The following is a 57,671-nucleotide window of genomic DNA, read 5'->3' on the forward strand; positions in this document are numbered from 1 at the left end:
AGGTCGGTGGCCTGGGGGGTGAGGGCGGCGATGCCGCGCTGGGGTTTGCCGCCGAGGCTGATGACGATGTGGTGGTGGATGCCGAGTGTGCCGACGGTGGGGTTGCCCAGGTAGATGATGGTGTGGCGGGCCAGGTCCAGGGCGGCGATGGCGGCGCGGACCGCGACGGTCTTGCCGACGCCGACCTCGCCGGTGATCACGCCGAGGGCGTGTTCGGCGACGCACCAGGTGATGCGGGCGATGGCTTCGGCGTGGGCGGCGTGCCGGTGGAGCATGCCGGGGGCCAGGTCACGGCCGAACGGGGTGCGGGTGAAGCCGTAGTGGGCTTGCAGGCGTTCGATCATGACTGCTCCTGGTGGCCGGGGCGGGCGTCGGCGGTGACGTCGGTGGCGGCTTGGTGGGCTCGGGCGGCCAGGCCGGGATCGCGGGTGTCGTTGGCGGCGGCGATGCGGGTCAGCAGGTCGGCTTTGGCGGCCTGGTAGGCGGCCTGTTCGTCAGGGTCACGCTGTTCGGGGTGGGTGGTGGTCAGGCGGCGGCACCAGGCCAGCAGGTAGGCGATCTCGGTGAGGGTCGCTGGGGCGGACGGCCTCGGGTCGGTGGGCGTCATTGCCGGTCACTGTCCTGTTCGCCTCCGGTGTCGTTGCTGGCGTCGCTGTGGTGGGCGGTGGGGGTGGGGCCGGGATCGGTGTCGCCGGTGCGGGGTGGCGGCCCCGGCTCGAACAGCGCCGAATAGTTGATCTTCTCGGCGAGTCGTTCGTCGTGGGCGGCGCCCATCAGCGCGAGGTAGTCGATGCCGGTCGGCGCGGGTTCGGTGTGCTCGCCGAGTGTCTCGGGCCGGGCCTTGGGGTGGGAGTGGCGTTTGATGGTGAACGGCAGCGCCGCGCCGAAGGAGCGGCCTTCGTAGCGGACCTCGACCAGGTTCAGGTCGAAGGGGTCAAAGACCAGCTCGACTTGCCGTCCGACCAGGGCGGCGTCGACTTGGTAGGTGTTGCCGTGCAGGGAGACGGTGGCGGTCTTGGCGACCACGCGCAGCTGGCTCCACTTGAACGCCTCGCGCAGCTGGGCCGGGGTCGGGCGGGGCAGTGGCTCGGTGATGCCGTGCTGCCAGCGTTTCAGCGGCGCGGCTCCGGTCTGGGAGTGGACACGAACGTGGTAGTCGGTCTCGATCCAGGCCACCAGCAGCCGGTTCAGCCCGGCCAGGTCATCGGCTGCGGTGGTGGCGTCCCCGCCGAACTCGACCAGGAATTGCTCGCGCACGGTGCGGAAGAACCGTTCGATCTTGCCCCGGCCCTGGGGCCGGCCCGGGGTGGAGTGCACCAGTTTGATCCCCAGGCTGGCGCAGCCGCGCAACAGCCAGGAGTCGACGAACGCCGAGCCGTTGTCGACATAGACGCTGTCGGGGACGCCGCGGGCGGCCAGTGCGGGGCGCAGCGCCGCCGCGAGGCGGACGACGTCCTCGCTGAAGCCGAACCGGGCGGCCATCACGGCCCGGGAGTGGTCGTCGATGAAGGCGAACAGGTAGGTCTTGCGGCCGCCCAGCAGCGGGCCGTGCAGGGCGTCGCCGGTCCACAGTTCGTTGGGGCGGGTGGCCTCGAACCGGCCGAATGCCTCCGTCTCGGCCGCGGGTAGGCCGCCCAGTTCTTCGCGTTCGAACAACCGCTGCAGGGTGCGGGTGGAGGGCGCCCACCCCTGTGCGGCGATCATGATGCGGCGGACCTGGGCCGCCGTCCGTTCCGGCTTTTCCCGTTTCAGGGCGGCGGCCAGCTCCAGGACGTGCGCGTCGGTGCGCAGTGGCACCTTGGCCGGGACCGGGACCAGTGCCTCGAACCCGCCCTCGCGCCACCAGCGCACCCACCGGTCCAGGGTGTTGCGCGAGATGCGCATGGTGTTGCCGAACGGGTCGGTGTGGGTCGCCTGGGCCAGTGCGCGGGCCCGGACGCCGCGCTGGCGGGTCGACAGGGCCGGGTCGATCAGGTCCTGGATCACTTCGTAGCGGAACAGGGCCATTCGGCGGGCTCGCTCGGCGCGCCGGCGGGCTTCCTCGTCGGCTTTGGTCACCTTCGCCTCCTCGATGAGATACGGGGACGGATCCCCATCGAAGATGACTCAAAGTAGTCGATCATGACAGTATGTGGTTGGTGTTGATCGGTCCAGTCATGATCGACGGTGCCAGCAACGTCCCCCGGGTGATCGCGCAGACCATCTCCCACCGCGACAACGTGGTGACCGCCGCCGCCCACCGATCCCGCACCGCCTGCATCGCCGCCGCGATCGCAGCCACCGCATCGGCCACCGGCGGCCCGGCCGCCCCGACCGGGAGTTCGCCCTGCAACTCCACCGCCAGCACCGTAAAAATCTGCCGCACCTGCTCGGCCCGCCCAGCAAACCGGCCCACCCAGCCGCGCACCGTCGCCACCGCTCGACCCAACCGGCGAGCGACCTGCCCGCAGCCCATCCCCGAGGCCACCGCCAGCAACGCCGAACCGATCACCGCAACCGCATCCCGCCGCCGCAACAGCACGCTGACCGGCAACAACACATGAGAGGCCGCGCATCCCGCGCAGCGGGCCCGCCGAGGCCGCAACCGCCAGGCGATCTTCCCGACACCGAATACCAGCCGCGATCGCGCATACCCCCAAGGCGCCAGCCGTCCCCCACATCCCGGGCACTCCAGCAGCCCGGCCTTCAACTGCCGCTCGACCTGCAGCGCATCCTTGCCTACCGTGAGCACAGCGCCTCCGTGCGCACCCACGGCCCTCCCGCAGACCCCTGCCAAGGACATCGGGAGGGCCGTTGCCGATCCCGACGTGTTCACGTTGGCGTCGCACACGAGCGAGGGACAACCCCCGCCGGGCATCCTTTACCGTCCTCATGCCCGACGACGCGAACGGCCCTCTACGTCCTCACAAGGAAAGTCGTCCAACACTTGGGGCTCACGGTCCTTGATCTCCTGCCCGACGGTGACGACCCCGCTCCTGTCGTCGACCGACTGAGGACCGTGGCCACCGGGGTGGGCGGCGCGAACGCGGCACGCGAATCCCTTGCCCATCCCGGGTTCCTGAATGGGCTGTCTGGCGGACAGGCGGCAGAACTCATGGAGATCGTAGAGTCATTCACGCTTGCCCAGTCAGTACTCTCACCCGAGTCGCGGACCAATCTCGTTGCATCGGTGAAGATCGGTGAGGCCGCTGCGATACGACAACTTGAGATCGAGCGCCCGGATGTCAAGCAAAAGACATAAGCCGCGCATCAAATCGCGGCGCATCCATTCCTCCGCGTCATTTTTCTGCGCTCGTAGGCATCCGGGGATGGTGTCTTCCCCCTGGCCCCGGCGGAGTCCCGCGTGACCATCAGTGCGTCAGCGGCGAGCTGGTCTGCGCCGATATCATGGTACTGCCCAGAACCATCGTGACATCCTCATACGCGCAGGACTCAATCCGGAGCTTCGGCGCGGAGACTCGAGTCGGCCCGGCTCCTCAAGGCGCAGGCTGAGGGATCTGGGCATTTACGTTGACACGGCCTTTTTAAAGCGGCTCTATGTCCTGTTTTTCATAGAGCACGCCACATGCGCCGTTGATTTTGGATATCAGGGTACGTGGTCGAATTCTCCAGCCTTGACCCCGTTGAGGAAGGCGTTCCACTCGTCAGGAGTGAAGTAGAGGTGCCCGCCCTGGGGGTTCTTGCTGTCTCGGACGGCGAATCCGCCAGCATGCCGCGCGACCTGAACGCAGTTCCCGCCGGTCGAGTCGCTGTATGACGACTTCTTCCACGCGGTCAGATTTGGCTCTTCCATTCTTCTGCCACCTTTGAAATGTATGCTATGGATTCCTTCTTCGTTAGCGCGTCTGCTCGATAGACATCGAACATGCGCCGTACGCGAACCAAGTCCTCAGTGGCTTCGACCACTTCGCTTCTCAGTGCGTTTCCCAGATATGCGACCTCACCACTGTCGAAGGATGCGATGGCGAACGCCGCATTGAATCGAGCGCATACGTGAGCAGATGCCGGGATAATCTGAACGATGATCCGGTTGTCACCTTGCTCTGCCAGATGAATGAGATGTTCGAATTGGCTGACCATAACCTTCGGACCACCGACGTTGTTCCGGAGTACGCTCTCCGCTATGAGCGCCACGAGCGTTGGTGGCTCATCTTCCTTGGTAAGGATGCATTGTCGCGCTATGCGCGCAGCCACCATGTCCTCTAGGTCGGCATTATGTTCGCCCGCCCGCAGAACGGCTCTGGCGTAGTCTTCCACTTGAAGCAGGCCAGGTATCACAGCGAGCTCAAATGACCACAGGGCCGTTGCGCGGCTTTCGACTTCCAGCCATCGGCCGAACCATTCTAGAGGTACTACCGCCTTGACGAAATTCTCGCGGAACCTGACAAGCACTCCGCTCATGCCGAAGAGGTCGTCAAGCTTCTCCATGTCATCGGTCGTGGGAACACGGCGTCCGGTTTCCCACAGTTTGATCAGGCTCTCACTCACATAAAGCCTGCCAGCCAGTGCCGTGCGGGACATCCCCTTCGCCTCCCGGGCACGCCGCAATTCCTGTGCCAAGAACATGCGAGCGTTGCCGCCGTTGCCGACCATGACTCGTTACCTCTCGTTACACCTCAGATCGTGAGGGTTGTAAACCCTCCGTGCTCATGAATCGGTCCCATTTCATCATGCTGCCCTGTCAATGTCAGGGGTACCGGGAACCGAAAACCAGCAGGTGAGCGGGGTTGCCGCACCCTCGCGGCTCCGCCCTTACCCGCAAGGTTGTCAGGAATCTGGCCACGACGATCTGGTCGTCGGAACCGGCTGGCACATCCCCACGCGACGGCCTCGCATGCTCCTCAGCAGACATCCCAAACCGGACGACAGCCACCTGACCAAAACTAAGGACGGCACCACGATGACCCCCTACCAATTCCTCGGCAGCCTTGAGCTGCCCTGCGAGACAACCGCGGTCCCAACAGCCCGCCATTTCGTCCGCGACGTTCTCACAGGAACCGGATTCGACCGCATTGACGACGCGGAACTCCTGGTCAGCGAACTGGCGGCAAACTCCGTTCGCCACGTCGGCAGCGGGCTGGCGGTGGCTGTCACTCGCAACTTCGCCAACATTCTGATCGAGGTCACCGATTTGGGCTCCCCTACCAGCGCGCCTCACCTCCAACCGCCACCAGACGGCGAAGGACCGGGCGGATTCGGGCTCGTGCTCGTCGACCAGCTCGCCTCGGCGTGGGGCTCCTACGCGCAGGGCGGCTGCCAGGTGACGTGGTTCACCCTGTCTCACCCCGGCGCCGCCGCGCTCTGCGGCCAGGGACCGACGACCCACGACCAGGTCTCGGCCCTCTTGCGTTCGGCACGTGGTGTGGCCCGTTCCCTACCCCGCCGCCCGCACGCCGACATTCTGCCTGCAACATACCCAGAGTTGGTGGCAACCCTGGGAGAACGATCATGACGGGCCAGGTGAAAGGCCAGATCAGTGCCGGACTCCAGAGGAAGGACGAGCCTAGCTGGGTCGTTCTGAGCATCCTCTCCCGGGAGATTATGGAGGACCTGGCTCGGCGGATCGAGGATGGGGAGTTCGCCGAGGACACTCGGGTGCCCGGTGTCCAAGAACTCCGGAACACCTACGAGGTGCCTGGCTCAGTCGTACGGTCTGCCCTGCGGGAGTTGGCCGACCGCAGGTACATCCGTCATGTGCCGGGCCAGGGCTACATCGTCGGTGTGCCAGGAGCCAGCCCGGTGTCGCCGCGAGACGATGACCCAGGCGCGGTCAAGACGTACGTCATCCGGCCTTGGAGCGACCGCCTCCCGATACCTGGCGCCGATGTGCTGCTGACGCGGCGGAAGGCTACCGGCAAGAGCACGACCAGGGAGCGTACAGCCGAAACCGGCCCCCTTCGCGTTCTCGCCGGCCCTGCTGCCGTCGAGCGAGAGATCGGCATCTGCATCTTCACGCAGGTCGCCGACATCATGGCCGAGCGAATCGACACCGGAGTGTTCTCCTCCGGCGAGCGGTTCGCCAGCCTGGCCGAGCTACGCCGGGAGTTCACGGTCTCGGACGCCACCGCCCGGAGGGTCCTGCGGGACCTGACCGACCGGGGCCTGATTCACACGATCCCGGGGCGGGGCACATTCACCGGCCCACCCGATGCCGGGCACCCCCGTCCCCAATATCAGCAGATCGCCGCCGATCTTGCCGGGCAGATCTATTCGGGCCAGATCCCGATCCACCATGTGATTCCCACGCGTACGAAGTTGAGAGTTCGGTACGGCGTTAGCGATCACACCGTTGGTGAGGCGATCAGCCTGCTCAGATCTCTGGGATGGGTGATACGCGCTCTCTACCGCCGCCCTGTGGCCGCGCCTCCCTTTTGCTGGCCGGTGTCGCCGGGCGACCCCGTCGCGTCATAGTCGGGCACTCGCTTGTGTTTGACGTGGTTTGTAAGGCGGTACCCGTCCTCTGGGAATCGTAATTGAGATGGATGCGCCTTGCCGGCGAGGCCCGCCGCCTTAAGTAAGGCTGCTAGTGCTGCTTCCCGATCGCACGCTTTGATGATGGTACTTGCGAGTTCCGCCAATTGGCGCCGTCCGAGAAAGTGGAGGTGGGTGGCGCCCCCTCCGGGGATTGGCATTCTTGATAATCTGTATTCTCTTTCGATGGCTTGGTTCTGGAGAGATTGGGATAAGCCGGAGGTGACATAGCCAACTCCTCCGGAGGCGTCTGATGATTCGGAAGATGATTCCAGGTAATGGTAGGGTTGGGCATTTTGGGCGGCTGGTCCTCCATCTTCATCTCGGGGCCATTGTCGGCCTATTTGGCAGCGGGCAGTCCATAGCCTGGGCGAAGGCGGATCCGTACTGTCCTTCGGTTTCGAAGCAGGCTCGGCAGACCTATGACATCGACAAATGGTGTGCGGCGGTCAACAAGGACATCCGCGAGGGTCGTGTCCCGGATCTTGCTAAGCGACTGGAGGAGTCGAGGCGGCGTCCAGGAGGTCATTCCACGATGCAGTCAGCGGATAGACGAGGGCAGCCAAGTTCAGACAAGACAAGCAAGACGCCTGCTTCTGGTGCAGGCCGGACAGCGAAAGCGGGTTCAGAAGACCAGAGCCCAGCAGATCGATCCTTGCGGCAATCGGATGGGCAGTCACGACCTGGCAATGGCCAGGGGTGGCCGCTGCAGCCGGTAAAAGTGATCTTGGATCCCGCCGATAACGAGCGAGAAGGACGTCGTAGAACAGATACTCGGCCAGGGAACCGCAAGAATCAGCGACCACTCCCTGCGCCTATCACCTCGGCCCCGTCGCTCTCGACGGGCGATCGCCACTCTGAAGCGGACGGTGGTCCTGCTGCACCTGCCGTCAGCGTTGATCACGAAGGCAGTTCAACACCGATTGCCGGTGGCGCACTTTTCGTCTTCGTCGTGACGATGCTCTCTATGTTGATGCTGCGTCAGCGTCGCTTGCATGCCAATAAAGGAGGTGCATCCCTGGGAATCCTGGGCGCAGGGTTCAGCGGAAATGCCCGGACCAGCGTTACATCCGCTGTGGAGCCTCCCCACGCCTCCCAGCCGACAATTGATTCGTCCGCTGATGTCACCACGACCCTCGACCCGACCAACGTGCAGAGCCCTGAGCCAGATGCCCCGCTTGTGCCGCCGATGGTCGATGTTCCTCGGAAGAACGGCTCACTTGTGGCAGCGCCTCTGGCCCTGGCAGAAGTTCCGGTTTCTGCGGATTCCCGCAAGGTGAAGGTCGACATCTTGGGGCCGGTGCGAGTGCTGGCGTCCGGGCGGGAGGTGAGCTTCGGCCGAGCCGAGGGACGAGACATGTTCGCCCTGCTGGCGACGTCCAATGAGGGGGAACTGACCCAGACGATCATCGACACGCTGTGGCCCGATGAGGGGGAGCGAGGCGCTCGGCGACTGGAGTCGGCGATTCGGGATGTGAATGCGGCCATGCGGCACGCGACGGGCCTGGCGGCCGAGGTGAGGTTCGTCGTAAAGACAGGAATGCGACGGCGACTGTCCGCGGCCTACTTCGACGTGGACTGGTGGCGGTTCGAGGATGCCTACCGGCGGGCAAGCTCCACCGCCGATGACGCGACACGGATGGAGGCGCTTCGCCTGATGGTGGGCTTGTACCAGGGGGAACTTCTGGATGGTCGTGACGACCTCTGGTGTGTTTCCCCTCGTCAGGCCGCTATGACGCAGGCGGTGAATGCCGCAGCCCGCTTGGCCGAGTTGGAGCGCAAGACCGATCCTGACCGGGCGTTGGATGTGCTCACGCACGCGGTGGAACGAGTCGATCGGCACAGCGAACTGCTGTGGTGCCAACTCATGATGATCCAAGGCGAGCTTGGCCGGCTGCCCGCACTTCGCCGATCCTTCGAGCTACTTACCGTTCGGCTGTCGGAGATCGACGCCAAGCCGAGCGCGCCGGCCCGGCAGATCTTCCAGAAGTTTCTGAACTGACGGATCCTGCTGCGGAGCGATGAGGCCCTGGCGACGATGTCAGGGCCTCATTCGGCTTCCTCAAGAAGCGCGCCGCGGTCGCGGAGGGCGTACCTCGCGATGTTCGCGGGGGCGACGAGACGGGCGGGGTGTGTCTGGTAGATCTGGGCCAGCAGGCGGAGCGCGAAGATCGAGGGACGCCGTCCGGAGTCGGGCCACGCCTCGTAGTCATAGAGACGGCTTTCGCGCAGCGTGCTACGGCCAGGGTCGCGTTGGGCATAGGCCGCGACGACCTGGGTGGCGGTGAGTCCTGTGGCGTAGCGGTACAAGCGAAGCGGACTGAACGGATAGTCGAGGCCGAGAACGATGGCGACCTGGTCGATAGTGAACCCTTGTCGACGCAGCAGACGGCCTCGCTGGCGGCACTCGATGAGCGTTTGGTAGCCCTTACCGGCCACAGTGATCATGTCCTTTCCATGGATAAGTGCGCTGATGGTTCTTGGGATCGGCCGGGGCACGGTAGGCCGGTTGCAGCGAGAGGCTCAAGCTTCTGGCCGGGATGGTCGACGGGCTGTCACCGGGACCACCGGGGCCGCCATGCACGCTGTTTTCGCAGTTCAGGGGGTTCTTGTGGTGGCGAAGCGGTGGCGGGCGATGTGGGGATGTGATTCGGGCGGGGAGGTGGTGGATGGTGCTGGCCACTCCCGGAACGGCCGGGGGGTCACGGAGGTGACCATCGGTGAATCACCACCAACACGGGCAGCAGGCCGAGCACCCCGCCGGACGCGGTGGCGATAAGAAGGCGGTTAGTCCGTCAGCGGACAGGTTTCCGGAACCCTTGCCCCGCCAGGTGATGCCGAGTATTCGATCTCGACGCATCTGGGGCGACATGCTGTGGCGGCGGACGTTTCCGGGCCAAGGTGATCAAGCCGCACCCGCACGTCGTTTCGTCAGAGAGCTTCTCCTGGACACTGAGCGGGCTGACGACGCCGAATGGATCGCGGCCGAGTTGGTCAGCAACGCGTTGCGGCACACCCGTTCGAGGGAGGCGTGCGGGTACTTCGTGGTCGAGGTACTGCGAGGAGTGCATGAAGTGCGGGTCGCCGTCTATGACCTGGGAGGGTACGGCTCGCCCAAGCTGGGCGCGGCTGCGGCGGAGCAGTTGAGCGAGAGTGGGCATGGCCTGCCGGGAGTCTCGGCGTTGGCGATCAACGTCGGAGTTGGCGGAGACCCGATCAGCGGACATGTGGTCTGGGCACAACTCGCTCTGAACCCGGCTGAGGAAGCGCACGGGCAAGCCGCACGTCGGAGGGGGAATGCACGACCCCCGGAGATCGACGATCTACACGGCCAGGTGGCCTTCGTACCAGATCGCCTTGAGCATGAGCTGGCGTTCGAGCCCGACTCGCGCGACGCTGTACCGCTGAGGGACCAGCTATCCGAGCAAGCGGAAGTGCCGCCTTCAGGTGATCCGCAGCCAGCTGTCAGGCCGGGAAGGAAGGACGGGCGAGTATCCGGATCCTCCCATGCGGCTACGGGAGGCATCGTGACCCATGAAGCGGACCAGGTGTCCGCGTACGGGCAGGAGCCGTGGGCCCAAAGAGAGCTGCAATCTCTTCGCCGAGAATGGGGCGACTGGGCATTCTTGGTAGTGCGCTACCGGTGGATCGCACTGTACGGCGCGAAGGTCATGATGTCAGCTCCGGGTCCGGGCGAATTGCGTGCGGCGCTTCCCCCGGCCGTTGGTTACGATCCCACCGCTCCCAGTGGGGCGGCGTCTGATCCGGGTTCCGAGAGCGACGTATCATTTGCAAGATGCCGGGCCTCCCAGGCCGTTGATTCGGTGAAATCAAGCGGAATTCTGGCGGGCGGTCATAACGCGCAGGCGGCGTTGCCCGCACGGCGGACGAAAACGGGTTCCTTTGCGGTTGTGGAGAATTCGCGCGAGAACGCTCAATGGTGGCAGCTGTCTTGGTGGCGCCCCCGCCGACGTGGACGTCAGCCCAGACCTAACAATCGAGCGGACCCCGCTCAGCGGCACGAGTGCCGGAACCATTCAGGTAAGGAGCCAGGGCGGCATAAGAGACCGGTCCGGCTTGCAGGCCGATCGATCGTCCGGGCTTGACATCCGGCCCGGAGATGGGGGTCGATTCATCCGTAGGGGCGAAGCTGATCGACCAGGGGGCACCGGTTCCGTCTTGGAGACGAGGCGGGACCGCTCCTCGGCCAAGGGCCGTGAAGGGGATGAGCTTCCCGGGTGTCGCTTTCGCTGAGCAGACTCGATCGTCCTCGGAAAGTTCGCTGTCTCGACCGGTGTGGCGTTTTGCCGTTGCAGTCGGTGCGGCGGTTGAGAGCGACTCATCGGCGGGATCGCATCCTCGCACGTGAGGCCGGTTTCCTGTGATGCGGTGGCTGCCCCGACTCGCCCAAGGGCGAGGTGTGAAATATGTGCGCGGCTTCGTCGTGGTGCGACTCCCTGGATCATCTGGCTGTGGTTCCCGCCGTTGACTACTTTCTCTCTCCGTCGCCTGGCCCTCGCCGGCCAGCTGGCCGGCCCTCGCTCGGTGCGCGGCAGCCTCGTGGCACAGCGGGAGCAGAACCTCGCCCACCCCGGTGACCTCGGGGCTTCATGATCCTCATGGCGTGTCCGGGCTCACGGTGCGCGTACGTGAGCGACGTCCACGAGTACCCCTGGAGCTTCCCGCGTCCGGGTTATACGTCTGTTCTCCTTGTAGGCGCGTGAACGGTGATTGGCGTCAATCTGAAACGCCGTAACGCTACGCGTAATCCTATTTGCCAATAGGACAATACGGGGTCGTCCGCTGTCGTTCGGGTAATTCCGTACGACCTGCTTCCGTGCGTATGTCAAGCCTACTGGATTGACTTTATCGCGAGGCGCGCGAGCAGTTCATCGGGAGTCTGATTAGGTAAGCCTCTCCAGCCGTGGCGGCTATAAAAAAAGTCGCGAGTTCGCTTGCAATGGGTGACGACGCGAGACATGGTCGAGCCGCAAACGAAAACGCGCCGGACACACGGGCCGGAACGTAACCGGAAAGGGGAACCGTCAATGACCATTCACGCCACCGAAATTCGCGCCATGGAAAGCGCGCCCGCCGACCTCGCGGGCATCACCGACACCGACGTTCCGACCCACGCCCCGGACATCGCGCCCCACGTCGCCGACACCGTCGCTGCGCCGATGCAGGACGGGCAGGCGGGCGAGGGAACGAACGCCCGTCAGGACGCGGTGTGGAGGGCGCTGATGGCCAGCCCTGGTGGGTCGGCTACGGAGATTGGGGTCGCGGCCGGGCTCAGCCGGGCTATGACCAGCAAGATCCTTAACGGATGGGAATCAGAAGGGCGGGTCGTTCGCACTCCGGGCGGCAACGATGGTCCGAACCGAACCCGGACCCCCGACCGCTGGCACCCGATCTCACACGCGCCGGGAACCACCGACGAGCACGTTCCGGATGCGGACGAGACTCCCACTGACACGGGCACCCCAGATGACCTTGAGACCGCGACCGAGTCACAGACCGGCCTGGTCACTGGCCCCGACCTTAGCGCCGCCACCGACACCGTCCCCCACGAGGTCACCGACAGCAACGTCGGCGACCATCCCGAGGAGGGCGATGCGGAGTCGGCCGACGAGCCGTCCGCCTACCTCGACGGGCAAACGGAGCTTGAGGAGGCGACGGACGGGCCGGATGCCGAACATGCCCCGGCGGACGTGATCCCATCCGACGCCGTACCCGACAGCGAGCCCGAGGTGGGCGCGGACACGGCGCTCGACGAAACGCCGCAGCAGGATGCGGATGAGCCGACGGCGGTCGAGGATCCGGAATGGGCGCAGGCACGGGCCGAACTGCTGGAGTTGGCCGATCTGATCCTGGGGGCGGTCACCGCCAAGGACGGCAACGATGACGCGGTTATGGCGTTGGGCCGGTTGGAGATGGCCATGGCGAAGGCGTCTCAGGTGCACCGTAGCGCCCGCGCGGTGCTGACCGGCACCACCAACGCGCCCGTCCGTACGGCACCCCGGCCCGGCGCGGGTAGCGGTGGGGGAGGGGTCCGTCCGGGGATGCTTCGGGATCGGGTGTTGGGCCATCTGATCGAGCACCCCGGTAAGGAGTTCACCCCGTACGAGATCGGGCGCGTTCTGGACGCCTCCTCGGGTGCCGTCGCCAACGCGTTGGACCGGTTGGTCAGTCTGGATCAGGCGCAGCTGACGTGTGAGCGGCCTCGCCGATTCGCCGCGCCTACCTCGGCCCTCGGCGACTGACCGCCCCGGCGGGCGGGTCTGCCACGGCCCGCCCGCCCAGGTCCGGCCCTTGAGCTTGCCCGACCTGGCTATCCGACAGAAACCCCGCATACCACCCAGTCCGTCATTCACCACCCCGATTCACCTGCCCAAGGAGGCCCTGTCATGGCTCACGAGATTGAGATCTTCGACAACGGTTCGGCCGGTTTCGCCGCCGCTGGTAAGCCCGGCTGGCATCGGCTCGGTTACACCGCGCCTGGTCCGATGACCGCCGAGGAGCTTCTCACGAACGCCCAACTCGCCGGATGGAACGTCCGGAAGGTTCCCGTCGGCGCGGTTCCTGACCCTGTCACCGGTCAGGTCGTCACCGCCGACGAGGACTTCCTGGTCGTCCGCACCAACCCGGTAACCGGGGAACCCGAACGGTTGGGCATGGTCGGCAAGGACTACAAGGTCGTACAGAACGAGGAGGTCACCGACTTCCTCCAGACGCTGGTGGACGAGTCGGGAGCCATCTTCGACACGGGCGGCTCGCTGAACGGCGGACGCCGGGTGTTCATCACCATGCGCATGCCCGAGCCGCTCATGGTGGGCGGGTTCGACCAGATCGACCTCTACCTGGCCGCGTTCTCCCGGCACGACGGCTGGGGCGCGTTCAGCACGGTTGCGACGCCGGTACGCGTGGTGTGCGCCAACACCGAACGCGCCGCTCTGCGCAACCACGCCGCCAAGTTCACCGTCCGGCATACCGGCAACATCGCCGGACGGATCGCTGAGGCCCGCGAGGCACTCAAGCTGACCTGGCGTCATGGCGAGGCGTTCGCTGCCGAAGCCGAGAAACTCCTCGCCACCCCGATGGACCTCAAAGAGTTCCGCCAGTTCACGGCGGTCCTGCACCCCTTGCCCTCCGACGCCAAGGACCTCACCCGCAAGAACCACGAGTTGGCGATGCGGGAACTGGAGTGGCTGTTCGCGGCGGCTCCGACCCAGGAGCCCATCCGCAACACGCGGTGGGCCGCTTACAACGCGGTCACCGAGCGCCTGGATCACAAGAGCCCGGTGATCGGCAGCCGCGATGTGAAGGTCGTTCGCGCCGAGCGTGCCCTGCTGGACGACCACGCCAACACCAAGATCAAGAACCGCGCTTTCCAGCTGCTGACCGCCTGACAGGTCCCGACAGCGGCGTCGGTCCACCGGCCTGGACAGGAGGGCGCGGTGGACCGGCACCCCGACCGGCCTGCGTGCTGACCCACCGACGGGCCCTAATCCGCCAGCCCTCATTGGGGCTCCGTTCGACCCTGCCTGACCCAGGCGGGGCACGGCAACCCGTTCCCAGTACAGGAGAGACCACATGACCCCGATCGTGAACATGGCCAAGAACCACTACATCCAGGCTTCCTTCGAGTGGTGCGAGGCAACCGGCAAGATCGCCTTCGCTTCCGACGAAGGCGAGGAGGTCCGTGCCGAGGACTTCAACCGCCTGGCCCTCGCCCAGTTCTCGTGCGTTTGGTGGCGGGATGTGGTCCAGCGGATCGATCACGAAGAACTCGACGGGGCCGAAGCCATCCTGCGTACCCGGCGTGATGCCGAACGCAGCCTGCTTCGTCGGAGCATCTGCTACGGCGAGTTGTTCGCCCAGGCCATGGAACAGGCCCGCCGTCAGGCGGCCCTGCAGTTCCTGAAGACCACCCAGGAACTCGCCGACGCCGTGACCAACAGCGCTCCGTCGTCCCCCCAGCCAGCCATCCCCGCAACCGTCCCCTCAACGTCCGCCGACGACGCGGCGACGCAGGCCAGCGGGCGCAATGACACGTGATCTGAGCCCCAAGCGCCACCCCACCTGCCCCGGATCGTCACTGACCAGAAAGGACCCGCACGTGGACTCCAGTCCCCCTGGGGAATCTCCCGCCAATGCGCCCGATGAGACCACGCCCGAAGCGACGCCCATAGCGGTTAGCGGCGCGGAGATCAGCCCGAACGCCTGGCTGCACTCCCGGACGTGCGAGGCGATCGACGGCGCTCGGCGTATCTCCTACGCCTCGGCCGATCAGGCGTGTTCGGTGCTTCAGCGCGGTGATCGCATGACCTCCGAGGTGTTGTTCAGCGCCGCTCATGCTCAGGCGCTGGACGCCTGGTGGGGGCTGATCGCCGACCAGATCGACTTCAACGAGGCGGTTCCCGATCATGCGCTGCGCCGGATTCGGTCTTGGGCACGCCGCTATCTGACGGCCGAACCGGCCGCCACCGAGCCCGGAACCCTTTTCGATCACGCTCTCGCCCATGTCTCACGCGCTGCCGCCCGCCACTTCCTCCAAACCAGCGGCCGACTGCTCGTCGAACACGCCAACCGGCGTGAGCGTACAGCCCGGGAGCAGGAATCGCAGACGACGGCGAAGCGCCAGCAAGCTCCAGACCCCACACCCAGTCCCGGCTCCGGAGACGCAAACGCCCAGGACAGCCACCGAACGGAAAGGACGTGAACGCCATGAGCGGGCCATTCGCGGAACAGACTCCCGACCACACCGCTGCCGCAGCCGCGCGGGGCTTGGGCGCGTATCCACTGCTGACGGCGGCCGAGCACGCGATACACGATTACGAGCAGACCGCGCACGACCTTGCGCGCCGGATACTGCGAGGCCAGCGGGTCACCGCACGTCACCTTGTCTCCGGGCTACGCGCTCAGACCCTGAGCGTCTGGTGGCGCATGATCGCTCGGCACGGCCGGGAAGAAGTTCTCGACCCAGCCCATGTCCTGACGAGGTACGCCTCCTGGATCAGCGGTTACCTGCTGGGCGACGTCGCGGCCCCCGCCCTGTCCATCGGCGAGGTCATCGCTGACCCTGCCCTCGCGGAGGAGGACTTGGCGCTGATGCACATCGACTGCGGATTCGCTCTCGTCCTGAGCTCGGCCGCCCGGGAGTTCCTCGCGAGAGCATCCGGCTTCTCGCCGGCCGGTCTCGCGGAGGGTCTTCCGCCAGATGCCGAAGATCCCGCCGACCGGCGAGGGCGTGATGGGTCACAACCGCCGACCGCAGGGCTGACATCTGATGTCGAGGCAGGTCAGCAATGAACCGGGGCGGCGGCTGGGTGAACGCGGACGCCACGGCGGCTCTCGGAGGGCAAGACCACGCGCGGGCGGCGGAGGTGGAGTGGTTTCAGATGCTGGCCTGGCGCTGGAACGTCTCGCAAGCGAAGCAGATCACGGCTGGACGTACACCGAACGGGGTCATCACCACCGCTGAGTGGAGGGGGATGCTGCGGATGGTCGTCATCGATGAGATCCACGCCGAGAGCGTGGATCTGTCCGAGCCGCTGATCGCGGTACCGGTGCCCAGCGGAGGGCCATTGATCATCGATGGCTGGCACCGCCTTCACAAAGCTCTCAGCAGCGAAACCGAGACCCTCCGCGCTCACCTGCTGAGCGTGGACGAAGAGCTGACCTGCCGCATGTTCGGTGGGGAGAAGGGCCACGGCTGGCGGTAGCCCGGCCCGGTGGCGCAGGTGGTCTGCCCCGGTCACACGTCCTTGGCGTGGTGGCCGGGGCACGCCTCCTGCACTACCGGTCTGCGGTTCAGACATCAGGAGAGCGGAAACCCCGCAGCGGTGCTGCGCGACCGACTCGAACGGCTCAGGGGCGACTTGCGAGCCGACCAGCCGCTTTGCGTTGATCGTACTGTCACCGCCGTCATGGGTCACAACTACCGGCACAGATCTCAACCATGATCGTGAATTGTCAGGTGGAGTACTGGCAGAGTGTCTCCTAGCCGAGTGAGCGCTGACCTGGATGAGAATGAATCCCAGACAACTGCTTACTCTCCGAGGCGGTCAACGTGGCGATTCCTGACTACCAGACGGTGATGCGACCAGTACTCGCACTCCACAGCGACCACGCCGAGCATCGCCGACGCGACCTGGTAGCGGCGATCAGCAAGGAATTCCGCCTGACCGGCGCAGAAGAGTCCGAGGTCCTGCCCAGCGGGCAGAACACGGTCCGCAGCCGAGTGGAGTGGGCGGTGACGTACCTCGCCAAGGCCGGTTTGCTCGATCGCACCGGCCGAGGGTCGACCCAGATCACCGAACGCGGCCTAACCGTGCTCAGCGACCACCCGTCCCGGGTGGACAACAACGTTCTGCGCGCCTTCCCGCAATTCCAGGAGTTCCTCGGCCGCAAGCGGGAGACGGTGCCCGTTCCGGCCGCAGTCGAGGACATCCCACCTCGCGAGGCGATCCCGCCGCTGGTGGACAACTGGCATCGGGCGGTAGCCGCAGACCTGCTCGATCGCCTCCGCGCCGCACCGCCGCAGTTCCTGGAACGAGCGGTGCTCAAGCTTCTGATCGCCATGGGGTACGGCGGCCCTGTGGGCAGCGTGGTCCATCTCGGCGGCTCGAATGACGGCGGCATCGACGGATTGATCCGCAAGGACCCGCTCGGCTTGGAGGTCGTCTACGTGCAGGCCAAGCGGTACAGGGAGGACGTTACCGTTCAGCGGCCGGCTGTGCAGGAGTTCGTCGGCGCCTTGCACGGCAAGCAGACCGACCGCGGCATCTTCGTCACCACCAGCCGCTTCTCGCCGGGAGCGATCGAGTACGCCGCCAGTGTGCAATCGCGGATCATCCTGATCGACGGCCAAGAGCTCGGCAGACTCATGGTGGAGTACGGCTGCGGCGTCCAAACGGGCGACACGATCTTGCTTAAAGAAGTCGACGAGGATTTCTTCGAAGACTGAGGAACCGCCCCCTTGCCAACCTGTCATCGACGTCTGGCGGGCGCTGTTGCCGCTCATGCCTGAAAATGACCGTCGGATGGCGGAAAACCATTGCTCACCGCATCCGCCGGACGCCCGTCGGGATGGTGGGCGGCTGGCCGGGTGAATCCGATGAGGTCACCGCGACGGTAAGAGCTGATCTTGACTGTTTCGCGCCGGTTCGGCGCGTGGATCATCCGGCCCTTGCCGATCACGAGACCGACGTGCCCGGGACCGTCCGACTTCATGTTGAAGAACACCAGGTCACCGGGCTGCTCCTCCCCGGCAGGTACGGGTACCCCATGCCGCCATTGATCGGCTGCGACCCTGGGAATGGAAATCCCGGCCGCCTGGAAAGCGCGCATGGTGAGCCCGGAGCAGTCGAAGGCGTCAGGACCTTCCGCGCCCCATCTGTACGGCTTGCCGAGTTGTGCGTGTGCGTACGCGATGACCGCAGCCTCCTGCTCTCCCGGGAGCAGCATCACGCAGGAGCCGGCGAGTCGGTCAACGGTGTATTGGGCGAGCGCCTCCCACTTCGCGTACGCCTCGGGGAACGCCGACCGCTGCACGGCCTGTGCCGCCTCCGTCAAGGGAAGGCGCTCCCAGCGAGGCACCTTGACGAGCCGGATGTAGAACTGGCGGGCCGCGTACGCGGGGTCAAGGATCTGCTCCGCGGTACCCCAGCCATGGGACGGCCGCTGATGGAAAAGGCCGAGCGAATCGAGATGCCCGTACCGCAGGTTACGCAGGTGGGATTCCTGTAGCGCTGTGGCGACGGCTATCACGGCCGCACGTCCAGGGAGCCCCAGATCCAGGCCGGTCTGAACGATGACGGCGGCGTTCCCCTGCTGCTCCTCATCCAATTCCGTCACCTGAACAGGTCGAGGCTGCGCGGATGAAGCCGCGACCGGCGAGTTCTCCCGCATGCCTGCTGTCACTGTGAGCAGACAGCTCCCGCCTCCGGGATGCGCGGAGGTGGTCAAGAGGCTGGTGGCCGCCGCAAGAAAGGCGAGGACAACAAGCAGCAGGAGAACGGCGCCGGCCGCGGCCGACTTCATCTTGTGGCACCTCTTTCTGCCGAGGTTGGGCCAGTCACCGGTCAGGCGGTGAATTCGTCCTGGCCGGGGCGTGTCAGCTGTGGCCAGGCGTCGGCGAGTTCGGCCAGCCGGAGCCGGGGCTGCTCTTCGCCGATCGGGAGCCAGATTGCTCCGGCTGGCCCGTGGTCCAGACCGGTGTGGACGGCGGTGGCAACCGGAATCTCGGTGTGGACGAGGAGCTTGCGCAGGTTGGCTTCCCTGGCTCGGCTGGGCAGCCACAGGAGGACGGGCGTCATGATGCCGGTCGCCTCGGCGAGGCTGGCGTAACCGGGCAGCTTCGCGGTGACCTTGGCGAGCGCTTCGCTCCCCGTGTCGTATTCGAGGAAGAAGTCGATTTCCTTGCCCTTCTCCCACCAGCGCCCATAGGCGTCGGGCCGGGCGAGGTCGCCCCAGAGCTTGGCGCAGCGGCGTTCCGCCCACCACTGCCTGACCTCGGCGCTGCCGTCGCTGTGGCGGGCATGGTGGTGGAGGTCGGCGAAGAAGTCGTTGACGCCCACCTGGTGCGCGGCCTTGGTGGAAACCGAGATGGCCATGGCCAGGTCCGGGTGGTAACCGAGTTCCTTGACCGTGGTGTCCGCCTTGAGGGCCAGCAGTTCAGCTCCCGTACGGCCGAGAACCCAGTGGTGCGGTGCGGAGCCGCCGTAGGGAGTCCAGGGCCGGAAGCGGGTGATGGTGTGCAGCTTGTGCAGGACTCCCAGGCGGCGCCGGGTGGGCTGGGGGAGGGTGAAGAAGATTCGCTGGATCTGGTGGGTGGTCAGGACGCGGTGCTCGTACAGGAAGGTGAGGATGTCGTAGTCGCGCGGGGTGAGACGTGCGGCGAGTTCGGCCATGGCGGTGGCGTCGAATCGGGGCAGGCCGAGCGGGATACGGGACATGGGCACAGGTCCTCCGAAAACGAGAGTGATCATGGTCGGCGTCGTCGTGAACTTCAGGTGGAGGTGCGCGGGTCCGAGAGGCCCTTCCTGCGTGGGCGCCGTCTGGTTGGCGTGGGTTCGGCCAGGTCAGGGCTGCCAAATCGTTCACGGGACGCCTCTCTGACGGCTTGCTCACGGCCGGGTGTGATGGGTGGCAGCGGACGGGTTCGGAGGGTGAAGGCGGGCGTCTGCTGGCCATCGACCACCAGGCGGGCGACGGCTTGATAGGCGCCGAGGTGTGTGAGGTCGTGCGGTGTGATCAACGGCGCGGTGTGGTGTTTGAGGTCGGAGGCGTCCTTCGGTGAGGACGCGAAATAGATCTTGTTCCGGGCGTCGGCGGACAGCGCTTCGCGGAGGTCGGCGGGAAGCTGGTCCAGATGCTGGTGGGCCAGGACCAGTGAGAGGCGGTATCCGCGCGCCTCGGCCAGGACGTCGTTGATGTGGCCGGGCAGGTTCAGGAAGTTGTGGCATTCGTCGATGACCAGGGCGGCATCAGGTCGTTCCTGTTCGGCGAGGCGGGCACGCCGGGTCGCGGCCTGCCAGGTGTGCGCGAGCAGGATGGAACCGAACAGCCGGGCCGCGTCATCACCGAGAACACCTTTGGGCAGGCGGGCGAGGATCAATCCGCCGTCGCTCAGGACCTGTCCGATGGGAACCGTGGTGCGCGGGCTGGCCAGAGCTTGCCGGATGAAGGGTCTGAGCAGTACGGCGCGCAGCTTGTTCATCACCGGCCCGATGACGGAGGCCTGTCCGGCTGGGGTGAGGGAGTGATAGGAGTCCCAGAACCCGGCCAGGAGTTCATCGTCCAGTTGGGCCGTGATGCGAGAGCGGAAGGCCGAGTCGGTCAGCAGCCGGGGCACCTCGCCGAGGGTGGCGCGGGGGCCGAGCACCTTCGTCAGGGTCAGGCAGGTGGACCGGAGCAGGTCGTCCACCCGCGGTCCCCAGGCGGAGGCGAAGCACCGGTGAAAGATGGTGACCAGGGAGTCGACGGCGAAGGCGGGATCGCCGCCCGCGAGGACGTTGATCGAGGGCGGGCGGCCGGGGGCCTGCGGGTCGAAGACCGCCGTCTTGCGGACTGCGCGTTCGGGCAGCCGGGCCATGATGTCGCGGATGAGATCCCCTTTGGGATCGATCACGAGGGCGCCCCGGCCTGCGTGGGCGTCGGCCAGCACCAGGTTGGCCAGGAGCGTCGATTTCCCGACGCCGGTACCGCCGATGATGTGGGTGTGTTGCCGCCCGTCGGCGACGGGCAGCGCGACCGGACGCGACGGCCCGCTGTCGGTGTCCCCTAGGACCCGCACAGGGCCGTTCACGGCGGTACGGGGTACGGCGGGTGATGGCGCGATGGGGCGGGCACCCGCGCGTACGATTCCGGGCGCGTCGGCGTCCCAGGGCAGGTGCGCCAGCGCGGCCAGCTCGCCGATCGACAGCAGGTACCCCGAATCTAGGCGGCGAGAGGCGATGGACCGGAGCAGACGGACGAGCCGGGCGCGCCGCAGGTACTGGTGGCCGGAGGTGTACAAGGCGAAGACGCCGGCCACGGTGTGCGCCTGCGCGCGTAGCCAGCTGTCTCTACTCTGGCCGGGCAGTTCGTCCTCGTTGAGGACGGCGACCGCGTATCGGATGGTGACCGCGTAGCGAGGCTGGCTCGTCTTGGCCAGGATGGCGCGTACTTGCTCGGCCCGCTCGGGGAACATCCGGGCCAACTCGCCGGGGCGTGAATGACCGGGGGCCAGTACGAGTTCATCAAGGGCTTGGCCCAGCGCGTTGCCGGATGGCGCGCCGCGCAGCACGGCGGCGGCTCGATAGGCGTGCCGAAGTCGCCTCCCGGTGATGGGCCTCGCCAGGATCTGGACGATCGCCTGCTGGCTGTCGCGCAGTCCGTTCATCGCGGCGAGGAGGGAACGCACCGGGTCATTGGAATGGTCAGCCTTCAGGGGGTAGTGCTCGGCCCGGCCCAGGACCAGCCGCCCGCCTGTCGCCCGCGCGGACCCGCCGAACGGCTGGTCAGCTGGCTTCGTCGAGGTGGTCGCTCCTGGCCAGGCGGCATGAACAGCCTTCTCGACAGTGCCTGCGGGGACGGTCCCGGATACCCAAAGGCGAATTCGCACTCCCGACTCGTCGCCCAAGTACTCCCATGCCAGGTGGGATTGGCCGATGAAGAACCGTTTCCAGGCGGGACTGAGCAGGCCGACGAGCTGGCTCCACAGCACAGCCGCCCCGGCGGGATCGCTGCTCGGTGGGGACGAGATCTCGATGATCCGCGCGCCGGGCGTGAGGTTGGCGTGCCTGATCCAGCCGAGCAGGTAGCGAACGAGAGCGAGCGCCGATAGGAGCACCGTGACGGAGATCGCGATACGCGGCGCTTGCCCGACCAGGAGTTCCGGGAGCCGGGTGGGCAGGGTGCGTAGGAAGTCCAAGACGGTCTGAACGTCGTCTCCGTCGAGGTCGCACAGCAGGCAGGGCCCGGGTGAAGGACTGATGGTCACAGCGGATCCATTTCGTCGTCTCCGCTGCGGTCAGGGGTTTCGAGGCTCAGCACAGGAGCGGAGGGGTCATAGCGGTCCAGTTCGGCGAGTTCGGCTGGATCGGTCGTGATGAGCGAGGTTTCACGGGGAGACGCGATGACGTGAAAGGCGGCGCGGCTCGCTGGACCGGCTATCAGCAGGGCTTGACCCCGCTCGGCGGTGAGGAGGAACTGCCGTTCCCCTTCGGTCAGATCGAAGGCGTCGCCGATCGTGTGGATTGCCTGCGGTGCCTGGCGCAGCAGGATCTGGCTCGCGGCGTTGGCGACGATGGCCTGACCGAGTTCGGACCCGAGCAGGTCGGCCGCGTCCTGGGTGACGACCGTCAGTCCGGCCCAGTGCTTGCGGGCCGCTTTGGCCATCCGGTAGAGGAACCGCGCGCCCTCGGGCTCTTTCATCAGCAGCCAGGCTTCATCGACTACGACAAGCCGCTTTCTGCGGTCACGCGGATTGGCCACCCGGCGCCAGATGGCGTCCAGGGCGAGCAAGGTGCCGACGGCCTTCAGCTCTTCGGGCAGGTCCCGAAGCGAAAAGACGATCAAATGCCCGGTCGGGGTGGTCGAGGTCGGCCCATCGAAGATTTCGCGGTAAGAGCCGGTCACGTACGGCATGAGCTGGCTGGCCAGTTCTCGCCCGTGCTCACCGGCGTCCAAGGCTTCGACCAGGTCAGCCAGCAACGGCGCGGGCCGTGACCATGTGGACGGGTCGTGGGTGATGCCCGCCGCCTGGTAGGCGGAGGAGACCGCCGCGTCCAAAGCCGCCCGCGCGTGTCCGGTGAGGGGGCTGCCGAGCATGGTTGCGACGAGGGTCTGCAGGAACAGCGCACGGCGCGTCAGCACGTCGCCGCCCTGGTTGGCGGGCAGATCGAGGGGGTTCCATCGCACGCCGGAGGCGCCGAGTCTGAGGTGCGTTCCTCCGACGGCTCGGGCCAGGCGGGCGTACTCGTCCTCGGGGTCGACGATGGCGACTTCCACGCCTTGATAGAGCAGGCGCAGAGCTTCGAGTTTGGTGAAGAAGCTCTTGCCGGCACCGGAACGGGCCAGCACCACCGAGTTGTGATTGTCCTGGGCGTACCGATCCCACACCACGACCCCGGAGCTGGCCGCGTTCAGCCCGTACAGCACCGCTGTTTCTCCGACTGGGGCGGCGAGGTCGGGTGAGGTGAAGGGAAAGGCCGCGGCGAGGGCGGTGGTGTCGAAGCTGCGGGTGATGCGCAACGTGTCGCTGGCCAGCGGCAGGCAGGTGGTCCAGCCCTGGAGGGCGCGGAAGGTTGTGGGTTGGGTGTCGAGCAGGAGCGAGGAGGCCAGCGCCTGCACCCGTTCCGCTTCTGCGATGAGTTGCTCCTGGTCGGATGCGTGAAGAGTGAGATAGAGACCGGTTTTGAACAGGCGGCCGTGGCCTCGGGCGAGGCTGGCGGCCAGATCGGTGGCGTCGTCGGCAGCCGCCTCGGTCGAGAAGTCCTGTAGGTGGCCCTTTTCGGCGTCGGCGCGGCTGGCTGATTCCAGGCGGGCCAGCTGACGACGCAATTGCTTTGCCGCCACGGCTTGTGGGATGGGCTCCACGTGCAGGGACACGTCCAAGCGGCCGGGATAGGTGAGCAAGGGTTCAAGCCAGCCCGCGCCGACCTCACGCGGGTAGCCGACCACGGCGAAGGAGGCGGTGATCCCGTTGGGAAGGGTCACCGAACGTGCCCCGACCTCCAGCGCACCCGGGTGGGCGACCGTGCTGAACTCGGATCCACGTTCACGCCGCCGGAACCGCACTCGGGATATCCGTGGTGATTTCAAGGGCATGCCTCACTGCTGGTGATCAGTTCGTCGGGGCGGGCGGCGGTGAAGGGATGCCAGCCGCCTGGATCAAGGCATTCGGTCAAGATTCGATGAGCTGCCGAGGCGTCCAGGACGCGCGTGGTGAGGCCGAGCGCCGCGAGGATGTGCTCGGTTTCGGCGGCACGCCGCAGAACGACGGCAGCGCAGGCATCGCGCCGTACGGCCCGGCGTCCGTTCGCCGGTTGGTGTTCGCGGAGAACGATGAGCACCTGCCGGGCGAGCAGGTCAGTGGTAGCGCCCAGGTGGTGCAGGAACTCGATGTGCTCCGCCGCGGCGTGGGTCAAGGCTGGATGGGGCAGGTCCTCGGCGTGCCTCGCGGTCCCGTCGATGAGATGGCCGAGGTCGATCGGCTTGGCTCGGACCAGGATCTGGACCGGCGCGTCGAGGGAGTTCAGCCATCTGCCGAAGGCGCCGACCAGCGCGTTCTGTTCGCCAGGGGTGCGCAGATGAAAGGAAAGGGTGGAGGTTTCCACCAGCACCGCGACGCCTTCGCTCAGTTCCAGAGCTCCGTCGGTACGGATGGCACGGACCGGCAGCCGCAGCGGAGCAGGCAGCTTTCCCCGCAGGCGGCACCACCTGGGCGGTTCGGCGACTCCCTCCGGTGCGGTCACCAGCCGCTTTGATGAACGTGCGAACACCCAGGCCGCGACGGCGAACTGATCCAGGCTCAGCCCGTCACGTCGTCCGAGAGCGAGTGCGGTTCCGACGGCGATGACGGGCAGGAGAAGCGCGGCCAGGATCAGTACGGGGAGCACGTTGTGAAACAGGTAGTAGATCCCGGCCGCCAGGCCACCGGTCAGGGCGACGATGACCAGCTGCCGGACGGTGAGCCCAAAGGCGATCTTGTCGGGCTGGTCGACGTCGGCGGGAATGCGCGTGATCAAGGGGTCGTCATCTGGCACGGGCGCTCCTCAGCGTTCAGGGATAGGCGAGCCCGAGTTCACTCGCTGCCCTTTCTCGGTTGGCGGGTTCTGGGTTGCCGGCGGGGAGGCGGATCCAGGCGCAGCCGGAGCTGGCCGGGCCTGGGCGCCCTGGTCGGCATGCCGGGAAGGCGGTCCTGCACCCATGGCGGCCGGGGTCGGATCCACGGTCCGGTAGGGGGCGGGGGCGGGGTGGCAGGTAGGGATGTGGCCGGGATTCGCGTCACGGGGAACGGCATCGCCAGCTGGCGGCCACGGCGGGCTGCCTCCGACGGCGAGGACGCAGAGGTCGAGGGTTTGGCCGGTCTCGCGGGCCGTACCTCAAAGGGCAGGGCGAGCTGTTGCGGGCCTTGCGTAGTGGGAGCGTGCTTCACGGAATGACCTCCTGGCGGAGCCCCTTGGCGTGCTGAGGTTGCCGGGGTTTGGGGTGGTCGGTGGCTGCGTGGGGGTGCGCTCCGTGCGGCAGATCCTCGGCGGGTTGCACGGCTGGCGGTCGCCGCGCTGCGGGCTTTGCCCATGGCGGAGCCGAGCGCCCCCATCGTCTTGTAGACGATCACCGCTTTCACGACGCGTTTGAGCAGGCTGGGCTGGGCTTGCTGCCAGATGGTGCGCGCCACCCAGCGGGGAATCTTGACCAGCACGAACAAGATCCCGATCAGGATCAAGGCGTCGAGTGCCCGGCTCACTGTCGACTGTCCCGCCACTACCAGGCCGCTACCGTCGCCGGCGTCCGGGAACGCTTCCCTGGCATCGGTGAGGAGGGTCTTGAAGGCCAGGACCAACGCCAAGGCCTGGAGCACCTGGATGGCGAGGACACCGGTGAAGCAGCGCCACCACAGGCGCGCCACTCCTTGCGTTTGCGGCAGCCCGTGGCAGAGCAGCGCGAGCGGCGCGGCCACGATGAGGAACATCAGCAGGGCGACGCGGATGACCGCGATGAAGGCCAGGATGACGCCCAGCAGTACGGCCACGCCGATCAACAGGACCAGGAACAAGAACACGGTCTGCTGGTCGCCCAGGAGATCGGCGACCTTGCCCGCGATCAGGTTCCCGGCCCGATTCCCGTCCACCCCCTCGCCGAGCAGCGCACCGACGAGGGCGTTGGCCAGCTGGATGGCGTACTCGCAGAGAGCGAACGAGCTGTTGATCAGGACAGCCGCCACGCCCAGGCGAGGAAGGACTTCTTTGATCGTGGTCGAGGTTTGCAGGGTGCCGTGCGCCATGATGATGACGCCTCCGGCCAGGACAAACAGCACCAGCAGCGTGTTGGCGAGGGTCTGGACGTGACCGGAAAGCTCCTGGATGCGGGCCAGCATCGACGGTGGCGGGGTGGACAGCAGGGTCTGCCCGACCATGACGAAGGCGGGATTGATCGCGTCGGTGACCAGGCTGGTGAACCATCCGTTCACCGCACGGTTGATCGTGCAGCCGACGTCCATCCAGCCGCACCCATCCGGAGCGGGTGGCGGGGCGATCGAGCTCACCTGCGGTGATGGTGCGGGTGATGACAGCGAGGGCGTCGGTGACGGACCCGGACTGGCCACGGCTGGGCTGTTGGCCGCGCCCAGTACGACGATGCCCGTCGTGAGCATGGCTGTCGTGAGTGTGGCCGCGACCCCGGCCGCGATCAGGCGGTGTGGCGGGGACCGACGTCGCGCGGGGGCCATGTCAGGCACCGACGATCCCCTTGAGGATCTCCACCAGAAGTGGTGCCAGGACGGCCAGGCCGTAGCCGATGGCGGCGTTTCGGACGCACTTCTTGGCGGCTTCGGCTTCCCCGGGGTCACCCGCGGACGCCATGTATCTGACGCCGCCCACGGTCAGGAAGAGCGTGGCCAGCGCGACGAGCAAGCCGATGACCACGTTGCGGAGGTTGTTGATGACCTCGTTGAGCGAGGACGGCGTGGCCAGCACCTCGGCCGCTGCCTGCGCCCAGGCGTTGGCGGCGTGGGTGATGAGGAGTTGGACCAGAACGCCGAAGGTAAGCCCGCCTGCGATCACTACGGCCGCTAGGAAGACCTTGCGCCGAGAAGTCCGCGTCGCGACCGCTCGTGGTTCGCGTGCGGGCGAACCGGGTCCGCTCGTTTTCACTTGCTGCCTCCCATGCGTGTGTTCTTCCGGTGTCCGAGGCAGCGCGGAGGCACCAGCCCGGCGTGGGTCTGGGTGGGCCTCCTCCTTCGCGGCGGGAAACATGCGGGCGGACCGGTGTGACAGGGACCGGTGGCGTGGTGTGACCCGCGCTGTAGCTGATGCCGTCCGCGCTGCCTTCACTGAGACAAAGACCAGGCCGAAGGGCCGAGTTCGGACATCGGAACCAGCGGATTTTGCTGGTTTATGACGCGCCGGATGGCACCTGGTCCGTCTGGAGGTGGTCTACCGGACGGTGGAAAGGTCGCCCAGGTCGCCGTCCATGAGCGCCTGGTAGAGGGCGGCCTCCGCGCGCTGGCGGCGCTTGAGGATGGTGCAGTAGAGCAGGCCGCGGCTGCGGCAGTAGGTGCTGAGGGGGATGTTCTCCAGCCGGGTCAGCCCGATGAGTTCGGCTTCCTCGGCGGTGATGACACCGGATGCGACCGCCCCGGCGAGCAGCAGGTCGGCATGGCCGGCCGGGTAGGACAGCGCCTGCTCGCCCTCGCCGAGTTCGGGAACCGTCAGCAGTTCGGGCTGCTGGGTGGCGTGGGCGCGCAGGACGGCGAACTGGGTGAGGCGGGACAGCCGCAGCACGGGATGGGACCAGGTCAGGTTGACCCGGACGACGGCTTCCATGTAGCAGGCCAGCACGTCGGCTTCCAGGTCTTCCCGATCGGCGGTGATCTTGCTGGTGAGGCTTTTGGTGAGCCGGTGCAGCATCGGCAACGCGAGAGCGACGGCGGCGACCATCCACGCCTTGCGATGAGTGCGAGCCTGACAGATCAGATGCCGCCATACCTCGTCCCGCGTGGTGCGGGAGCATGCGGGGTGCAGCAGGATCGCTCGCAGCTCATGCAACGGGATGAGCCGGGCGGGGAGCCCGACCCCGAGTTCGGCTCCGTCAATGGAAAGCGGCTCGGGGCCGGCCATCAGGAGGTCGAACGCGTGCTGGGCGACATCCAGAGGCAGTGAGCTGGACGGCCGGAACGGGACGGGCGGAACGGTGTCGGAGTCCACGCTGGTCCGGGTGTCGTTCCCGGAGGCGGTCACGGAGTCGGTTGCGGTGAGGGCGTGAGACATTGCAGCTCCCGAAAGGGGTGGTCGGTTCGGACGCTGCTCATGCCGCCAGAGCCCCCGGACAGGAACCGGACAACTTCCGGACGGACATCGGACCGGGCAAAACTCCGCTGATGATCGGGCGATGCTCCGGCACCTTCGATCACCTGCGGAAACGGGCTCAGGAAGAGCCCGAGGCGGGATACTCCGCGACGACGGCCGTGCGCAGCAGCTCTACGGAACTGGGCGTGAGCTGCGGAAACAGTTCCGGCCTGGGCAATCAAGTCAAGATTACGGAAACGCGTTCGTCGCTGATCCCAGATCTGCCGGGAACCGCCCCGGCCGTCAGGCGAACAAGGGTTGATCCAGTCGCCCAGCCGGAACGCTGCTTGACGGGCTGAGATTCTCCGGAGACGCCGGATTGGGCGGGCACGGTTCTCCGGGTATGCCTGGTTCGTCGGGTGGTGGGGTCAGATGGTCTTCCCGCATCACTCGAATTACCTTGGGCCAACTTATGTCCATTTGGCCGTTATGCAGCGCTCCTGATCTGTACGTGAAGTGATGCGAATCGCTGATCATTTGCTCACGTGCTGAAGGGTTGCCACGGGGCGGCGCTGGTGACACGGGCCCGCAATGGAGGGCCTTCAATGCTTCCACTCTGAGTGACTATCCAAATACCCTCTGCTCATGCGTTTGATGACACTCGCGGCCCTCGCCGCGCTACCTCTATCCACCCTGACCACCACGGCACCGGCTCTGGCCGCCGACCCGACATCCAGCGGCTCGTTCAAGGCGTACGCGATCTCCAAGCTCGGCCCGAACGAGGTCGAGGTGACCGGGTCGATTCGCTGCACCTCCGACGACACCGTCACCCTGGACATCCTCGTCTCCCAGACCGTGACCGGCGCCGGACAGCCCGCACCATCAGGCGGAGCGAAGGCCACGGTGAAGTGCACTCCAAAGATTACGGATCACAAGTTCCGGGTGCCCATCACCAAGGACGGACCGCTCAACGACCGACCGGTCGCCATCGCCACCGACATGTTCAACAGCGCGGGCACGAAGATCGCCACGGACGGGCACATCGCGAGATTCCCCTCCAAAAACCCCGGGCCCTTTTGGCCTTTCCTCCCCGGACAGACGTCGTCCCAACTGCCGCCCCTTCCGTCCGGGCTGTTGCCGCCGCTCCCGCCGCCAATCCGTGTGCCGGAGGCTGACCTCTGAGCTGTTACACCCAGGGAAGACCCGGGGGCCCGCGCCATACGGTGCGGGCCCTTGGCGTTGGTGGCGATTCGTCGCGCGCCAGCGGGCCGAGCCTCGGTCGCCCACGCCGCACTGGGCACGAGGATGAGGCGTGAGCCGAACAACTGGCAGGAGACAGGGTCCCGTTCAGGCTCGACGAACTCTGTCCGCCGAATGTACGAGAAGCGTTTGACCTGCGGAAACGGCAGGAAGGTGGGCCGTGTGACACGGTGAGGGACAAGCAGGCATGATCGAGCCTTTGCCTGACGGCCTGTCCCACCCGGTGCCTCGCGGCAGGTATTTGGAGGGGTGACAGGGACCGGTGACCCGGTGATCGGGCCACAACATCGTGACCACACATTCTTTCCCGCTCGCCCACCATCCGCTCGCTAGAGACTCCTGGCCCGTCGATCCCTCCGGCGCGAGGGAGGCAGCCGAGGTTCGCGCGGCTGAGGACGTGGTACGGCGCCGTCTTCCGTTGAGTGTGTGGCTGGCCACCTCCGGCAGCCAGTCCACGCCCGTCTGCGGAAACGGCTGCTGCTTCCCCGTGACCAGCGCACTGTCGCGGCACCTGCTGTCGGCCTGCACACGGCTGGGTGAGTCGGTGGTCGACCTCAACGCCACCGACCCTCACTTCGCTTCCAGTGCCCTGTCCATGGGGTGTCCCATCACCGCCACGTTCGCCGATACCCGCCTGGCCGACGTGGCCTGGAGGGCCTTGACGCGCGCGCACAGCGTCCAGGCCCTACGAGCCGTCGATCTCCGTGTCGCGCGTCCACGGCCGACAAGCACAGATCCGCTCGTAAAAACGCGGCGCGGCACGGCGGCACTTGTCCTTCTCAGACAGTTGTGCCGAGTCAGCCCTTCGTTCAACGCTGTCGCCGAGGCGGCGGACTTGGGGGTGAGCCACCGAGGTGTCGGCCTGGCCACGGAGTTGCTGAAGCCAGGCGGGTACCTGGCGGTGGTCACCGGCCTGTACCAAGGGAATGGCCAGGTCGATGACCCGGTTCCGCGGATCATCTCGCAGGCCAAGCAGGCGGGGCTGACCTACCTGCAGCACATCATCGTTCTGCACGTCCCCGCGCGAGGTGAAGCGACGGCGCCCACGCCGACGGCAGCACTCTCGGATGAGAGAGAACTTTCGGAATGCCGAGCGCTTCCCGCCAGCACCCGCGTTCACTCCGACCTGCTCATCTTCGTCAAGCTCGCCCCGGCCGGCCCGCCTGACCCTCCAGGAGAGGACGTGCCCGTCCGGCGGAACGGGAAGGGGTCCCGATGAACGCCACGGCGGAGTCCACAGCGGAGTCGACGATGTCGGTCTGGGCGACGGGCCAGCAGCAGTCCCGTCACCAGCGCAAGGGCCGCTACCTGGCGGACTCGATGAAGCACCCGGCCAAGATGCTGCCCGCCATCGCCGCCACGGTAATCGACACCTACAGCGCGTCCGGCGACCTTGTCGTCGACCCCATGTGCGGGATCGGCACCACCCTGGTCGAAGCCGCCCACCTCGGGCGGCGCGGGATCGGTGTGGAGTTCGAGCAGCGGTGGGGCGAACTGGCGCTTGCCAATCTGGCTCACGCGCGCCGCCAGGGCGCGCCGGGTTCGGGCCGGGTCGTCATCGGAGACGCCCGAGCCGTCACCGCGCTGCTCCCTGAGGTGGCCGGGCAGGCGGCGCTGGTTCTCACTTCACCTCCGTATGGTGCTGCCACTCACGGCCACGTCCGCTCCAGCCGCGACAGCGGCCAGCCTGGGGTTCACAAATGGAATCACCGCTATTCGCGCGACCGGGCCAACCTGGCCCATCAGAGCCTGCCCGACCTGCTGGAGGGGTTCGGCCGCATCCTGTCCGGCTGCGTTCAGCTGCTGCGGCCCGGCGGGGTGGCGGCGATCACCGTGCGTCCGTACCGCGATCGCGGTGAGCTGATCGACCTGCCGGGCCAGGTCCAGCAGGTCGCCCGGCAGGCAGGGCTATCGCTGGCGGATCGGGTCGTGTGCCTGCTGTGTGGGCTAGGAGAAAACCGGCTGCTGAACCGGGCCTCCTTCTTCCAGCTTCACGAGGCCCGAAAGGGCCAGGCGCGCGGCTTGCCGATCCACGCCACGGCACACGAGGACCTACTGATCTTCCGCAAGCCTCCAGCCGAGGCCGGGGATCTCCCGGACGGGGCGCGGTAGCCCCGTCAGGGGGCAACCGTCACGCGCGTCGTGGCCGTTGTGACCAGCGGATTTTGCTTGACGCCAGGGCCGGAGGCGGGCGTCGATACCCCCGCCTCCGAACCGGTGCCATCGCACGCCGTGGGCCGCTGTGTCCGACCGTACGCCACGCGGCTGGCCAGCGAACCCAATCGGCATTCCGATGGGCCGGTCCGGGGGCGCAGCGCCCGCCAACTGGCCGTCACACCCATCCCGTGAACGTCGCCGCGCCGACCCCAACCGGGCCGGGGCCTGGTTACGTGAACGGCCTTTCCTATGGAGGTGATCAGTGATGACGGAAACACCGAAGACACAGGCCACACCGGCGACACCAAAGACGCCGCACGATCTCGGCAACGCTGACGCGGTGCAGGCGGAGGTGATCGATGTGGTGACCGCCGGTCGGCTGCTCGGCATGGGCCGTACCAAGGCTTACCGGCTGGCCCAGACCGGCCAGTTCCCTTGCCGGGTGCTGCGTATCGGCGGCCGTTACATGGTCCCCGTCCGTGGGGTGCGGGCGCTGCTCGGATACGCCGACGACGAAGCCCGTCGCGGCCAAGAGCATGATGAGAAGGGATGACCCCCGGTGGCCAACGGAACCACCTACAAGACCTGCACCTGCCGCGACGAGCAAGGAAAACGCCTCGGCACCAGCTGCCCGAAACTGCGCCGACCCGGTCGCAGCGGCGAACGATGGAACAGCACCCACGGCAAATGGGCTTACCAGCTGGAGCTGCCCGCGCACGCCGACGGCAGGCGACGCAACCCGCTCCGGCGTAGCGGATTCGACACCCTTGAAGAGGCCGAGAACGAACTCGACCACGCCCGCGGCCTGCTGGCCCTGGACGACGACCCCCAGGCGAAACGGAAGATCACCGACCTGATGCTGTCGGTAGTGAAAGACACCAGGAAACTGCCCGACACCGAGGAGGTACGGCGCAAGGTCCGCACCTGCCAAGACCTCAACCGGCAGATCACCGTCGCCGAATGGCTGCAGGAGTTCCTGGCCCGCAAACGCCGCATCGAAGCCACCACCCGCGCCGGTTACGCCTCCCACGTCCGCCTCTACCTCACCCCGTACCTGGGAGAAGTCCGGCTGGATCGCCTGCGTGTCTCCGACATCGCGGGCATGTTCGACGCCATCGAGGAGTTCAACGACATCATCGCGGTCGAGCGCGCCAGCGGCGACCCGGAACGCGTCGCGAAGGTGAGATACCGGCGGCCGGTCGGGCCTCCCACGATGCACCGCATCCGCGCCACACTGCGGCACGCGCTAAACATCGCCATCCGGCAAGACCGGCTGCTGGACTTCAACCCCGCCGCCGTCGTCGAACTCCCACCCGCAGCCCGGCCCAAACCCGTGGTGTGGACCGAGGAGCGGGTGACCCAATGGCGGGCCGACTATTCGGCCCGTACCGAGGCCGCGCGCCGGATCAAGGCCCGGGTGGATGTGATCGGCTTCTTCATCTCTGTCCCGCGCCCGTCGCCGGTCATGGTGTGGACACCGGCCCACACCTCGGCGTTCCTGGCCCGCGCCCGCCGCCACCGCTTGCACGTGCTGTACCGGCTGATCGCTCTGCGGGGATTGCGTCGTGGCGAAGCAGTGGGCCTGCGCTGGCCGGACGTCAACTTCTCGGGAGCAACGATCGGCGTGCATTGGCAGATCACCCAACTCGGCTGGCAGCCCGTCCAGGGCAAGCCGAAGACCGACGCCAGCGACCGCGTCATCGCCGTCGACACCGAAACGATGAAACTTCTCAAGAAACACCGCGCCAGGCAGGCCGAGGAACGCCTCGCCGCGGGCGACGACTGGACCGACAGCGGGTTCGTCTTCACCGATGAGCTCGGCCGGCCGCTGCATCCGCAGCACGTCACCGACCAGTTCTACTGGCTGGCCTTCGAAGCCCAGCTCCCACCCGTAAGGTTGCACGACCTGCGGCACGGCGCGGCGTCCCTCATGCTCGCCGCCGGAGTGGAGTTGAAGATTGTGCAGGAGACGCTCGGCCACGTTTCCTCGACCTTCACCCGCGACACCTACACCAGCGTCTATCCGGAGGTCGCCGCGGCTGCCGCCGAGTCGACGGCAGCCCTCCTGGCCATTCCCTCCTCACCGGCCCCTCCCCGCGGATAACTCGGGACCGGCCCAGTTCAGACGGAGTTCAGACTTCGATCCGATCGCCAGAACAGGTGATCAATCGAGGCTGAGCCCGGGTTCCCGACGTGGGCCCGCCTCGAAGCCGGGGCGGGCCCGCGTCCATTGGACCGCGAGTGTCGGCGGGTACCGGCGCACGGACAGGCTGGAGCGGCTACCGTCTGGTGATCCAGACCGATTCCTCGCAGCGCCGCGTGACGCCTCTGATGCCGGTGCACATCTTGAACACATCGACGTGGCTGATGTAGGTGCGGTCTTCTCCGCAGCCCCACGCGGCTCCGTTGGAGTCGGCCACGGTGTAGGTGCCGAGCATGGATGTGGCGTACTCGGCCTCCACGTACAGGTTGTCGGCCTTGTTGTCGCACACCACGATGTGGTTGCGGTCTTCTGATACATGAACACTCCCAGCGGTGGTCGCATGGCCCCATCCCGGCGCGGGACCGGTGGCTGAGGCGGGCACGGTGACCATCACGGCAAGGGCAGCCGAGGCGATGAAGACGCGAACAAGCACAGCGATCCGTTCCGGAAGGGGCCGTCAAAACGGCTGCCATCCTGAACGAAGTTCCCCCCGGCCTCGGCGCATTGACCGAGGCTTGGCCGGTGAACAAGCCGGTCGGGGAAGAGCGAGACCCGCGAGCCGCTTCCGGGGGTGTTCTTATGGTCGTCAGATGGGTCTGACTTGACGTGGGCTGCCCTTATCGATCTTCAGGCGGCACGGCGCGTGCCCAGTCCGTGCCCATGAGCAACCAACGAGCAACACCTTGCGATCTCGCCTCGACAACGAGGTCCCAAATCGGGAGGAATCGGCAGGTCAAATGGGGTCAAAGGTGGTGGGGCGCCAGGGATTCGAACCCTGAACCTACGGATTAAAAGTCCGGAGCTCTGCCGTTGAGCTAGCACCCCTTGTGTTGCAGGGTACAGCGAGTCGCAGCGGTCCCGCGACGGGCTTTCCCCGTGATCCAGACTAGCGGCAAGCCTCACCGATAGGCAGGCAGACCCGTCAGCGCCTCTCCGAGAACCAGCGTGTGAATCTCCTCGGTGCCTTCGTAGGTCAGCACCGACTCCAGGTTGTTCATGTGCCGGATGACCGGATACTCCAAGGTCACCCCATTCGCCCCCAAGATCGACCGAGCCTGTCGAGCAATGTCCAGAGCCGCCCGAACGTTGGCGAGCTTGCCGAAGCTGACCTGCCGAGGACTGAGCTGCCCAGCGTCCTTCAACCGCCCGAGATGGAGCGCGGTCAGCCCGGCCTGCCCGAGACCGACTGCCATCCAGGCGAGCTTCTCCTGAGTGAGCTGGAACCCCCCAATGGGCTTGCCGAACTGCACGCGACTCTTCGCATAGTCGATAGCGGATTCCAGACAGGCGCGCCCGGCGCCCACGACACCCCACAGAATCCCGAACCGCGCCTCCGAGAGACACGAGAGCGGCCCCTTCAACCCGGTGACCCCAGGAAGAACCGCCGAAGCAGGCAAGCGAACGTCGTCGAAGTAGAGCGACGACGTGACCGAAGCCCTTAGGGACAGCTTGCGGTGGATCTCAGGGGCGCTGAACCCAGGCGTCGACGTGGGAACCACGAACCCCCGGACTCCCGAATCCGTCTGCGCCCACACGATGGCGACATCGGCGATCGAGCCATTAGTGATCCACATCTTGGAGCCATTGAGGATCCAGTCTCCCGAAGGGTCCTGTTTCGCATTCGTACGCATCCCCGCCGGATCCGATCCGTGATCAGGCTCAGTCAGCCCGAAGCACCCGATCGCCTCGCCGGCGGCCATCCGCGGCAGCCACTCCTCTTTCTGCTCCTCCGACCCGTACTTCCAGATCGGGAACATCGCCAGCGACCCCTGAACCGACACGAACGACCGCAACCCGGAATCCCCGGCTTCGAGTTCACGGCAAGCGACCCCGTACGAAACAGCGTCCAGACCCGCGCAGCCGTACCCGGACAAATGCATCCCGAGCATCCCCAGCGACCCGAGCACCGGCCCAAGCGTCGAAGCGGGGAACGTCCCGTTCTCGAACCAGTCGCCCACTCCGGGCAGCACGTGTTCCCTGACGAAACCCTGAGCCGTGTCCCGGACCATGCGCTGTTCGGAGGTGAGCTGGTCGTCCAGGTTCAGCAGGTCCATGGGGTCAGGGTATCCGGGGATCATCGGGGTTGTACCAGGGGCAATCCCGATGTGCATAGTCCTTATCGCAGGGCAGTCTGAAGACATGAACGAGATGACTCCCCACGGTTCGGTCAAGCAGCTCCGTCGTCGCAAGGACGGTAAGGTCATCGCCGGAGTTTGCTCCGGTGTTGGCAACTACGTCGGGATCGACCCCAACATCCTGCGGGTCGGCCTGGCCATCGCGTCGCTCTTCGGCGGCCTCGGTGTCGGCATCTACGCGGTGGCGTGGCTGCTCATTCCGGACCAGGACAAGGACGCGTCGATCGTCCAGAATCTGATCGACAACAACAAGGACAACCCGGTCTGGAAGGACACTCAGGCCAAGGTCCAGGACAAGTGGTCAAAGGCTACGAACCGGCACCAGCCGTCGATGCCCCACGACCCGTACGCCCACCACCCCTACAGCCAGCCCAAGGCGGACGACAAGCTCTAAGCAGCCCGGACCTTGGCGATGATCTCCGTACGGGACTCGGTCCAGGTCATGGCCAGCACGGCCGCGGCGGACAGACCGGCTGCTCCGGCCAGTGCGACCACGGGCTCGGGGCCGAGTTCCTGGGCGAGCGCGCCTCCGATCAGGATGCCGACGCCCTGTGCGGCCAGCAGGCCCGACTGGACCAGCCCGAACGCCTGCCCCCGACGCTCCGGGGGCACGCACTGCACGAACGCGGCATTGGCCGCGAGCTGGTACGCACCACCGACACCCGACAGAACCCATAGCAACAGGACGATCTCCAGCGGCGGCCGCATCGCGCAGAGGATCAGCGGCGCGCAGGTCAGCATCGCCATCCACCCCATGGCCCGCAAACGCCCTGATGGCGTGACGAATCGGCTGAACAGGAACGCTCCAAGGACGGTCCCGGTCGGCATCGCCGCCATCAGTAGCCCGCCGATGACGGGCACGGGTAACCGGCCGTCGTCCAGTTCCGCCGCGTACGGCACGGCGATCCCCTCCGGAAGCACATAGAAGCCGCACAACCAGGCGAACAGCACCAACGTTCGCAGTCGTCGGTCGCCGAAGACCAGTTGGGCGCCCGCCCGGGTCATCGTCCACATCGACGGCCGGTTCTCGTCCTCCGGCGTGGGCGCGGCGCGGCGCCGGACCCCGGCGACCAGGATCAGCGCCGATCCCAGGAACGTGGCACAGTCCAGCGCCAGCGCCCGGTACGGCCCCAGCCCGGCGATCACCGCCCCGCCGGCGGCGAAGCCCAGCATCTGAACCGCCTGGTTCGTCATGTTCTGCAGGGCCGAACCCATGACGTACCGATCGCCTTCCAGGATCTCCGGGAGCAGCGCGGCCCGCGCGGCCGAGAACGGCGCGCTGAGCAGCACGACCAGGAACACCAGCACGCAGAGCACCGGGAACGGGGTGCCCGGAATCGCCATGATGGCGACAAGACTGGCGCGCAGCAGGTCGCACAGGAGCATGACGCGGCGGCGCGGGAACCGGTCCGCCAGCCCGGCGAGCAACGGCCCACCGATGATCGGCGGCAGGTACGTCAGCGCGTAGACGGCCGCGGTGGCCAGCGGCGACTGGGTACGGTTATAGACAAGAACGGCCAATGCGACCTGGGCCAGTTGGTCGCCCAAGAGCGACATTCCCTGCCCAAGCCACAACGCCCGGAATTCTCCGATCGCGAGGACTTCGCCGTAGGTTGCCTGGCGTTCGGGCGGACGGCGGTGCCGACCCGGTAGCCGGTCGGGCTTGGTGGCCGCCATTTCTCTCCGCTGAGCTTGCAGGACTGCACCTGACAGACCGTGTTCAGTATGTCACCTACAGTGCCTACCGCGCTCGCGAATTGCAACCCCGCGACTACCATCCGAGTTCGTGCAGCGCCTCGTCGTCGATGCCGAAGTGATGGGCGATCTCGTGGACGACGGTGATCTGCACCTCTCCGACCACGTCTTCCTCGGTATCGCAGATCTCCAGAGTGGGATTCCGGTAGATCTCGATACGGTCGGGTAGCATGCCCGAGTACCACTCGCCGCGTTCGGTCAGTGGAATGCCGGTATACAGCCCGAGAAGTCCTTGTTCGGGCGGATCGTCTACTACGACCACGACAACGTTGTCCATCACCTTGGCGAGCTCTGGCGGGATCGTGTCCAGCGCTTCGGACACGAGCTCCTCGAATCTGTTCCGCGAGACCTCGATCACAGTGCCAAATCTACTTGGCCCCGGATTTCGGGGTAGACATGAAGGACGTGGAGCTCACCAACATCGTCCGCCGCCTCGCCCAGGGCTGGCTGGCGCGGATCCTGGCGGTCATCATGGTTGCCCTGGCCGGCGCCTGGCTGGGGCTGTCCTTCGGCGCGTCCACCCAGACCGCCGTCGGTCCCGCCGACATCGGCATGACCCTGCAACCCGCCTGGGGCGGCGAAACAGTGATCGACGTGCGCCCCCTTGGCACGCTCCGATTCGACAGCCACAGCGGTCCGATACGGCTGGGCATCAGTATCGAAGCCGTTCATCCCGACGTGGCCCAGCAGATCCTGCAGAATCCGAGATGGGCCGATCGGCTGCCCCAGACCATCGAGACCGACCTGATCGCCGGCCTCCGCAAGCTGATCATTCGAGCGGTGATCTGCGCGGTTCTGGCCGGATTCCTGACCGGGCTGATCGTCTTCCGCAAGCTCTCCGCGGCCGCCTGGACCAGCGGCATCGCGCTCCTGTCGGTCGCCGCGCTGGGCGTCACCTCGGCTTTGACCCTCAATCCCCGCTCGATCTCCGAGCCCAGGTATACCGGTTTGCTCACCGGTGTGCCATCTCTGGTGGGAGACGCCCAATCGATCGTCACAAAATTTTCTGAGTACCGCGGCCAGCTCGCCAAACTCGTGACAAACGTCTCGCAACTCTACGAAGCAGGCTCAACCCTCCCGATCTATGAGCCCGATCCCGACACCATCCGGGTCCTGCATGTCTCCGACCTGCACATCAACCCCGTGTCCTGGAACGTGATCCGCTCCCTCAAGGAGCAATTCAAGATCAATATGATCATCGACACCGGCGACATCAGCGACCACGGCACCACCGCCGAGAACGGTTTCGTCGAAGAGATCGGCCGCCTCGGCGTCCCATACGTCTACGTACGTGGCAATCACGACTCTCGCGAAACCGAAGAAGCCGTAGCCAAGCAGGAGAACGCCGTCGTCCTCGACGGAACCTCCGCGGAAATCAAGGGTCTACGCATCTACGGCGTAGGCGACCCCCGCTTCACGCCCGACAAATCCGTAGACGTCGACTCCGATCCCGTCTCCCTCACCAACCTGGGCCGTTCCCACGCGGTACGGCTCTCGCCCCCCGAATGGCCACGAAGCAGCTCAACCTCCGCGCCCGACACCATCCCCGCCGACCTCGTGGCCGTCCACGACCCCACCGTCGGCCGTGGTTTCAGCGGCTCGGTGGCCCTTGTGCTGGCCGGCCACACCCACGCCCGCTCCACCGAACTCCTTTCCACCGGAACCCGGATGATCGTCCAGGGTTCCACCGGCGCGGCGGGCCTGCGGGGCCTCGAACACGACGAGCCGACTCCCCATCAGGCGTCAGTTCTGTACTTCAGCAAAGACACTCATCGGCTCCAGGCCTGGGACGACATCACCGTCGGGGGCCTCGGGGAGCAGTGGATCCAGTGTGAACGTCATATCGAGCCCGAGCCAGGTCGTACAATTTTCCCAGAGCCAGGGAACGTCCCGTCGCCATCGGGAACGATCAGTGGCACGCCGTCGCCGATCGCTTTGGCAACAAGGGCTCAAGTCCCCTATGCTTCAGAGGTCTCCGACGGAAGACGGCACGGAACAGGGAGAAACCCCTGAGCCCCCATCGTCTAGCGGCCTAGGACACCGCCCTTTCAAGGCGGCGGCACGGGTTCGAATCCCGTTGGGGGCACTGGTTTACCAGGGAAAAAGGCAGGTCGAAGACCTCCTAGGAACTGGTAAGCTAGACGAGCAGAACAACACGGAAGCGCAAACTTCCGGACATAGAGGTCCTGTAGAGCAGTTTGGAGTGCTCGCCACCCTGTCAAGGTGGAGGTCGCGGGTTCAAGTCCCGTCAGGACCGCTCCCGACGCAAGTCGTCGAGGTCAGGTAGCTCAGTTGGTACGAGCGACCGCCTGAAAAGCGGTAGGTCGGCGGTTCGACCCCGCCCCTGACCACATTAGTGACCAGCTAAAACGCCCCGGACGGTTTTCGTTCCGGGGCTTTTTTTGATCTTCGCTGACCGCCGAGGTCGACATCGCCGACCGCACCTTCACCGAAGAGGGCTCAGCGGGCCGCAGTGACCAGGGTGCCTGGCCGCGAATGGTTCAGGGGCCCCTGGCCGGGAGCTGGACTCCTCCAAGGCGGTGGACCAGGGCGGCGGCCTCGACCCGGCCGGTCACGCCCAGCTTGGCGAGGATGTTGGACACGTGCACGCTGGCCGTCTTTGGGCTGATGAAGAGCTCCGTCGCTATCTGGGCGTTGGACCGCCCGGCGGCGATCAGGCCGAGAACCTCGCGCTCGCGTTCGGTCAGGGTGAACTGCGCCATCGGATCCGCCGGGGCGGGCACCGGCTCCGCGGGCGGCTTGTCGGTGAGCACCAGCCGGGCCCGCCTGGCCAGGGCGTCGATCTCGCTGGACAGCGGCTCGGCGCCCAGTCCCGCAGCCAGGCGGGACGCCTCTGCCGCGGCCCGCACCGCTTCGCCGCGATCACCCGTGGCGCACTGCTGCTCCGCCAGCCGGAACAGGCAGTAGGCCAGCATGTACGGTTCGTCCGCGGCTCGCCACGCCATGACGGCGCCACGCCACTCCTGGCCGGACGGAGGACCGGCCTGGGGGTGCCGGGTCTGCTCGGCCGTGATCGCCAGGGCGTACCCTCGGGTGGCCGGGGTGATCGCGGGAAACTTGCCGGCCATCGCGACCAGCTGTTCGACGACCTCGGCGGACGGGACGGCCTCCCGCCTGTCGCGAGCCAGGATCACGCGGTCGACCCCGATCCTGATGCCCAGCCAGATGAGCGGCATGGAGAAGCGTGCCAGCTGGGTGCTGCCGACGTGCCGCAGCGCCTCCATGATCGTGGCGGTGGCGCCGTCCAGGTCGCCGGCCAGGCGTTTCGCCTCAGCCAGATAGCCGGCCAGCGGATGCAGGAACTGGGGCTCGTTGGAGTCGATCACCATGGCCGCCGCTTGCCGACAGAGCCGGGCGGCCTCCTCACCCTGGCCGCTCAGCACGGCGGTCTGCGCCGCTCTTATGAGCAGCGTTGCGTAGAAAACCCCTTCCGGCTCACTGCGCAGCACCTGCGTGATCGCCTGCCGTGCCTCTTGCCAGCGCCCCATGTTTCCCATGGACTCGATCATGTTCCCGGCCAGGTAAGCGCCGGAGGTGCGGACGCTGCCGGCACGTCGAGCCAGCTCCAGACCCGCGTTCGCGCTGTCGATCGCCTCCTGGTGGCGGCCGAACAGCTCCAACGCGTCACTGGAGTTGATCCAGCCGCGCAGAGCCGTCTCCACCGCGCCGATCCGCTCTGCCAGCCGCACTCCTTGCATCAGGCTGTCGAGGCCGGCCTCGTCCTCGCCGAGGTACGCCCGAACCGAGCCCAGCGTGATCAGGGCCTCGGCCTGCTCGGTGTGCGCACCCACCGCCATGGCCACGGCCACGGCGCGGTCGGCGATGGCCGCGGCCTCCCGCAAGGACCCATCGCGCAGGTATGTCGCGGCGAGCGCGGTCAGCAGCGCGGCATGGGCGTACTCCGGAGGCTCGGCAGGCAGCAGGTCGAGCGCCGCCCGCAGAATCGAGATGCTCTCGTCATGCTGTCCCAGGTCGAGCAGTGTGCGCCCGACGCGCCACATGAGCAGTGCCCGCCGGGAGACCGAGCTGCTTTCGCCCAGTTCGGCCAGCGCCTGGCCCACCAGGGAGCGTGACCGGTCCACCGATCCGGCCCGGTAAGCGGCATCCCCGGCGTCCGTCAGCACCCCGATCAGGTCGGTACTGGTCAGTTCGGGGGCGTTCGGCACCCGAGCCCAGATTTCCAGAGCCCGCTCCAGATGCATGAGCTGCTCGGCCGGCGCATACGCCGCCGACGCCTCGGCCGCCGACAACAGCGCGGGCAGCGCCGCGGGCAGGTCCAGCGCGGCCAGCCAGTGATGGGCCAGCGACGCCGACGCCTGATCGTCGGCCAGATCGGGCTTGGCCGACAGCGCCCGCGCGTACGCCACGTGCCAACCGGTCCTCTCGCCGGGCAGCATGTCGTGATAGACCGCGTCCCTGGCCAGGGCATGCCGGAAGGCGTAGCCTTGGCCGCCCTCGTCCACCAGCAGCAGATGGTTCTCCACGAGTTCGCGAAGCGCCTCGAACAGCGCGGCCGGCTCCATTCCCGCCACCGCCGCCAGGAGGCGCTCGGGCACCTGTCGCCCGGCTGCCGACACGGCCCGGACTAACCGCTGGGCCCCCGGTGAACGGGCCTCGGCGCGGATCAGCAGCAGATCGCGCAGCGTTGGGGACACCCCTGAGGCACCGCCACCGCCGTTGCGCACAACCTCGACCATCTCCTCGACCAGGAAGGCGTTCCCCTCGGAACGATCCAGCACCAGGTCGAGCGTGCTGGGGTCGGCGGGCCCGCCGAGGATGGCCGCGACCTGGGCGGCGACCTCCTCGCGGCGGAACCTGGCCAGCTCCAGTCGATGTGCTTCGCGCATCCGCTCCCACGCGCTCAGCAGCGGGCGCAGCGGATGCCTGCGGTGGATCTCATCGGACCGGTAGGTTCCCACCATCAGCACCGGTGCCTCGCGCAGGGTCCGGATCAGGTAGGTGAGCAGGTTCAGGGTGGTCTGGTCGGCCCAGTGCAGGTCTTCCAGCACCAGCATCAGCGGCTGGTCGGCGCTGAGCCGTTCGATCATCCCCAGCACCAGTTCGGGAAGGTGCGCGGCCCGATCGGCGGACGTGCCGGGGATCGGCTCCAAGCTGGGCAGCACGTGGGCCAACGGGCCCCGGGCGGGCCCCAGCCATGCGTCCACCTGCTCCGGCGAAGCCGACCGGATCAGTGCCCGCACCGCCTCGGCCAGCGGCGCCAGCGGCAGCCCTTCCGGGCCGAGCTCCACACAGTGGCCGGTGAGAGTGCGTAGGCCGGACGTCTCGGCCAGCCGGATCACCTCGTCGACCAGCCGCGTCTTCCCGATGCCCGCCTCGCCGCCGATAAGCACGAAGCAAGCGTGTCCCGCCCGCACTCTGGCCACCTCAGCCGCCAGGGTCGCAAGTTCCTCGTGTCGTCCCACGAAGACCGGGCTGACCGCCATCGCGCGCATGCCCGCCACCCTCGCATCTGCCGACAATCCTGTACAGATCCTGATACGGCAGACACTTTGCTGCCCCTCGTAGCGGGCCTTGCTTGCGCTATATCGGCGTACCCATGAGGGGCATCAAGCGCTGCTGGACGATGCTCCGTTGAGTGCACCCCTCGACGGGCAGCTACGCGCGATGCTCTGGGGGATGAGTCCCACGGACGCTCGCGTCCATGCTCAAACGAAGCGGGGTTATGGCTGGCTCCACGAGGTAGCCTCGAAGCTATGACTGCGAGCCACCGCACACCGCTGGAGATGACCCGGCGGAGATCTTGCGCGCCTTGCCGGTGAAGTGGCGTTCGGCGACGCCGGGATCATGTACTTCAAGGTCGACGAGGCCCAAAAGCTGATCACGATCTTCAACGTGACGTGGGCGGGATGACAGCGACGGTGACCTGCGTGACGAAATCTTCTCCGAAACACTCGTTCGGTACGGCTTGAGGTGGCGCGTCTGCCGACCCTTCTACCACCAATCCTGGACCAGTAGACTCGGTGCACGTTGAGGTCCGAAATGGGTCGCAAACGGACAAATCTACATGCCCATCCGGGAGTCCACAGACGTGACTGGGCCAGTCCATCCCGTTCGGCCCGACGGCGAAGGTCCGCCGGCCGGCGCCGGTTCGCTGCGCCTGCAGATCCTCGGTCCGTTGCGGCTGTGGCGCGATGGCGTCGAGCTGGACGCCGGCCCCCGGCAGCAAGCGCAGCTGTTGGCGCTGCTCCTGGCGCGAGCGGGCCACCCGGTCAGCACGAGAGAACTGATCGACCTGATCTGGGCCGATGACGCCCCCGCCAGCGCGCTCAACATCATCCAGAAGTACATCGGGGCATTGCGGCGGGCGCTCGAACCCGCGGTCCCCGCCCGCGCAGCCGGTACCTACCTGCACCGCCGCGGTAACGCGTACGTGTTCAGCGCCGGCCTCGGCACGCTGGATCTCGTCACGTTCCGGGAACTCCTCGAAGCCGCCCAGGCCGCCCTCGCCCGGCAGGCTCGCGAAGTGGCACTCGACCACTACGTCAAGGCGCTCGGCCTCTGGCAGGGCCCCGCAGGGGACGGACTTTCGTATAAATCGCCCGCGGTGCCGATCTTGGCCGCCCTCGACGATGAGTTCTACGTCGCCTGCGTGGCAGCGGCCGAACTGGCCGTGTCGCTACATCGACCGGAGTGGGTGATCCCGCCGTTGCAACTGGCCGCGTCGATGGCCCTGTTCCACGAACCCGTACATGCCAGCCTTGTCACCACCCTCGGTGCCGCTGGACGGCAGGCGGAGGCGCTGTCGGCGTTCCACGCGGTCCGTGACCGCCTTGCCGAGGAGCTCGGCATCGACCCCGGCCCGGCGCTGCAGGCCGCGCACTTGCGAGTGCTGACGCAGACCCCGAGGCCGCCGGTGGTGACGAACACGGAACGTGAGGGTGGCCGCACGTCGGCGAGGCGGGCAGCCGGACTGGTCGGCCGGGGCGAGGAGGTCGGCGTGCTGTGGCAGGTCATCGAGGCGGCGCTCACCGGCCGCTCCGGGCTCGGCGTCGTCGAAGGCGAACCGGGCGCGGGCAAGACGCGCCTGCTGGAAGAAGCCGCCGCCGCCGCGGACCGGCGTGGCGCGCTTGTCGTCTGGGCTTCCTGTCTGGAAGGCGACGGAACACCATCGATGTGGCCATGGGAGCAGGCGCTCACCATCGTCCTCGACAGCCTGCCCGGGTTGGCGCGCGAGAAATGGCTGGCGAGCGAACTCGGTCGCCTCCTCGAATCTCGAGACGATGACGCCGCGCCGCCACTTTCCGGCGGCCGCGCCCAGTTCCGCCTGTTCGAGCAGGTCGTCGCCTTTATCGGCCAGGCCTCGGCAGAACGGCCGTTGCTGCTCGTTATGGACGATCTTCAATGGATTGATGCCACCTCGCTTCAGCTGTTCGGCCACCTGGCGGGCCGGCTGCCCACTGGCACCGCGATCATCGGCGCTCTTCGCGACCGCGCACCCACACCCGGCTCCGACCTTTCGCGGGTGCTGGCCGCCGCCAGCCGGCTGCCCAGCCACCGCAGGATCCAGCTTGGCCCGCTCAGCCTGACCGACGTGGCCGAACTCATCCGCCGAGAGACCGGCCACGAACCCGGCGCGGACATCGCCCGCAACATCCACGTTCGCACCGCCGGCAATCCGTTCTTCGTCCGCGAACTGTCGCGGCTCCTCAGCGACCGCGGCGCGCTCGGCGACGGCGACGCGTCGGCCCGGGCCGGGGTGCCGTCCACCGTGCGAGACGTCGTCCGCGATCGTATGACGGGCCTCGACGACAGCGCTCGCCAACTGCTCCGGGTGGCCGCGTTGATCGGCCGCGACGTCGACCTCGGCCTGCTCGCCCGCGCCGCCGGCGTCGACGTCGCAGAATGCCTCGAATGCCTCGAACCGCTGCGCGCGCTCGGCCTGCTCGAAACAGGGCCGGAAGACCCGTTCTCGTGGCGTTTCGCGCACGACCTGGTTCGCGAATCGATCACGGAGACGACGGCGCAGCTACCGGCCATCCGGCTGCACCTGCGTGTCGCGGACGCGCTCGAAGAAAGCCAGGCGGACGACGAGTCCATCACCGAACGCCTCGCCTTCCACCTGTTTGCCGCCGGCCCTCTCGCCGACCCGGTTCGTACCGTGGAGGCGCTGAAGCGCGCCGGTCGGCGCGCGACGACCAAGCTCGCGTTCGCCGCCGCCGATCGGCACCTGGAAACGGCCGCCCAGATCGCGCGGACCGCCGGGCTCCCGGAACTCGAGCTCTCCGCCCTCTCGCTGCTCGCCATCGCCCCGCGCCGGCAAGCCGGCTTCGGCGGCACAACGTTCGATCTGCTGGAGCGTGCGGAACAGCTCGCCCGCCAACTCGGCCGGGAGGTCGAGGCCGCCGGCCTCCTCTTCGCTCGCCTGTTCGGGGCCTACACCTTCCTGGAGTGGGACCGCCTACGTCTGGTCCGCCGCCTGTATGAGCAAGGGGAGGCGTCCTCCGATCCGGTCGTCCGTGTGTACGGCCGGCAAGCCTGGGGCCTGCACCAGTGGGACACCGGCCACATCGGCGCGGCATACCGGTTCTTCAATGGGAACAACCCCGCTCTTCTCGAAGGGGTTGTCTCCTCGCACAGCGAGACCCCGATCCGGCGTGACGTCTCGGGCGAGTGGCCCGGCTGGCTGGCCGTCCTGACGGCACTACACGATGACGTCGAGAAGGCCGGGGCCATGATCGACAAGTGGAACGGCCCCGACGACTCGCTTGCGGTCGCGACCTGGGCCTACTACACCACGATCATCGCTTCGATGGCCGGTGACGCGGGCTGGGTGATACGCACGATCGATCGGTGGATGACCGTGGGCACCGGCCACACCGCCGTCCAGCAGGAGCACTACGTGCGGCTGAACTGGTACTGGGCCCGTGCCCTCGTCGGCGATGACCCGGCCGGTACGGCGGCGGAGGCCGAACAACTCCTGGCCGAGACGCTGGTCGACCCGCCGAGGTGGGGCGTCGCGTACCACCACGGACTGGTCGCCGATATGTGGTTGGCCGCCGGGCTGCCGGACCGGGCGGGCGTCGCTCTCGACAAAGCGGAGCACGCCCTGGAGGCCTACGGCCAGCGGTACGCCGAAGGACTGGTCCTGCTGCTGCGGGCGCGCCTGCTGCACGCCTGCGGCGAACCCGACGAAGTCGTACGAGCCGCTGCCGAAAAGGCCCGCGACCGGTCCAGCGAATGTGAGTCGCACCTTTTCGCCCGCCGCGCCGAGAGGTTCCTCGCCGATCTTTGATCGTACGGCTCAGCCTTCGGTGTGGCCGATCATGACTTGCGTTCGACGGGTGATCAACCAGCCGAACGCGGTCGCCGTGAAGAACATGACAATGCCGTACACCGCGCCCGGGATGGCGATCTCGGCGCTGTTCAGCAGGCTCGGGGTAAGCGCGATGGTGATGGCGAGCGCGGTGTTGTGGATGCCGATCTCGAACCCGGCCGCGGTGGCCGCGCGGTGGTCGACACCGGTCAGGCGCGGTACGCCGTACCCGGCCAGCATGCTCACGATGTTGAAAGCCAGCGCGGCCAGTCCGACCGAGATGAAATAGCCGACGAGGTTCTCCCGCTCTCCGTACAGCACGGCGGAGATGACCGTGAGCAGGACCACGACTGACAGCACCCGGACGGGGAGGTTGAGCCGCCGTGCCACCTGCGGCGCCCACGCGCGCAGGAGCATTCCGATCGCGACCGGCACGAGCACCATTACGAAGATCTGCTGGATCTTGTCGAACTGCAGCCCGAGGGAGGCTCCACTGGGGAGGAAGTATCCGGTGGAGAGGTTCACCACGATCGGCAGGGTGGCCACGGCCAGCACCGAATTGATCGCGGTGAGCGTGACATTCAGCGCGACGTTTCCGCCGAACAGGTGGCTGAACAGGTTGGCCGTAGGGCCGCCGGGCGACGCCGCGACCACCATCAGCCCGACCGCCAGCTCCGGCGGGAGCTGGAAGGCGAGCACCAGGCCGAAGCAGATCGCCGGCAGCAGCACGATCTGGCACAGCAGGGCGACCACGACCGCCTTCGGGTACTGGCCCATCCGCCGGAAGTCGTCCAGGGTCAGACTGAGGCCCAGACCGAGCATGACGATGCCGAGGGCGTAAGGCAGACTGGCAAGGATCAACGGGGAATCCATGACGGACATTCTCGGGCATTAGTCGTTGTTCCAGGGCTGACATCGCGCCGAGTGGCTGTTCGCCTGACCGTTCAGCGGGCGTTTGCACCGGCGGACACCTTTGCGGTCATCGGCTAGGACTCGTAGAGGTCCGTCTCGGTCAGGGCCGGGCTGCCGTGGTCGGAGCGTCCCAGGCGGGCCGCGGAACCGAACATGGGTCCACGAGCGCGCCGGATCCCGGCGAACCGTCCAAACCCGAGCGACTTGGGCACGTCGTCGTAGACGGCTTCCATGCCACCCTTGATCGAGTACGTCTCGTGCCAGAAACCGGTGCCGCCCGAGTCTCGCAGGAAGTCCAACCACCACTCCCGATGCGGCTCGGACCGGGCGAAGGCGAGCAGCGACGGCAGGTCCCGCCAGTACTGGCGCATCCCCATGTTCATCGGGAAGAACGAGTAGTACACGGGCTCGTGCAGCAGCAGCCCGTCCGGCTTGCCCGCGACCGATTCACTAATTTTCCGGCCGAAGCTGAAGAAGGTCCGGATCCCGTACAGACGATTCACACGCATGCCTAGGTACAGGACCATGAGGTCTGGATAGGCGGACAGATCGACGGTCTGCCGGTTCACGCGAGTTGGCATTCAACGCTCCCAATGGCTCGGGTTATGCATGCTCAGGAGCCTCAACGTACAAATGCGAACTTGACCAGTACTGAACGAAAGGCCGACGGTAGTGAACGGCGACTTCCCTGCGCCGGTGGACTGGTCAGGGCTGCTCCGTCAGGATGCGGTTCAGGTGGTAGTCCAAGGTGCGCCGCACGTCCGCTCGGGTGCGGCGCCGGTGCAGCAGGTCGAGCCCGAGCCCGGTCACGCCGCCGACGAGCAGGTCCGCCTCCCGGGCTGCGTCGGTCGAGGGCCCTGTGGTGTTACGTCGTCGCCGTCGCGGCGGCGGTCGTCGCGTTCGCGGTGATCGCCGTCCTGGACACTCGGCGCAAGAGGGCGATGTCCGCCGCCGGATGATCCCGCGACGGCTCCGCGTCCGAGGCGCCGGACAACGTGGGGCTCCGAGCGCGCCGGACCACAGATCCACCGCGATCAGCCGCACACTGCATCATGGGAGCCTCGCTGGCTCCGGATGATCACGGTTGCAAGCGGTGAGACAGTAGCCGGGGTGCCGGCAGGTGAGACGTGCGTCAAGAGATCAGACGAACCCTGGCGATGTTTCCCTACTCACCAGGCAGATGCTCGGCGTCCTTGGGTGCCTTCCGGGCCCGCCGTAAAGCAAGTAGCTGACCTCCGGCCAGGACAACGGCCAGAGCAAAGGTCACAGGCATGTACCACGAGGTGTTGGTCATCGCGTCGCCCACGAGGACATAGCTCACGAGTAACCAAACTAGGAACACGCCAAACAGCACGTAGTTCACCAACAGCCGGAGCTGGCCGGAATTCGGTTCTGATCGTTCCGCCATGAAGTCGCCCTCCACCCCGTCCGGGGACAATGTGCCTTACTAGATCAATAAACCAGACAAACCCTTTGTTGACCATGGCTGGTTGGGAGTCCGGACTGCAACTGATCACTGTTCGTACGTTCCCCGCTTGACCTTGCCGTTACGTCAACATCTACCGTCGGGGACGAACCGGAAGAACCGGCTCGGTGATGGCAGGGGGGCAGGCGATGGGATGGTCGATCGCGCAGGTGGCGCGGATGTCCGGGGTGACATCAAGGACCCTGCGCCACTATGACGAGATCGGGCTGCTGACGCCTGCCTGGGTCGGCGGTAACGGCTATCGCCACTACGAGGAGGATCAGCTGCTGCGGTTACAGCAGATCCTGGTGCTACGGGAGCTCGACCTCGGTCTCGCCGAAATCAAGGAGATCGTCGACCGGCAAACCGACCCGGTGGCGGCATTGCGCGAACACCATCGGCGGCTGCTGGGGGAGCGCGACCGGCTGGACGCGGTGGCCCGCATGGTGGCTCGCACCATCACCGAACTCCAGGAGAGCAAAGGGAAGGGCGGCATGTCCAAAATCAGCAGGCCGGAGAATCTGTTCGAGGGGTTCGACGGAGTGCGGTACCGCGCGGAGGCCCGTGAACGGTGGCCGGAGCATTGGGAGCAGTCCGGGCAGCAGGAGCTCCTGGACACCCTGACTCCGCAGAAGATCGACCACATGCAGCAGGAGGCAACGGCGGGAATGATCCGGATGGCCGACCTCATGGCCGCCGGCACACCCACCGACGACCCGGCGGTCTTCACCGAGCTCGACGCACACTACCGGCACATGTGCCGATTCTGGACGCCGACGGCGGCGGAGTACGCGTACTTGGGCCAAATGCAGGTCGACGATGAGCGGTTCAGGGCGAACTACGAGCGGATCGCCGAGGGCCTGGCCGTGTACATGCGCGATGCCATGGCCGCATATGCGCACGCTCGGCTGAGCTCGGTCAGCGAGACCGAGTAGAAGAGGCCCAAGATGTCGGCGACTTCGCTTGCCTCGCCGATATTCGGATGCATTCGCACTAATCCCTACCAGACAATTCCCAGGTGGCTGACCTGGATTTCTTCGTCGATCTGATGATCACGGGCACGGTGCTGGGCCTTGATCACACCAGCGAGCTGGTGGATGTCGAGAAGGTGCTCGGGCGGGACAGCACGGTTGAGGTGTATTCAGGGATGATCTCCAACTTCGGTCTGGTCGAGTTTGGCTGGTGGCGGGATCGACCTGAGGACGCGTGGCGGGTCAACTACTTCGGAGCCCAGACCCAGCGGCTGTCATGGCTTGCCGATGAGAATCAGATCGAGACCAGCCTCGTCGACCGCTACGGCCAATTCCGGCCCCGCCTGGACTTTGGTGAACTGCGCGATGCCGTGCAGGCGCGAGGGTTCGCGTTGGAAGAGCGTCCATCGATCAATGACGGTCTTGCCGAGTATGGGGAGCCCACCTCGAGGATGGGTCTTCTTGTGGTGTCGGACCCGGAGGAGTGGGATGAACCGCCCGGGACCGTACTCAAGATGCTGGGGCCAGGAGGCCGGAATGCCTGGCTGCCGTTCCAAGGACGTGAGCAGGCGTTCAAGAGCAACGCCAACCACCTGTTGACCTTGCCAGAACCGGCCCTGGTTACCTGGCTGGACAAACGCGAACCCCACGAGGAGCCCGTACGAACCGATTGGTGGGCCTATCTTCGGAACGTGGTCGCTCGCCGCACCGGAGGAACACCCGCAGAGAACGCACGGTGGCGGCTACTCGGCTTCGCTCTCGACCGCCACGCGGCACAACGGGGGATCGACACCGCGGACGAGGCGGCCGCCGCCCTGGTCGTCTCACTCATCAAGGCCCGTGACCTGCGCGTGGCTGTCGAGCTGCCGACGATGGATGAGGCGGTGGAGCGTTGGCTGACAGCCACGACGACCATGGCGAATGCCACGCGCCTGTGCGCCGAACGGCCCCTCGACCCAGCTGAGATCCGGCTATCCCGCCGACTACGAAACCAGATTCACGTCATTCAACCTTGCTTGCCCTATATCGCGTCCGCTGCCCTGGCCGATGAACTGCGGGCCTGGATCGAACTCAAGCACTCGCTACTTCGATGGCCTGTCGCGGACATCACGTCGAATGGCCTGGGCGGCAGCGCTGAGGCGTCCCAGCTCGGTCCAGTTAAAGGTTAAGGTCGGGTTCGGTCGTGTAGCGACCGAACCCGACTGCCGAAAGATCGAGCTCGGCATCGGGGTCTTACCGCGCGCGGTGGCGCGCTGTAGTCATCCCGGGCTTTCCTGTCTGGCCTCGTTCTATGGCGTCAGGGAGTCGTTTTGCGGACTCCATAAGGCTCGAAGTCATAGACTGTGTTGTTCACCTGAAGTCCGTCGACCGCGCCGATGAAGGCGTTGCCACTGCTCTTGCTGAACCCCAGGCTGTAAGTGATCACCGCGTCCGGCAGTGCGGTCTTGAGGTCGGCGAACGAGCATGGAGTAATCAGGGTGCAGTTGATCAGGCTGCCTGTCGCGCCAGTGGCGTACCACTTGCTGCCGGCCGCGCTGGCGTCGTACTGCTGCCAGGTGTTAGGGAGCCGGACCGCAGGGGCCGACGGGCTGATAGAGCTGTCGGGCAGGTAGACCAGAGTCGTGTCGTCCACCGAGCCCACATTGGGATCTGCCTCAATGTTGATGCCTGGCAGGGAGACCCCCGACATGGAGTTGGTGCCTGCGTACACCCAGTACTTCAGGGTGGTGAGGTCGTTGATCGGCAGCTCTGCGAAGTTCGTCTCGTTGCCAAAAGCGATCTTGTCTGTGCCGTCACCGACGATGATTCCCAAGCTGCCGATGCCGTACGGCGGTGGCACATCGGCCGCAGGGTTACTCGTACTGCTGCGGCCGTCCGGGCCAACACGGTTGACGGCGTTCGGGGTACCCGAGGTGTTGCGTCCGATGACGCCCCACTTCTCGGCGGAACACAGGGCCGGGCCTGCCGGTCCAGTCGCGCCCGTCGGTCCTGCCGGTCCGGTCGAGCCGTCGGCGCCTGCCGGGCCTGTCGCGCCCGTAGGGCCAGCGGCACCTGTCGCGCCTGCTGGGCCTGTCGCGCCGGTTGCACCTGCTGGTCCTGCGGGACCGGTCGAGCCGTCGGCGCCTGCCGGGCCCGTGGCCCCCATGGGGCCGGTCGCACCCGTCGGTCCTGCCGGGCCGGTGGGGCCTGTTGGTCCTGCCGGTCCCGTTGAGCCGTCGGCGCCTGCCGGGCCTGTCGCGCCCGTGGGGCCAGTGGCACCTGTCGCGCCTGCTGGGCCGGTTGTGCCGGTTGCACCTGCTGGTCCTGCGGGGCCGGTTGAGCCGTCGGCGCCTGCCGGGCCCGTGGCGCCGGTTGGGCTGGCCGCGCCGGTGGGGCCTGCTGGGCCGGTCGCGCCGGTGGCGCCTGCCGGGCCCGTGGCCCCCATGGGGCCGGTCGCACCCGTCGGTCCTGCCGAGCCGGTTGCACCTGCCGGTCCGGTAGGACCGGTCGAGCCGTCGGCGCCGGCCGGACCCGTCGTACCCGTGGGACCTGCCGGTCCTGCGGGGCCGGTTGTGCCATCGGTGCCTGCCGGACCTGTGGGACCCTGCGCGCCGGCCGGGCCTCTCGTACCCGTGGGACCTGCCGATCCTGCCGGACCGGTCGAACCATTGGCGCCCGTCGGTCCGATCGCGCCGGTCGCACCCGTGGGACCTGCCGGTCCGGTTGAGCCGTCGGCGCCTGCCCGGCCCCTCGCGCCCCTCGGTCCTGTCGCGCCTCTCGCGCCCGTCGGTCCCTCTGGTCCTACTGGGCCTCGTAGTCCGTCATAGCCCCTCTCGCCCACGGGGCCTTCCGGCCCACTCGGACCGCGCAGCCCGCGGGGTCCGCACCAACCGCGCGGACCGCGTCCGCATTTACAGCACCTGCTTTTACACCTGGAAGATCTGCACCTGGAGCACCTCTCCCTGCAGTGGCCCGTCGCATGGATGGGCGACTTTCGGGAGATGACATTGAGATGACGGGCCAGAATTGCCTCGCCACCATTGACATGTGAAGCCAGGTAAATAGCCTCCGGTTTCCTCGCGGTGGCGTCTGCCAGCGTCTGGCACGATACTGCGAGAAAAGCCCCGGCTATGGTGGCCGCAACGCCAAAAGCTTGGAAATGCCTACCAGGATACATGCTAAGGAAGCCTCTTTTGTCGATATGGTTCATTTTGCTCTATGTCTTTCGAGATCCCGAGGAAGAGACCCTCGTCATACTCGAGTAGCGATCGCCGGAAAATACCCAGAAGACGCGCCGAAATTCGCCGAATCAGCCAGTGAACGTCAAGTTCGTAACATGGCGATGGAAAAGCCTGGGCGGCGATACCTCCGGCCTCGCGCTTTGTATAAAGACGCGCCAACGCGGGAGGCGCAGCCTTCACCCGTACAGAAACCAGTACGAATGAAGGTCACACACTCCGTTTCAAGGAAGAAAGTCCCGGTACGGGCACGGCGCACGTCTCGCACTGGCATTCCACAATTTGGCAGAAGCCGTTGGCGTCGACGTTCTGGATGAACACCACTGAGCTGCTGGGATCCAGGTCAACCGTGCCCGGGAAGGCGGCGACGATCTGATGCACGCCTGCGGCGAGAGTCCCAACAGTCAAAGTGGCTTGGCCGTTGGCGTCGAGCGGAGCCGTACCCAGACTTACCGCGTCCGCGAAGAATTCGACCGGCCCAGTGGGAGCAGCCGTGCCCACAGACCTCACCGTCGCGACGAAGGTGATCGGGGTTCCCTGGCTGATGGCGCACGTCGAGTTCAGCGTGGTCGTCGTCGTCCTGGCAGGCTCAACCTGGCACAGGGACCGGGTGACCGTGTTCGTGTCCATGGTGACGGCACCGTTGCGGGCCAGGACGCGGCCGTTCACGTTGACGCCGGTGGTCAGGGTGATCGAGGCCAGCGCGAGGATGTTCCCGGCCAAGCTGGAGTTGGTTCCCAGCGTGGCCGAACTGCCGACCTGCCAGAAGACGTTGCACGCCTGAGCGCCCCCGGTGAGGGTCACGGTGCTGCCGGACGCGGTGGTGAGGGTGGAAGCGGCCTGGAAGATGAAGACCGCGTCCGGGTCTCCCCCCGCGTCGAGGGTCAGGTTTCCGGTGATCCCGAAGGTGCCCGCAGCGGAGTTGTAAACCCCCGGCGTCACGACGGTCCCGCCGAGTTCTGTCGGAATGGTGGCGTCGGGAAGCTGTCCCGCGGCGTCGTCGTAGGCGATGGTCAGGTCGTCCTGGGCGTCCGCGGCGGTGACGTCGGCCGCGTGGATGGCTCCGATGACAAGTCCGGGCGGAAAGCCCGTCACCGCCGACCCCGGGCTCACGCCGAGATCCCCGGTGACAATGGTGGGATTGGTGTTGGTTACGGTGCTCCCGGCCAGAACCGCGAAGTTCGCGGCCGTGCCGAGCGGCACCAGCGTCGCCGCACTCGCGGCATGTGGTGTCGCGACGAGAACCCCCGTCGCGACCACGGTGGTGAGAACCCCCGCAAGCCAGGAACGAGCGATATTTCGCGGCACAACGCGAGGATGACTGGCGTCTACCATAATCTTATCCTTTTCCTTTGGTATTCCCCGTCCAGGCGGATTACCGATTATTCGCATTCCTGCTGACTCTACGCACGGACGGAGTCGTTCTCGTTGTACGACATACGTCCAGATGTCAGCGGTGCAGACTCGCCCGGCACATAGATGCAGATAAGCAATCCGGCCTAGACCATTCCCGAGAATGCAGATCTTTCCGTACCATGCCAGGCAATACCGATATACGGGGTACGCGGTCTCTCGCCGTCGGCGCCGGGGTCCCTATCAGCTATCGGTGGCTAGTTTGAGCAGTCCAGTCTCATATGCGACCGCGACCGCCGCCGCCCGGTCATTCACCTTGAGCTTGGCGAAGATATGCAACATATGCGTCTTAACCGTCGCCTCGGTAATAAACAGTTTCGCCGCGACCGCCCGATTGGTCGCGCCACGGGCGATGAGCCCGAGCACCTCAAGCTCCCGGCGGCTCAGCGTCTGCCGCTCCGGCGCGCGCATCCTGTCCATCAGCACGCCGGCCACCGACGGCGACAGCACCGTCTCGCCGCGGGCCGCAGCCTGCACGGCCCGGCGCAGATCGGCGCGTGGGGTGTCCTTGAGCAGATAGCCGGTGGCCCCCTGCTCGATCGCGGGCAGGACATCGACGTCGTCGTCGTAGGTAGTCAGGACCAATATGTGGATGCCAGGCGTCTGCTCCCGTAACCGCCGGATGACCTCCGCGCCGCTCATCTTCGGCATGCGCAAATCCATGAGCACGACATCGGGGTTGGTCCGCAGGGCGACGGCCAGTGCTTCCGGCCCGTCGGCCGCCTCACCGACGACCTCGAACGCGTCGTCGTTCGTGAAGATCCCGCGCAGCCCGTCGCGGACGACCGGATGGTCATCCACGATGATCATACGAATCGGCATGTCACAACGAATTTCTGGAGCTGTCGGACTCGGCGGGAATAGCCGGGACTGTGGCAGAGATCCCCGTACCCTGGCCGGGGGCTGTCTCGATCTCGAAGCTCCCGGCCAGGCGGATGACCCGCTGACGCATCCCGATGAGGCCGAAACCGCCCCCGTTCGAGGATCCCGCCGCCTCCCGGATGAAGCCGGAACCGTCGTCACGTACGTCCAGGGCCACGACATCCTCCATGTACGACAAGGTGACGGCGACCCGGCTGGCCGAGGCATGCTTGCCCACGTTGACCAGCGCCTCCTGCGCCACCCGCAGCAAGGTGGTCTCCACCTCCACATGCAGCGGCCGAGCATCGCCGGTGGCCAGCACGGCGACCGGTACGCCAGTGGCCTGCGACCATTTCGCGGCGATGTCCTCAAGAGCGGCCGCGAGCTGGGCCTCCTCCAGCGGCGCCGGACGCAACGCCTCAACCGAGCGCCGGGCTTCGGTCAAGCTCTCCCTGGCCAACATGCGCACCTTGTCGAAGCGCGAACGAGCAGCGGGTACGTCGTCGATCGCGTCCTCGGCGGCCTCGACCTGGGTGATGATGGCGATCAGACCCTGCGCGATCGTGTCATGGATCTCTCTGGCCATCCGCTGCCGCTCGCCGAGCACACCCGCCTCACGGGCGCGGGTCAGCAGCTGGGCCTGCAGATTCGCATTCTCCTCCGCGAGCGCGGTCAGCCTGACGCCGGTCTTCCGCAACTGCGCGATCATCACTTTGCGGTTCTCGTTCTGATCGCTGATGGTCTGCGTGACCAGGCCGATCGCCGAGGCGACCAGCACCGCCAGCAGGAAGGAGAAGACCATCTCGCTCGGGGTCCGCCCAGACTCGGGGCGCGCGCCGACCAGTACGACGGCGGTCGCGGCCACCCCGCCGTACGCCCACCGCCCAGGCAGCAGCATGAAGGACTGGATGAACGTTCCGATGCCTGTCACCGTGAACAGCGGGTCGATTCTGATCAGCACCCCGATGACGGTGAGCATCACCACAAAATAGATGATCACCACTGTCGGCCGTACGAGCCGGCCGGGGCGCGACGTGACCATGAACCGGTGCCAGGCACCGGCGAACAACGCCAGGGCCAGCACCTCCAGCCGCCAGTCCCGCAGCAGGGCGAACACCGTCGGCAGCAGGATGAACAGGTACGGCAGGGCGGGATAAACGCGGTCCCATCGCGTGACGTCGGAACGGTTGCCGGCTACCACCGAAACACCCTGATGGCAACCATGACGCCCAGAGTAACCGGGAACATCGCCTGGACCGCGGGTACGCGGTACCGGGCATCGATCTCGATGACTGTCATGTTTCGAGAATCACCGGCGGGCGAGGTTTCCGAAATCCACCAAATGGTTGATGACGGTCGGACCAAACGGCTCCGGCCCGCTAGTGGATCATCCGCACCGACAGTGGAAAAGCCGATATCTTGGGCTGCCGTGACTCCCTCTGACGCTCACCTCGATGAGCTGATCGCACAGGCGATCGTTGATGCCTACGACGAGCACGAACAGCTCTCCGGCTTTCACGTCATGATCGAGGAGAATCTCGCCCTGCCATTCGAGACGAACATGCTGGGCGTCCCGGTCACCGTCAAGAAGATTGAGCTCCGGTCGGGGACCGGTATCGCCGTGATCTGTCACCGCGGTGCACATCGCCAAGCCGTCGACATCCTCGACCTTCCCCTGCCCGAGCCTCGTCCGGCCGGGGCCGAGTGGATCGACGCGTACCGGCGCTGGGCCGGGTGAGCACGTGAGCGAATATCAGTACTACGAGTTCCTGGCCGTCGACCGTCCGCTGACCAAGGAGCAGCAGGCCGAGGTTCGCGCCCTGTCCACCCGCGCCAGGATCACCGCCACCAGCTTCACCAACGACTACCAGTGGGGCAATTTTCGTGGCCGCCCGCAGGTGATGATGGAGCGCTACTACGACGCCCACCTCTACCTCACCAACTGGGGCACCCACCAGGTGATGCTCCGCCTCCCCGCCGCGCTGCTGGACCTGGCCGCTGTCGAGCCCTACTGCGTCGGCGACCAGGTCACCGCGTGGACCTCCGGTGAGCACCTGA

The 57,671-nt window shown here is 66.6% G+C and carries 52 protein-coding genes and 4 tRNA genes (1 of these 56 cut by a window edge); 27 read left to right on the forward strand and 29 right to left on the reverse strand.

The genetic code is table 11. The features are described from left to right. The 4 genes from Acor_RS42280 to Acor_RS20270 form a co-directional block, all read right to left on the reverse strand. The coding region (locus tag Acor_RS42280) for a hypothetical protein (RefSeq protein ID WP_218034384.1) at positions 1-344 on the reverse strand (344 nt) is incomplete at its 3' end. Then, positions 341-607, reverse strand: coding sequence for a hypothetical protein (locus Acor_RS20260; protein ID WP_155338274.1), 267 nt, complete (start codon positions 605-607; stop codon positions 341-343). The genes Acor_RS42280 and Acor_RS20260, both read right to left, overlap by 4 nt. Next, positions 604-2,058, reverse strand: coding sequence for a DDE-type integrase/transposase/recombinase (locus Acor_RS20265; protein ID WP_218034385.1), 1,455 nt, complete (start codon positions 2,056-2,058; stop codon positions 604-606). The genes Acor_RS20260 and Acor_RS20265 overlap by 4 nt, the downstream gene beginning before the upstream one ends. A 61-nt stretch (positions 2,059-2,119) precedes the next feature. Then, a complete protein-coding gene (locus tag Acor_RS20270; protein WP_155338275.1) occupies positions 2,120-2,731 on the reverse strand; it encodes a hypothetical protein in 612 nt (203 codons plus the stop codon). 195 nt (positions 2,732-2,926) lie between these two features. On the opposite strand from Acor_RS20270, the gene Acor_RS20275 reads away from it, so the two are divergent. Continuing rightward, positions 2,927-3,241: a hypothetical protein gene (locus Acor_RS20275; RefSeq protein WP_155338276.1), complete on the forward strand. Its 315-nt coding sequence runs from the start codon at positions 2,927-2,929 to the stop codon at positions 3,239-3,241. Positions 3,242-3,586: 345 nt separating this feature from the next. Here the strand turns inward: Acor_RS20275 and Acor_RS20280 are convergent, their stop codons facing one another. Both Acor_RS20280 and Acor_RS20285 read right to left on the reverse strand, forming a co-directional pair. Further along, positions 3,587-3,793, reverse strand: a complete 207-nt coding sequence (locus Acor_RS20280; protein WP_155338277.1) for a DUF397 domain-containing protein — start codon at positions 3,791-3,793, stop codon at positions 3,587-3,589. Beyond that, entirely contained in the window at positions 3,775-4,593 is an 819-nt protein-coding gene (locus Acor_RS20285) for a helix-turn-helix domain-containing protein (RefSeq protein WP_155338278.1), read from the reverse strand. Before Acor_RS20285 ends, Acor_RS20280 begins: the two co-directional genes overlap by 19 nt. A gap of 307 nt (positions 4,594-4,900) precedes the next feature. Here Acor_RS20285 and Acor_RS20290 point away from each other — a divergent pair, with 307 nt between their 5' ends. The 3 genes from Acor_RS20290 (at position 4,901) to Acor_RS42285 (ending at position 8,473) form a co-directional block, all read left to right on the forward strand. Further along, entirely contained in the window at positions 4,901-5,452 is a 552-nt protein-coding gene (locus Acor_RS20290) for an ATP-binding protein (protein WP_170317006.1), read from the forward strand. Further along, positions 5,449-6,411: a GntR family transcriptional regulator gene (locus tag Acor_RS20295; RefSeq protein WP_155338280.1), complete on the forward strand. Its 963-nt coding sequence runs from the start codon at positions 5,449-5,451 to the stop codon at positions 6,409-6,411. The genes Acor_RS20290 and Acor_RS20295 overlap by 4 nt, the downstream gene beginning before the upstream one ends. Before the next feature lie 1,027 nt (positions 6,412-7,438). Continuing rightward, positions 7,439-8,473 (forward strand): AfsR/SARP family transcriptional regulator, encoded by a 1,035-nt coding sequence (locus Acor_RS42285; RefSeq protein ID WP_170317008.1) that lies wholly within the window; start codon positions 7,439-7,441, stop codon positions 8,471-8,473. A 47-nt stretch (positions 8,474-8,520) separates the two neighbouring features. Here Acor_RS42285 and Acor_RS20305 read toward each other — a convergent pair whose 3' ends face one another. Continuing rightward, the gene (locus Acor_RS20305) at positions 8,521-8,919 is read right to left on the reverse strand and encodes a hypothetical protein (protein ID WP_155338282.1); all 399 of its coding nucleotides are present in this window, start codon (positions 8,917-8,919) and stop codon (positions 8,521-8,523) included. Positions 8,920-9,341: 422 nt separating this feature from the next. On the opposite strand from Acor_RS20305, the gene Acor_RS46340 reads away from it, so the two are divergent. The 8 genes from Acor_RS46340 to Acor_RS20340 all read left to right on the forward strand — a co-directional run bounded on the left by Acor_RS46340 (position 9,342) and on the right by Acor_RS20340 (position 17,440). Beyond that, entirely contained in the window at positions 9,342-10,577 is a 1,236-nt protein-coding gene (locus Acor_RS46340; RefSeq protein WP_422664823.1) for an ATP-binding protein, read from the forward strand. A gap of 942 nt (positions 10,578-11,519) precedes the next feature. Further along, the gene (locus Acor_RS20310; RefSeq protein ID WP_155338283.1) at positions 11,520-12,734 is read left to right on the forward strand and encodes a hypothetical protein; all 1,215 of its coding nucleotides are present in this window, start codon (positions 11,520-11,522) and stop codon (positions 12,732-12,734) included. Between the two features lie 144 nt (positions 12,735-12,878). Then, positions 12,879-13,880 (forward strand): DUF932 domain-containing protein, encoded by a 1,002-nt coding sequence (locus Acor_RS20315; RefSeq protein ID WP_155338284.1) that lies wholly within the window; start codon positions 12,879-12,881, stop codon positions 13,878-13,880. A gap of 184 nt (positions 13,881-14,064) precedes the next feature. Beyond that, positions 14,065-14,529 (forward strand): hypothetical protein, encoded by a 465-nt coding sequence (locus Acor_RS20320; RefSeq protein ID WP_155338285.1) that lies wholly within the window; start codon positions 14,065-14,067, stop codon positions 14,527-14,529. Positions 14,530-14,590: 61 nt separating this feature from the next. Next, on the forward strand, positions 14,591-15,193 hold the full coding sequence (locus tag Acor_RS20325) for a hypothetical protein (protein WP_155338286.1): 603 nt from the start codon (positions 14,591-14,593) through the stop codon (positions 15,191-15,193). 5 nt (positions 15,194-15,198) lie between these two features. Further along, entirely contained in the window at positions 15,199-15,783 is a 585-nt protein-coding gene (locus tag Acor_RS20330) for a hypothetical protein (protein WP_155338287.1), read from the forward strand. Between the two features lie 89 nt (positions 15,784-15,872). Further along, positions 15,873-16,196: a hypothetical protein gene (locus Acor_RS20335; protein ID WP_155338288.1), complete on the forward strand. Its 324-nt coding sequence runs from the start codon at positions 15,873-15,875 to the stop codon at positions 16,194-16,196. A 347-nt stretch (positions 16,197-16,543) separates the two neighbouring features. Next, a complete protein-coding gene (locus Acor_RS20340) occupies positions 16,544-17,440 on the forward strand; it encodes a restriction endonuclease (protein ID WP_155338289.1) in 897 nt (298 codons plus the stop codon). Positions 17,441-17,493: 53 nt separating this feature from the next. Here the strand turns inward: Acor_RS20340 and Acor_RS44480 are convergent, their stop codons facing one another. The 8 genes from Acor_RS44480 to Acor_RS20380 all read right to left on the reverse strand — a co-directional run bounded on the left by Acor_RS44480 (position 17,494) and on the right by Acor_RS20380 (position 27,950). Continuing rightward, entirely contained in the window at positions 17,494-18,516 is a 1,023-nt protein-coding gene (locus tag Acor_RS44480; protein WP_155338290.1) for a C40 family peptidase, read from the reverse strand. 41 nt (positions 18,517-18,557) lie between these two features. Then, entirely contained in the window at positions 18,558-19,430 is an 873-nt protein-coding gene (locus tag Acor_RS20350) for a replication-relaxation family protein (RefSeq protein ID WP_170317009.1), read from the reverse strand. A gap of 53 nt (positions 19,431-19,483) precedes the next feature. Further along, the gene (locus tag Acor_RS20355; RefSeq protein ID WP_246238828.1) at positions 19,484-21,958 is read right to left on the reverse strand and encodes a type IV secretory system conjugative DNA transfer family protein; all 2,475 of its coding nucleotides are present in this window, start codon (positions 21,956-21,958) and stop codon (positions 19,484-19,486) included. Next, complete coding sequence (locus tag Acor_RS20360) at positions 21,955-23,757, reverse strand: VirB4 family type IV secretion system protein (RefSeq protein ID WP_246238829.1); 1,803 nt, start codon at positions 23,755-23,757, stop codon at positions 21,955-21,957. The genes Acor_RS20355 and Acor_RS20360 overlap by 4 nt, the downstream gene beginning before the upstream one ends. A gap of 20 nt (positions 23,758-23,777) precedes the next feature. Then, the gene (locus Acor_RS20365) at positions 23,778-24,725 is read right to left on the reverse strand and encodes a PrgI family protein (RefSeq protein WP_155338293.1); all 948 of its coding nucleotides are present in this window, start codon (positions 24,723-24,725) and stop codon (positions 23,778-23,780) included. A gap of 38 nt (positions 24,726-24,763) precedes the next feature. Then, on the reverse strand, positions 24,764-26,227 hold the full coding sequence (locus Acor_RS20370) for a TrbL/VirB6 family protein (protein WP_155338294.1): 1,464 nt from the start codon (positions 26,225-26,227) through the stop codon (positions 24,764-24,766). A 184-nt stretch (positions 26,228-26,411) separates the two neighbouring features. Continuing rightward, the gene (locus tag Acor_RS20375; RefSeq protein ID WP_246238831.1) at positions 26,412-26,834 is read right to left on the reverse strand and encodes a pilin; all 423 of its coding nucleotides are present in this window, start codon (positions 26,832-26,834) and stop codon (positions 26,412-26,414) included. Positions 26,835-27,116: 282 nt separating this feature from the next. Then, a complete protein-coding gene (locus Acor_RS20380; protein ID WP_155338295.1) occupies positions 27,117-27,950 on the reverse strand; it encodes a hypothetical protein in 834 nt (277 codons plus the stop codon). Between the two features lie 663 nt (positions 27,951-28,613). On the opposite strand from Acor_RS20380, the gene Acor_RS20385 reads away from it, so the two are divergent. The 5 genes from Acor_RS20385 to Acor_RS20405 all read left to right on the forward strand — a co-directional run bounded on the left by Acor_RS20385 (position 28,614) and on the right by Acor_RS20405 (position 33,489). After that, a complete protein-coding gene (locus Acor_RS20385) occupies positions 28,614-29,150 on the forward strand; it encodes a hypothetical protein (RefSeq protein WP_155338296.1) in 537 nt (178 codons plus the stop codon). Positions 29,151-29,646: 496 nt separating this feature from the next. After that, the gene (locus Acor_RS20390; RefSeq protein ID WP_218034386.1) at positions 29,647-30,447 is read left to right on the forward strand and encodes a hypothetical protein; all 801 of its coding nucleotides are present in this window, start codon (positions 29,647-29,649) and stop codon (positions 30,445-30,447) included. After that, the gene (locus Acor_RS20395; protein ID WP_155338298.1) at positions 30,444-31,340 is read left to right on the forward strand and encodes a TRM11 family SAM-dependent methyltransferase; all 897 of its coding nucleotides are present in this window, start codon (positions 30,444-30,446) and stop codon (positions 31,338-31,340) included. Before Acor_RS20390 ends, Acor_RS20395 begins: the two co-directional genes overlap by 4 nt. A gap of 310 nt (positions 31,341-31,650) precedes the next feature. Further along, complete coding sequence (locus Acor_RS20400) at positions 31,651-31,938, forward strand: helix-turn-helix transcriptional regulator (protein ID WP_155338299.1); 288 nt, start codon at positions 31,651-31,653, stop codon at positions 31,936-31,938. 6 nt (positions 31,939-31,944) lie between these two features. Then, a complete protein-coding gene (locus tag Acor_RS20405) occupies positions 31,945-33,489 on the forward strand; it encodes a site-specific integrase (RefSeq protein WP_155338300.1) in 1,545 nt (514 codons plus the stop codon). 175 nt (positions 33,490-33,664) lie between these two features. Here the strand turns inward: Acor_RS20405 and Acor_RS20410 are convergent, their stop codons facing one another. The 3 genes from Acor_RS20410 to Acor_RS20420 all read right to left on the reverse strand — a co-directional run bounded on the left by Acor_RS20410 (position 33,665) and on the right by Acor_RS20420 (position 35,642). Continuing rightward, positions 33,665-34,021: a hypothetical protein gene (locus tag Acor_RS20410; RefSeq protein WP_155338301.1), complete on the reverse strand. Its 357-nt coding sequence runs from the start codon at positions 34,019-34,021 to the stop codon at positions 33,665-33,667. Between the two features lie 317 nt (positions 34,022-34,338). Beyond that, a tRNA-Lys gene (locus tag Acor_RS20415) sits at positions 34,339-34,413 on the reverse strand. A gap of 74 nt (positions 34,414-34,487) precedes the next feature. Beyond that, a complete protein-coding gene (locus Acor_RS20420) occupies positions 34,488-35,642 on the reverse strand; it encodes an acyl-CoA dehydrogenase family protein (RefSeq protein ID WP_174876173.1) in 1,155 nt (384 codons plus the stop codon). Between the two features lie 85 nt (positions 35,643-35,727). Here Acor_RS20420 and Acor_RS20425 point away from each other — a divergent pair, with 85 nt between their 5' ends. Further along, positions 35,728-36,117 carry a PspC domain-containing protein gene (locus Acor_RS20425; protein WP_170317010.1) on the forward strand — a complete coding sequence of 130 codons (390 nt, stop codon included), beginning with the start codon at positions 35,728-35,730 and terminating at the stop codon, positions 36,115-36,117. On the opposite strand, the gene Acor_RS20430 is transcribed toward Acor_RS20425, so the two are convergent. Then, a complete protein-coding gene (locus Acor_RS20430; protein WP_155338304.1) occupies positions 36,114-37,400 on the reverse strand; it encodes an MFS transporter in 1,287 nt (428 codons plus the stop codon). The genes Acor_RS20425 and Acor_RS20430 overlap by 4 nt on opposite strands. 94 nt (positions 37,401-37,494) lie before the next feature. After that, on the reverse strand, positions 37,495-37,836 hold the full coding sequence (locus Acor_RS20435) for a metallopeptidase family protein (protein ID WP_155338305.1): 342 nt from the start codon (positions 37,834-37,836) through the stop codon (positions 37,495-37,497). Positions 37,837-38,030: 194 nt separating this feature from the next. Here Acor_RS20435 and Acor_RS20440 point away from each other — a divergent pair, with 194 nt between their 5' ends. From Acor_RS20440 to Acor_RS20455, 4 genes are all read left to right on the forward strand, one after another. Beyond that, positions 38,031-39,491, forward strand: a complete 1,461-nt coding sequence (locus Acor_RS20440; protein ID WP_246238833.1) for a metallophosphoesterase family protein — start codon at positions 38,031-38,033, stop codon at positions 39,489-39,491. After that, positions 39,492-39,564: transfer RNA gene (locus tag Acor_RS20445), tRNA-Glu, on the forward strand. Between the two features lie 96 nt (positions 39,565-39,660). Beyond that, positions 39,661-39,735, forward strand: a tRNA-Asp gene (locus Acor_RS20450). Between the two features lie 20 nt (positions 39,736-39,755). Further along, positions 39,756-39,829: transfer RNA gene (locus Acor_RS20455), tRNA-Phe, on the forward strand. A 150-nt stretch (positions 39,830-39,979) separates the two neighbouring features. Here the strand turns inward: Acor_RS20455 and Acor_RS45500 are convergent. Then, on the reverse strand, positions 39,980-42,952 hold the full coding sequence (locus Acor_RS45500) for a helix-turn-helix transcriptional regulator (RefSeq protein WP_155338307.1): 2,973 nt from the start codon (positions 42,950-42,952) through the stop codon (positions 39,980-39,982). A 596-nt stretch (positions 42,953-43,548) separates the two neighbouring features. On the opposite strand from Acor_RS45500, the gene Acor_RS20465 reads away from it, so the two are divergent. Beyond that, positions 43,549-46,752: a BTAD domain-containing putative transcriptional regulator gene (locus Acor_RS20465; protein WP_218034387.1), complete on the forward strand. Its 3,204-nt coding sequence runs from the start codon at positions 43,549-43,551 to the stop codon at positions 46,750-46,752. A gap of 9 nt (positions 46,753-46,761) precedes the next feature. Here Acor_RS20465 and Acor_RS20470 read toward each other — a convergent pair whose 3' ends face one another. The 4 genes from Acor_RS20470 to Acor_RS20485 form a co-directional block, all read right to left on the reverse strand. Further along, the gene (locus tag Acor_RS20470; RefSeq protein WP_155338309.1) at positions 46,762-47,646 is read right to left on the reverse strand and encodes a bile acid:sodium symporter family protein; all 885 of its coding nucleotides are present in this window, start codon (positions 47,644-47,646) and stop codon (positions 46,762-46,764) included. Between the two features lie 113 nt (positions 47,647-47,759). Next, the gene (locus Acor_RS20475; RefSeq protein WP_155338310.1) at positions 47,760-48,266 is read right to left on the reverse strand and encodes a monooxygenase family protein; all 507 of its coding nucleotides are present in this window, start codon (positions 48,264-48,266) and stop codon (positions 47,760-47,762) included. Positions 48,267-48,550: 284 nt separating this feature from the next. After that, on the reverse strand, positions 48,551-48,679 hold the full coding sequence (locus Acor_RS45505; protein WP_281353243.1) for a hypothetical protein: 129 nt from the start codon (positions 48,677-48,679) through the stop codon (positions 48,551-48,553). A gap of 171 nt (positions 48,680-48,850) precedes the next feature. Continuing rightward, the gene (locus tag Acor_RS20485) at positions 48,851-49,108 is read right to left on the reverse strand and encodes a hypothetical protein (RefSeq protein ID WP_155338311.1); all 258 of its coding nucleotides are present in this window, start codon (positions 49,106-49,108) and stop codon (positions 48,851-48,853) included. Positions 49,109-49,299: 191 nt separating this feature from the next. Here Acor_RS20485 and Acor_RS20490 point away from each other — a divergent pair, with 191 nt between their 5' ends. Both Acor_RS20490 and Acor_RS20495 read left to right on the forward strand, forming a co-directional pair. Beyond that, complete coding sequence (locus tag Acor_RS20490) at positions 49,300-50,085, forward strand: MerR family transcriptional regulator (protein ID WP_155338312.1); 786 nt, start codon at positions 49,300-49,302, stop codon at positions 50,083-50,085. Positions 50,086-50,168: 83 nt separating this feature from the next. Continuing rightward, the gene (locus Acor_RS20495) at positions 50,169-51,290 is read left to right on the forward strand and encodes a hypothetical protein (protein ID WP_155338313.1); all 1,122 of its coding nucleotides are present in this window, start codon (positions 50,169-50,171) and stop codon (positions 51,288-51,290) included. Between the two features lie 128 nt (positions 51,291-51,418). Here Acor_RS20495 and Acor_RS43345 read toward each other — a convergent pair whose 3' ends face one another. The 4 genes from Acor_RS43345 to Acor_RS20515 all read right to left on the reverse strand — a co-directional run bounded on the left by Acor_RS43345 (position 51,419) and on the right by Acor_RS20515 (position 56,814). Continuing rightward, positions 51,419-51,934, reverse strand: a complete 516-nt coding sequence (locus Acor_RS43345) for a hypothetical protein (RefSeq protein ID WP_218034388.1) — start codon at positions 51,932-51,934, stop codon at positions 51,419-51,421. A gap of 1,615 nt (positions 51,935-53,549) precedes the next feature. After that, entirely contained in the window at positions 53,550-54,647 is a 1,098-nt protein-coding gene (locus Acor_RS20505) for an ice-binding family protein (RefSeq protein WP_218034389.1), read from the reverse strand. 288 nt (positions 54,648-54,935) lie between these two features. Beyond that, positions 54,936-55,562 (reverse strand): response regulator, encoded by a 627-nt coding sequence (locus tag Acor_RS20510; protein WP_246238835.1) that lies wholly within the window; start codon positions 55,560-55,562, stop codon positions 54,936-54,938. 13 nt (positions 55,563-55,575) lie between these two features. Beyond that, positions 55,576-56,814, reverse strand: coding sequence for a sensor histidine kinase (locus Acor_RS20515; protein WP_155338316.1), 1,239 nt, complete (start codon positions 56,812-56,814; stop codon positions 55,576-55,578). 228 nt (positions 56,815-57,042) lie between these two features. Between Acor_RS20515 and Acor_RS20520 the strand changes: the two genes are divergently transcribed. Both Acor_RS20520 and Acor_RS20525 read left to right on the forward strand, forming a co-directional pair. Beyond that, the gene (locus Acor_RS20520) at positions 57,043-57,351 is read left to right on the forward strand and encodes a calcium-binding protein (protein WP_155338317.1); all 309 of its coding nucleotides are present in this window, start codon (positions 57,043-57,045) and stop codon (positions 57,349-57,351) included. A 4-nt stretch (positions 57,352-57,355) separates the two neighbouring features. Further along, on the forward strand, positions 57,356-57,671 hold the start of the coding sequence (locus Acor_RS20525; RefSeq protein WP_155338318.1) for a hypothetical protein. Its footprint extends 854 nt past the window's final position; 316 of the gene's 1,170 nt are visible here — the first part of the coding sequence; the start codon lies at positions 57,356-57,358; its stop codon lies beyond the right edge, outside the window.

Source organism: Acrocarpospora corrugata (genome assembly GCF_009687845.1).
GTDB classification, from domain to species: Bacteria; Actinomycetota; Actinomycetes; order Streptosporangiales; family Streptosporangiaceae; genus Acrocarpospora; species Acrocarpospora corrugata.

Excerpts from the sequence above, each read along its gene's own strand:
- Acor_RS20305 (WP_155338282.1), bottom strand. The coding sequence starts at position 8,919 with ATGATCACTGTGGCCGGTAAGGGCTACCAAACGCTCATCGAGTGCCGC.
- Acor_RS20380 (WP_155338295.1), bottom strand. The coding sequence starts at position 27,950 with ATGTCTCACGCCCTCACCGCAACCGACTCCGTGACCGCCTCCGGGAAC.
- Acor_RS20420 (WP_174876173.1), bottom strand. The coding sequence starts at position 35,642 with ATGGACCTGCTGAACCTGGACGACCAGCTCACCTCCGAACAGCGCATG.
- Acor_RS20430 (WP_155338304.1), bottom strand. The coding sequence starts at position 37,400 with ATGGCGGCCACCAAGCCCGACCGGCTACCGGGTCGGCACCGCCGTCCG.
- Acor_RS44480 (WP_155338290.1), bottom strand. The coding sequence starts at position 18,516 with ATGAAGTCGGCCGCGGCCGGCGCCGTTCTCCTGCTGCTTGTTGTCCTC.
- Acor_RS20350 (WP_170317009.1), bottom strand. The coding sequence starts at position 19,430 with ATGTCCCGTATCCCGCTCGGCCTGCCCCGATTCGACGCCACCGCCATG.
- Acor_RS20330 (WP_155338287.1), top strand. The coding sequence starts at position 15,199 with ATGAGCGGGCCATTCGCGGAACAGACTCCCGACCACACCGCTGCCGCA.
- Acor_RS20335 (WP_155338288.1), top strand. The coding sequence starts at position 15,873 with ATGCTGGCCTGGCGCTGGAACGTCTCGCAAGCGAAGCAGATCACGGCT.
- Acor_RS20400 (WP_155338299.1), top strand. The coding sequence starts at position 31,651 with ATGACGGAAACACCGAAGACACAGGCCACACCGGCGACACCAAAGACG.
- Acor_RS46340 (WP_422664823.1), top strand. The coding sequence starts at position 9,342 with ATGCTGTGGCGGCGGACGTTTCCGGGCCAAGGTGATCAAGCCGCACCC.
- Acor_RS20315 (WP_155338284.1), top strand. The coding sequence starts at position 12,879 with ATGGCTCACGAGATTGAGATCTTCGACAACGGTTCGGCCGGTTTCGCC.
- Acor_RS20470 (WP_155338309.1), bottom strand. The coding sequence starts at position 47,646 with ATGGATTCCCCGTTGATCCTTGCCAGTCTGCCTTACGCCCTCGGCATC.
- Acor_RS20395 (WP_155338298.1), top strand. The coding sequence starts at position 30,444 with ATGAACGCCACGGCGGAGTCCACAGCGGAGTCGACGATGTCGGTCTGG.
- Acor_RS20260 (WP_155338274.1), bottom strand. The coding sequence starts at position 607 with ATGACGCCCACCGACCCGAGGCCGTCCGCCCCAGCGACCCTCACCGAG.
- Acor_RS20295 (WP_155338280.1), top strand. The coding sequence starts at position 5,449 with ATGACGGGCCAGGTGAAAGGCCAGATCAGTGCCGGACTCCAGAGGAAG.
- Acor_RS42285 (WP_170317008.1), top strand. The coding sequence starts at position 7,439 with ATGTTGATGCTGCGTCAGCGTCGCTTGCATGCCAATAAAGGAGGTGCA.
- Acor_RS20320 (WP_155338285.1), top strand. The coding sequence starts at position 14,065 with ATGACCCCGATCGTGAACATGGCCAAGAACCACTACATCCAGGCTTCC.
- Acor_RS20290 (WP_170317006.1), top strand. The coding sequence starts at position 4,901 with ATGACCCCCTACCAATTCCTCGGCAGCCTTGAGCTGCCCTGCGAGACA.
- Acor_RS20510 (WP_246238835.1), bottom strand. The coding sequence starts at position 55,562 with ATGATCATCGTGGATGACCATCCGGTCGTCCGCGACGGGCTGCGCGGG.
- Acor_RS20490 (WP_155338312.1), top strand. The coding sequence starts at position 49,300 with ATGGGATGGTCGATCGCGCAGGTGGCGCGGATGTCCGGGGTGACATCA.
- Acor_RS20440 (WP_246238833.1), top strand. The coding sequence starts at position 38,031 with ATGACCCTGCAACCCGCCTGGGGCGGCGAAACAGTGATCGACGTGCGC.
- Acor_RS20280 (WP_155338277.1), bottom strand. The coding sequence starts at position 3,793 with ATGGAAGAGCCAAATCTGACCGCGTGGAAGAAGTCGTCATACAGCGAC.
- Acor_RS20385 (WP_155338296.1), top strand. The coding sequence starts at position 28,614 with ATGCGTTTGATGACACTCGCGGCCCTCGCCGCGCTACCTCTATCCACC.
- Acor_RS20475 (WP_155338310.1), bottom strand. The coding sequence starts at position 48,266 with ATGCCAACTCGCGTGAACCGGCAGACCGTCGATCTGTCCGCCTATCCA.
- Acor_RS20425 (WP_170317010.1), top strand. The coding sequence starts at position 35,728 with ATGAACGAGATGACTCCCCACGGTTCGGTCAAGCAGCTCCGTCGTCGC.
- Acor_RS20285 (WP_155338278.1), bottom strand. The coding sequence starts at position 4,593 with ATGGTCGGCAACGGCGGCAACGCTCGCATGTTCTTGGCACAGGAATTG.
- Acor_RS20310 (WP_155338283.1), top strand. The coding sequence starts at position 11,520 with ATGACCATTCACGCCACCGAAATTCGCGCCATGGAAAGCGCGCCCGCC.
- Acor_RS45500 (WP_155338307.1), bottom strand. The coding sequence starts at position 42,952 with ATGCGCGCGATGGCGGTCAGCCCGGTCTTCGTGGGACGACACGAGGAA.